At 41.2% G+C, this 57,671-nt stretch carries 59 protein-coding genes, 1 riboswitch and 1 other annotated feature (1 of these 61 only partly in view); of the genes, 16 read left to right on the top strand and 43 right to left on the bottom strand.

The features are described 5' to 3' along the window. The 3 genes from WMZ97_RS09110 to WMZ97_RS09100 all read left to right on the top strand — a co-directional run. A protein-coding gene (locus WMZ97_RS09110) for a YtrH family sporulation protein (protein ID WP_343271773.1) crosses the window boundary here: on the top strand, nt 1-197 show its 3' portion. The gene continues 136 nt to the left of window position 1, outside the view; the window shows 197 of its 333 coding nt (coding positions 137-333); its start codon lies off the left edge, out of view; its stop codon occupies nt 195-197. Beyond that, on the top strand, nt 197-706 hold the full coding sequence (gene ytrI / locus WMZ97_RS09105) for a sporulation membrane protein YtrI (protein WP_343271772.1): 510 nt from the start codon (nt 197-199) through the stop codon (nt 704-706). The genes WMZ97_RS09110 and ytrI overlap by 1 nt, the downstream gene beginning before the upstream one ends. A gap of 165 nt (nt 707-871) precedes the next feature. Next, on the top strand, nt 872-1,069 hold the full coding sequence (locus tag WMZ97_RS09100) for a hypothetical protein (protein ID WP_343271771.1): 198 nt from the start codon (nt 872-874) through the stop codon (nt 1,067-1,069). Nucleotides 1,070-1,126: 57 nt separating this feature from the next. Here the strand turns inward: WMZ97_RS09100 and WMZ97_RS09095 are convergent, their stop codons facing one another. Then, nucleotides 1,127-2,074, bottom strand: coding sequence for a DHH family phosphoesterase (locus WMZ97_RS09095; RefSeq protein WP_343271770.1), 948 nt, complete (start codon nt 2,072-2,074; stop codon nt 1,127-1,129). Nucleotides 2,075-2,184: 110 nt separating this feature from the next. On the opposite strand from WMZ97_RS09095, the gene WMZ97_RS09090 reads away from it, so the two are divergent. Continuing rightward, nucleotides 2,185-2,484 (top strand): YtpI family protein, encoded by a 300-nt coding sequence (locus WMZ97_RS09090; RefSeq protein ID WP_343271769.1) that lies wholly within the window; start codon nt 2,185-2,187, stop codon nt 2,482-2,484. Between the two features lie 45 nt (nt 2,485-2,529). On the opposite strand, the gene WMZ97_RS09085 is transcribed toward WMZ97_RS09090, so the two are convergent. The 12 genes from WMZ97_RS09085 to WMZ97_RS09030 form a co-directional block, all read right to left on the bottom strand. Continuing rightward, on the bottom strand, nt 2,530-3,837 hold the full coding sequence (locus WMZ97_RS09085) for a DRTGG domain-containing protein (RefSeq protein ID WP_343271768.1): 1,308 nt from the start codon (nt 3,835-3,837) through the stop codon (nt 2,530-2,532). Between the two features lie 72 nt (nt 3,838-3,909). Continuing rightward, nucleotides 3,910-4,137, bottom strand: coding sequence for a hypothetical protein (locus WMZ97_RS09080; protein WP_343271767.1), 228 nt, complete (start codon nt 4,135-4,137; stop codon nt 3,910-3,912). Between the two features lie 54 nt (nt 4,138-4,191). Next, a complete protein-coding gene (pilO, locus tag WMZ97_RS09075; RefSeq protein ID WP_343271766.1) occupies nt 4,192-4,722 on the bottom strand; it encodes a type 4a pilus biogenesis protein PilO in 531 nt (176 codons plus the stop codon). Beyond that, a complete protein-coding gene (locus WMZ97_RS09070) occupies nt 4,715-5,257 on the bottom strand; it encodes a hypothetical protein (RefSeq protein ID WP_343271765.1) in 543 nt (180 codons plus the stop codon). Before WMZ97_RS09070 ends, pilO begins: the two co-directional genes overlap by 8 nt. Before the next feature lie 13 nt (nt 5,258-5,270). Beyond that, nucleotides 5,271-6,164, bottom strand: coding sequence for a type IV pilus biogenesis protein PilM (gene pilM, locus WMZ97_RS09065; protein WP_343271764.1), 894 nt, complete (start codon nt 6,162-6,164; stop codon nt 5,271-5,273). Between the two features lie 12 nt (nt 6,165-6,176). Continuing rightward, nucleotides 6,177-6,932: a prepilin peptidase gene (locus WMZ97_RS09060; RefSeq protein WP_343271763.1), complete on the bottom strand. Its 756-nt coding sequence runs from the start codon at nt 6,930-6,932 to the stop codon at nt 6,177-6,179. Between the two features lie 95 nt (nt 6,933-7,027). Further along, nucleotides 7,028-7,393, bottom strand: coding sequence for a competence type IV pilus major pilin ComGC (locus WMZ97_RS09055; RefSeq protein ID WP_343271762.1), 366 nt, complete (start codon nt 7,391-7,393; stop codon nt 7,028-7,030). Nucleotides 7,394-7,426: 33 nt separating this feature from the next. Continuing rightward, nucleotides 7,427-7,511, bottom strand: a riboswitch (cyclic di-GMP riboswitch). Between the two features lie 46 nt (nt 7,512-7,557). Then, on the bottom strand, nt 7,558-8,757 hold the full coding sequence (locus tag WMZ97_RS09050; protein ID WP_343271761.1) for a type II secretion system F family protein: 1,200 nt from the start codon (nt 8,755-8,757) through the stop codon (nt 7,558-7,560). Nucleotides 8,758-8,955: 198 nt separating this feature from the next. Further along, a complete protein-coding gene (locus WMZ97_RS09045) occupies nt 8,956-9,993 on the bottom strand; it encodes a type IV pilus twitching motility protein PilT (RefSeq protein WP_343271863.1) in 1,038 nt (345 codons plus the stop codon). A 13-nt stretch (nt 9,994-10,006) separates the two neighbouring features. Beyond that, nucleotides 10,007-11,632: a GspE/PulE family protein gene (locus WMZ97_RS09040; RefSeq protein ID WP_343271760.1), complete on the bottom strand. Its 1,626-nt coding sequence runs from the start codon at nt 11,630-11,632 to the stop codon at nt 10,007-10,009. A 13-nt stretch (nt 11,633-11,645) separates the two neighbouring features. After that, complete coding sequence (locus WMZ97_RS09035) at nt 11,646-12,053, bottom strand: hypothetical protein (protein WP_343271759.1); 408 nt, start codon at nt 12,051-12,053, stop codon at nt 11,646-11,648. Then, nucleotides 12,040-12,474 (bottom strand): type II secretion system protein, encoded by a 435-nt coding sequence (locus tag WMZ97_RS09030; RefSeq protein ID WP_343271758.1) that lies wholly within the window; start codon nt 12,472-12,474, stop codon nt 12,040-12,042. The genes WMZ97_RS09035 and WMZ97_RS09030 overlap by 14 nt, the downstream gene beginning before the upstream one ends. Before the next feature lie 60 nt (nt 12,475-12,534). Here WMZ97_RS09030 and WMZ97_RS09025 point away from each other — a divergent pair, with 60 nt between their 5' ends. After that, nucleotides 12,535-13,293, top strand: a complete 759-nt coding sequence (locus WMZ97_RS09025) for a prepilin-type N-terminal cleavage/methylation domain-containing protein (RefSeq protein ID WP_343271757.1) — start codon at nt 12,535-12,537, stop codon at nt 13,291-13,293. Between the two features lie 40 nt (nt 13,294-13,333). Here the strand turns inward: WMZ97_RS09025 and WMZ97_RS09020 are convergent, their stop codons facing one another. After that, nucleotides 13,334-14,014, bottom strand: a complete 681-nt coding sequence (locus WMZ97_RS09020) for a metal-dependent hydrolase (RefSeq protein ID WP_343271756.1) — start codon at nt 14,012-14,014, stop codon at nt 13,334-13,336. Nucleotides 14,015-14,248: 234 nt separating this feature from the next. Between WMZ97_RS09020 and WMZ97_RS09015 the strand changes: the two genes are divergently transcribed. Continuing rightward, nucleotides 14,249-15,346 (top strand): M24 family metallopeptidase, encoded by a 1,098-nt coding sequence (locus tag WMZ97_RS09015; RefSeq protein ID WP_343271755.1) that lies wholly within the window; start codon nt 14,249-14,251, stop codon nt 15,344-15,346. Nucleotides 15,347-15,425: 79 nt separating this feature from the next. Here WMZ97_RS09015 and ald read toward each other — a convergent pair whose 3' ends face one another. From ald to WMZ97_RS09000, 3 genes are all read right to left on the bottom strand, one after another. Continuing rightward, a complete protein-coding gene (gene ald, locus WMZ97_RS09010) occupies nt 15,426-16,544 on the bottom strand; it encodes an alanine dehydrogenase (RefSeq protein WP_343271754.1) in 1,119 nt (372 codons plus the stop codon). 130 nt (nt 16,545-16,674) lie between these two features. After that, nucleotides 16,675-17,433 carry an SDR family oxidoreductase gene (locus WMZ97_RS09005; protein WP_343271753.1) on the bottom strand — a complete coding sequence of 253 codons (759 nt, stop codon included), beginning with the start codon at nt 17,431-17,433 and terminating at the stop codon, nt 16,675-16,677. A gap of 218 nt (nt 17,434-17,651) precedes the next feature. Beyond that, entirely contained in the window at nt 17,652-17,804 is a 153-nt protein-coding gene (locus WMZ97_RS09000; RefSeq protein ID WP_343271752.1) for a hypothetical protein, read from the bottom strand. A gap of 151 nt (nt 17,805-17,955) precedes the next feature. Here WMZ97_RS09000 and WMZ97_RS08995 point away from each other — a divergent pair, with 151 nt between their 5' ends. After that, nucleotides 17,956-18,390 carry a universal stress protein gene (locus tag WMZ97_RS08995; RefSeq protein WP_343271751.1) on the top strand — a complete coding sequence of 145 codons (435 nt, stop codon included), beginning with the start codon at nt 17,956-17,958 and terminating at the stop codon, nt 18,388-18,390. Nucleotides 18,391-18,452: 62 nt separating this feature from the next. Here WMZ97_RS08995 and WMZ97_RS08990 read toward each other — a convergent pair whose 3' ends face one another. The 6 genes from WMZ97_RS08990 to WMZ97_RS08965 all read right to left on the bottom strand — a co-directional run bounded on the left by WMZ97_RS08990 (nt 18,453) and on the right by WMZ97_RS08965 (nt 23,293). Beyond that, complete coding sequence (locus WMZ97_RS08990) at nt 18,453-18,956, bottom strand: MogA/MoaB family molybdenum cofactor biosynthesis protein (protein ID WP_343271750.1); 504 nt, start codon at nt 18,954-18,956, stop codon at nt 18,453-18,455. A gap of 47 nt (nt 18,957-19,003) precedes the next feature. Beyond that, nucleotides 19,004-20,185, bottom strand: a complete 1,182-nt coding sequence (locus tag WMZ97_RS08985) for an acetate kinase (RefSeq protein ID WP_343271749.1) — start codon at nt 20,183-20,185, stop codon at nt 19,004-19,006. 13 nt (nt 20,186-20,198) lie between these two features. Continuing rightward, a complete protein-coding gene (locus WMZ97_RS08980) occupies nt 20,199-21,182 on the bottom strand; it encodes a class I SAM-dependent methyltransferase (protein ID WP_343271748.1) in 984 nt (327 codons plus the stop codon). A 393-nt stretch (nt 21,183-21,575) separates the two neighbouring features. After that, nucleotides 21,576-22,076: a thiol peroxidase gene (tpx, locus tag WMZ97_RS08975; RefSeq protein ID WP_343271747.1), complete on the bottom strand. Its 501-nt coding sequence runs from the start codon at nt 22,074-22,076 to the stop codon at nt 21,576-21,578. Between the two features lie 108 nt (nt 22,077-22,184). Then, nucleotides 22,185-22,673: a GerW family sporulation protein gene (gene ytfJ, locus WMZ97_RS08970; RefSeq protein WP_343271746.1), complete on the bottom strand. Its 489-nt coding sequence runs from the start codon at nt 22,671-22,673 to the stop codon at nt 22,185-22,187. Nucleotides 22,674-22,690: 17 nt separating this feature from the next. Further along, on the bottom strand, nt 22,691-23,293 hold the full coding sequence (locus tag WMZ97_RS08965) for a DUF2953 domain-containing protein (RefSeq protein ID WP_343271745.1): 603 nt from the start codon (nt 23,291-23,293) through the stop codon (nt 22,691-22,693). A gap of 156 nt (nt 23,294-23,449) precedes the next feature. On the opposite strand from WMZ97_RS08965, the gene WMZ97_RS08960 reads away from it, so the two are divergent. After that, nucleotides 23,450-24,250, top strand: coding sequence for an NAD kinase (locus WMZ97_RS08960; protein ID WP_343271744.1), 801 nt, complete (start codon nt 23,450-23,452; stop codon nt 24,248-24,250). Nucleotides 24,251-24,848: 598 nt separating this feature from the next. Here the strand turns inward: WMZ97_RS08960 and WMZ97_RS08955 are convergent. The 5 genes from WMZ97_RS08955 to refZ form a co-directional block, all read right to left on the bottom strand. Then, the gene (locus WMZ97_RS08955; RefSeq protein WP_343271743.1) at nt 24,849-25,049 is read right to left on the bottom strand and encodes an alpha/beta-type small acid-soluble spore protein; all 201 of its coding nucleotides are present in this window, start codon (nt 25,047-25,049) and stop codon (nt 24,849-24,851) included. A 265-nt stretch (nt 25,050-25,314) separates the two neighbouring features. Then, a complete protein-coding gene (gene thiI, locus WMZ97_RS08950) occupies nt 25,315-26,517 on the bottom strand; it encodes a tRNA uracil 4-sulfurtransferase ThiI (protein ID WP_343271742.1) in 1,203 nt (400 codons plus the stop codon). A gap of 7 nt (nt 26,518-26,524) precedes the next feature. After that, entirely contained in the window at nt 26,525-27,664 is a 1,140-nt protein-coding gene (locus WMZ97_RS08945) for a cysteine desulfurase family protein (RefSeq protein ID WP_343271741.1), read from the bottom strand. 86 nt (nt 27,665-27,750) lie between these two features. Beyond that, nucleotides 27,751-29,445 (bottom strand): septation ring formation regulator EzrA, encoded by a 1,695-nt coding sequence (ezrA, locus tag WMZ97_RS08940; RefSeq protein ID WP_343271740.1) that lies wholly within the window; start codon nt 29,443-29,445, stop codon nt 27,751-27,753. Nucleotides 29,446-29,751: 306 nt separating this feature from the next. Further along, complete coding sequence (gene refZ / locus WMZ97_RS08935) at nt 29,752-30,360, bottom strand: forespore capture DNA-binding protein RefZ (RefSeq protein ID WP_343271739.1); 609 nt, start codon at nt 30,358-30,360, stop codon at nt 29,752-29,754. Nucleotides 30,361-30,467: 107 nt separating this feature from the next. Between refZ and WMZ97_RS08930 the strand changes: the two genes are divergently transcribed. Further along, nucleotides 30,468-30,950: a GAF domain-containing protein gene (locus WMZ97_RS08930; protein WP_343271738.1), complete on the top strand. Its 483-nt coding sequence runs from the start codon at nt 30,468-30,470 to the stop codon at nt 30,948-30,950. 35 nt (nt 30,951-30,985) lie between these two features. Here the strand turns inward: WMZ97_RS08930 and WMZ97_RS08925 are convergent, their stop codons facing one another. Then, on the bottom strand, nt 30,986-32,887 hold the full coding sequence (locus WMZ97_RS08925) for a sensor domain-containing diguanylate cyclase (protein WP_343271737.1): 1,902 nt from the start codon (nt 32,885-32,887) through the stop codon (nt 30,986-30,988). A gap of 346 nt (nt 32,888-33,233) precedes the next feature. Here WMZ97_RS08925 and rpsD point away from each other — a divergent pair, with 346 nt between their 5' ends. After that, nucleotides 33,234-33,836 carry a 30S ribosomal protein S4 gene (gene rpsD, locus WMZ97_RS08920; RefSeq protein WP_343271736.1) on the top strand — a complete coding sequence of 201 codons (603 nt, stop codon included), beginning with the start codon at nt 33,234-33,236 and terminating at the stop codon, nt 33,834-33,836. A 162-nt stretch (nt 33,837-33,998) separates the two neighbouring features. Here rpsD and tyrS read toward each other — a convergent pair whose 3' ends face one another. Then, nucleotides 33,999-35,270: a tyrosine--tRNA ligase gene (gene tyrS / locus WMZ97_RS08915; protein WP_343271735.1), complete on the bottom strand. Its 1,272-nt coding sequence runs from the start codon at nt 35,268-35,270 to the stop codon at nt 33,999-34,001. A gap of 56 nt (nt 35,271-35,326) precedes the next feature. Next, nucleotides 35,327-35,533, bottom strand: a binding site (T-box leader). Nucleotides 35,534-35,721: 188 nt separating this feature from the next. Here tyrS and WMZ97_RS08910 point away from each other — a divergent pair. The 4 genes from WMZ97_RS08910 (at nt 35,722) to WMZ97_RS08895 (ending at nt 42,079) form a co-directional block, all read left to right on the top strand. Then, nucleotides 35,722-38,589, top strand: a complete 2,868-nt coding sequence (locus WMZ97_RS08910; protein WP_343271734.1) for a transglycosylase domain-containing protein — start codon at nt 35,722-35,724, stop codon at nt 38,587-38,589. Between the two features lie 1,035 nt (nt 38,590-39,624). Beyond that, nucleotides 39,625-40,278, top strand: coding sequence for a GNAT family N-acetyltransferase (locus WMZ97_RS08905; protein ID WP_343271733.1), 654 nt, complete (start codon nt 39,625-39,627; stop codon nt 40,276-40,278). Beyond that, a complete protein-coding gene (locus WMZ97_RS08900; protein WP_343271732.1) occupies nt 40,278-40,925 on the top strand; it encodes an acetoin utilization AcuB family protein in 648 nt (215 codons plus the stop codon). Before WMZ97_RS08905 ends, WMZ97_RS08900 begins: the two co-directional genes overlap by 1 nt. Beyond that, nucleotides 40,922-42,079, top strand: a complete 1,158-nt coding sequence (locus WMZ97_RS08895) for an acetoin utilization protein AcuC (protein ID WP_343271731.1) — start codon at nt 40,922-40,924, stop codon at nt 42,077-42,079. Before WMZ97_RS08900 ends, WMZ97_RS08895 begins: the two co-directional genes overlap by 4 nt. Before the next feature lie 39 nt (nt 42,080-42,118). Here the strand turns inward: WMZ97_RS08895 and motS are convergent, their stop codons facing one another. The 4 genes from motS to WMZ97_RS08875 all read right to left on the bottom strand — a co-directional run bounded on the left by motS (nt 42,119) and on the right by WMZ97_RS08875 (nt 46,038). Next, on the bottom strand, nt 42,119-42,907 hold the full coding sequence (motS, locus tag WMZ97_RS08890) for a flagellar motor protein MotS (protein WP_343271730.1): 789 nt from the start codon (nt 42,905-42,907) through the stop codon (nt 42,119-42,121). Continuing rightward, nucleotides 42,897-43,718, bottom strand: coding sequence for a flagellar motor protein MotP (gene motP, locus WMZ97_RS08885; protein WP_343271729.1), 822 nt, complete (start codon nt 43,716-43,718; stop codon nt 42,897-42,899). Before motP ends, motS begins: the two co-directional genes overlap by 11 nt. Nucleotides 43,719-43,814: 96 nt before the next feature. Next, nucleotides 43,815-44,816 carry a catabolite control protein A gene (gene ccpA, locus WMZ97_RS08880; protein ID WP_343271728.1) on the bottom strand — a complete coding sequence of 334 codons (1,002 nt, stop codon included), beginning with the start codon at nt 44,814-44,816 and terminating at the stop codon, nt 43,815-43,817. A 145-nt stretch (nt 44,817-44,961) separates the two neighbouring features. Then, nucleotides 44,962-46,038 carry a bifunctional 3-deoxy-7-phosphoheptulonate synthase/chorismate mutase gene (locus tag WMZ97_RS08875; RefSeq protein ID WP_343271727.1) on the bottom strand — a complete coding sequence of 359 codons (1,077 nt, stop codon included), beginning with the start codon at nt 46,036-46,038 and terminating at the stop codon, nt 44,962-44,964. A 146-nt stretch (nt 46,039-46,184) separates the two neighbouring features. Here WMZ97_RS08875 and WMZ97_RS08870 point away from each other — a divergent pair, with 146 nt between their 5' ends. Next, nucleotides 46,185-48,320 (top strand): cell division protein FtsA, encoded by a 2,136-nt coding sequence (locus WMZ97_RS08870; RefSeq protein ID WP_343271726.1) that lies wholly within the window; start codon nt 46,185-46,187, stop codon nt 48,318-48,320. A gap of 101 nt (nt 48,321-48,421) precedes the next feature. On the opposite strand, the gene WMZ97_RS08865 is transcribed toward WMZ97_RS08870, so the two are convergent. From WMZ97_RS08865 to WMZ97_RS08835, 7 genes are all read right to left on the bottom strand, one after another. Beyond that, nucleotides 48,422-48,790, bottom strand: a complete 369-nt coding sequence (locus WMZ97_RS08865; protein ID WP_343271725.1) for a YtxH domain-containing protein — start codon at nt 48,788-48,790, stop codon at nt 48,422-48,424. Between the two features lie 22 nt (nt 48,791-48,812). Continuing rightward, on the bottom strand, nt 48,813-49,220 hold the full coding sequence (locus tag WMZ97_RS08860) for a DUF948 domain-containing protein (protein ID WP_343271724.1): 408 nt from the start codon (nt 49,218-49,220) through the stop codon (nt 48,813-48,815). A gap of 303 nt (nt 49,221-49,523) precedes the next feature. Then, on the bottom strand, nt 49,524-50,846 hold the full coding sequence (gene murC, locus WMZ97_RS08855; RefSeq protein WP_343271723.1) for a UDP-N-acetylmuramate--L-alanine ligase: 1,323 nt from the start codon (nt 50,844-50,846) through the stop codon (nt 49,524-49,526). Between the two features lie 281 nt (nt 50,847-51,127). Further along, a complete protein-coding gene (locus tag WMZ97_RS08850) occupies nt 51,128-53,608 on the bottom strand; it encodes a DNA translocase FtsK (protein WP_343271722.1) in 2,481 nt (826 codons plus the stop codon). 264 nt (nt 53,609-53,872) lie between these two features. Beyond that, nucleotides 53,873-54,475, bottom strand: coding sequence for a YtpR family tRNA-binding protein (gene ytpR / locus WMZ97_RS08845; RefSeq protein ID WP_343271721.1), 603 nt, complete (start codon nt 54,473-54,475; stop codon nt 53,873-53,875). A gap of 16 nt (nt 54,476-54,491) precedes the next feature. Continuing rightward, nucleotides 54,492-55,295 (bottom strand): DUF1444 domain-containing protein, encoded by an 804-nt coding sequence (locus tag WMZ97_RS08840; RefSeq protein ID WP_343271720.1) that lies wholly within the window; start codon nt 55,293-55,295, stop codon nt 54,492-54,494. Between the two features lie 43 nt (nt 55,296-55,338). Further along, complete coding sequence (locus tag WMZ97_RS08835; RefSeq protein WP_343271719.1) at nt 55,339-55,656, bottom strand: thioredoxin family protein; 318 nt, start codon at nt 55,654-55,656, stop codon at nt 55,339-55,341. A gap of 149 nt (nt 55,657-55,805) precedes the next feature. Here WMZ97_RS08835 and WMZ97_RS08830 point away from each other — a divergent pair, with 149 nt between their 5' ends. Further along, nucleotides 55,806-56,246 carry a YtoQ family protein gene (locus WMZ97_RS08830; RefSeq protein WP_343271718.1) on the top strand — a complete coding sequence of 147 codons (441 nt, stop codon included), beginning with the start codon at nt 55,806-55,808 and terminating at the stop codon, nt 56,244-56,246. Nucleotides 56,247-56,273: 27 nt separating this feature from the next. On the opposite strand, the gene WMZ97_RS08825 is transcribed toward WMZ97_RS08830, so the two are convergent. Together WMZ97_RS08825 and WMZ97_RS08820 are read right to left on the bottom strand one after the other, a co-directional pair. Beyond that, nucleotides 56,274-56,780: a DUF84 family protein gene (locus tag WMZ97_RS08825; RefSeq protein WP_343271717.1), complete on the bottom strand. Its 507-nt coding sequence runs from the start codon at nt 56,778-56,780 to the stop codon at nt 56,274-56,276. A 122-nt stretch (nt 56,781-56,902) separates the two neighbouring features. Next, on the bottom strand, nt 56,903-57,671 hold a 769-nt coding region (locus WMZ97_RS08820; protein WP_343271716.1), incomplete at its 5' end, for a M42 family metallopeptidase.

Raw genomic sequence — 57,671 nt, 5'->3', positions numbered from 1 at the left:
CCAAACGATTGCGAATTTGGGCTATTGTCGCAGCAATCGGGGGAACGTTTGATGCAATCGCCAATTTTGAAAAAGGGTTGCTTGATGGGCATACCTTGGACGTGTTCAAACAGGTACTATTAATCCTGTCTGCCATGGGAGGCGTCAAAACGGCAATTATCCTAATTAGCTGGTTTATCCAGGAGGATGTAAACTAATGCATATCCCACCCTACCACAAACAAGCAAGCTGGCAGCGTTTTTTCGTAGGAGCTCTCATTGGCGGGGTTGTGGCCTATTGTGTTTTTGCCTACATGTACAACACCATGTATGAACGATTACTGGAGTACAACCAGCAGTTAAAATCACAGGTAACGGAGCTAAGAAATCAAAATGATGCACTATTAGAAGATAAAAAAGATCTCGATGAAAAAAACAAGGAAAAATTAACGGTCGAATCGATTGAGGTCACGATTGCCAATGATCAGGAATTGAAGTTAAGCCAATTAGTCGTATACCAAATGGAAGAAATAATCAAAGAAGAAATTAAACACGTTGTCGGCAAGGAAGTAAGTGTTGTCTCAGAGAGTGATCAGCTGTTAACCGGGACCATTGAAAACAAAGAATTCGCCATTGATGATTTCAGCTATCATTTTACCGTAACGAGACTAACGATAGCCAAAACCATAAAGATTAGCGTCAAAGCAGAATCAAGCAGTCAAACGTGAATATTTAATGAAATTTTCTAAAAACCATGGTGCAGAGTGGCCTTTTCTTATATAATGAACGTAGAAAGTAATCTTCCTAAACACCTCAACATGAAAATTCAAAAAATCAGGTTACATCTATCCCCCATCTTCATATACTACTTTTAGCTGAAAGGAGTGGTAAGCATGCTTATCATGCCAGAGAATCAAATCCGGGATGAAAAAATCAAACAGCTCAAATCCGGGCAAACGGCCTATGCCGAATCAGGTGAATTAATTCGACTTATCAAGCGCGAAATCGACAGGCAGCAGCTACATGTTTCTTACGACCAAACCGATGCAGGATGCTGGTTTATACCACTTCCGGAAAAAGTAAGCGGTTGATGGATTGAGTGCTGATTTCTTGCCCGGGAAACCAGCACTTTTTTGTTTTGACAGACCTTATTCCTTGTAGCTGTTACATACTTCCTCCAAATCACGAATGACCAACTCAGCTGATTCCCAATCGGCAACAGTTGCCCCTGAAGCCATCGGGTGACCGCCCCCGTCATATTTTGCTGCAATCGTGTTAATAACGGGGCCTTTTGAGCGAAGTCGAACCCGAATCAACTCCTCCTCTTCAATAAACATGACCCAGGCCTTAATCCCAGCAATATCGCCAAGTGTTCCAACGATTTGACTTGTCTCCATCGGTGTTACTTGAAATTCATCCAATAATTGTTTCGTTAGCTTAATACTGCTCATACCCGCTTTTGTCAACGTAAAATGCTGTAGGATGTACCCTTTTAATCGCGCGATGTTGTCGTGGATCCGATACATTCCATCGTATAGTGCTGTTCGGTCAAAATCATAGGACACGAGTTCAGCGGCATATTGAAAGGTTTTCTTGGTCGCGCTTGGAAACAAAAATCGTCCTGTATCCCCAACAATCCCCCCATACAGCAGTCTGGCAACCTCATCATTCATCCGAAAGCCTTGTTCCTCTGCCTCCATATATAACTCGTAAATGATTTCGCTTGTCGAGCTTGCGTTTGTATCTACCCACATGATATCTCCATATGGATCGACCTGTGGATGGTGATCGATTTTAATCAATTTATCTCCCTGATCGTAACGGGAATCATCAATCCGCGCCGTATTTGCTGTATCACAAACAATAACAAGCGCACCATAATAGACACTGTCATCAATTGTATCCATTTGGGCCAAAAACGTTAAAGAGGGCTCATCCTCCCCAACTACATACACCTGCTTTGCTGGATATGTATGCTGAATTAACCGGCATAGACCAACTTGTGAACCAATCGCATCGGGGTCTGGCCGTACATGCCGATGAATAATAATCGTATCGTATTCCTTCATAGCCTGTATAATCGCATCAAATTTCATGGTTTATTTCTCCTGTCTGTTGAAATAGTTTATTCTGGCTTAATCGCTAAAAACAAGCTACAATAGACAATGGTACATATTTTCTTAAATCTACTGCTGGAGGCAAATGTATGGTTATTCTGCCGATTATTATTGCAATAGCACTTGTTTTATATATTTACTACAAGGTTGCTATTTTAAAAAGCAAAGATAAACTGACACAAGCTTATTTTAACGCCAAATCACGAATATGTCTTGGTGTATTTGTGCTAATGTTTGGCATTAATCAATATGTATATTATCAAACAAAGCTTTCCCTTTTTATCGGTATCGTTTTTTTGATCCTGGGCGGCATGCAATTAAATCTGGGATGGAAGGAATCCAAACATTACCGCAAAGAGTGGAAACGATTGTATCCGAATGGAAATTGAGCTGACTATCATAGATGGTCAGCTTATTTCATATTCGACCCCACTTTAACGGTCAATTAATTGCGCCATTAACAGCCCTTTTCCAATCATTTGCTTTTCATCAAATACATCCACATCAATTTTTGCGTAAATTCTGCCCACATCCACTAATCGTGGTTTAATGATCACCTTACTATCAATTTGTACTGGTTTTAGAAAGTATACGGTTATATTTTCGACAACCAAATCCCCTTTTTTCATCTCAAGAAGCAATCGGCTGCTAGCCTCGGTTATCAATGACGTAAACACGCCATTGGATAATGTCCCCAGCTGATTGGTCATTTGCGGGGTTACGTCGGCTTGAAAAACGGTCGTATCGTTTTCAAGTGGCATGATTCTGGATGAGACGATATCATCGATGGTTTCACCGATTTGTGGCTGCCGCTGGATTTGCTGTAATGCCTTTAACACGTCCTGACGGGAAACAATCCCCATGAGTTCATACGACACATTCACAACCGGCACCAATTCGATTCCTTCCCACACCATCATATGGGCAACCGAGGCGAGGGATGTTTTTGCTTGGACCACGGTTGGATTTTTGGTCATTACTTTTTCGATCCGAGTGTCCAGGTTTTTTCCAATCACGTCTCTTGATGTCACCATTCCTGTTACCTTTTGCTTGTCGCCAACCACAGGAAACCGGCTATGGGTCGACTGCTCGTTTAGTTCATACCAACGCTGTAATGGATCCTTTGCATTTAAATAAAACGAACGCTCAACCGGTGTTGCGATGTCTTCAACAAACACAATTTCTTTTTTGATTAACTGGTCATAGATGGCCCGGTTGATCATTGCTGCAACGGTAAACGTATCATAGCTGGTAGACATGATCGGGATTTGTTTTTCATCGGCCAATGTTTTAATATGATCAGACGTGTCAAATCCACCCGTGATTAATACGGATGCTCCTGCTTTAATAGCCAGCTCATGCGCTTTCACTCGGTTGCCGACAATTAAAAGGGAGTCAACTTCCGTGTAGCGCATCATCGCTTCCAGCTGCATTGCCCCGATCAGAAATTTACTCAGCGTTTTATGCAGCCCTTCTCTACCGCCTAATACCTGTCCATCAACAATATTAATAACTTCTGCAAATGTTAGCTTTTCGAAATTTTCTTTCTCTTTTCTTTCAATACGAATGGTCCCCACACGTTCAATCGTACTTACCAGGCCTTGATTCTCTGCTTCCTTGATCGCTCGATATGCCGTCCCTTCACTCACATTCAAGTCCTTGGCAATTTGCCGGACAGATATTTTATTCCCTATAGCCAGTCCCATGATATGCTGCAAGATCTGCTCGTGTTTTGTAGCCATGTTTCCTCACCTACTTTCAACTGTGTCAGTCTATATGGTTATTCCATATTATACAGTTGATTCGGCCTAACCTCAATGATTTAGCGTTTGGCGAACGCGTTCACGTTCCTGTTCCATAACTGGCGGATTCGTCATTTGCAAAAGCACAGCAAGGTTCGCACCAACTACCAGCAAGAAAAAAAACAGCCATCCACCCCAGAAAATGAGTTCTATTTGTGACGTAGCTTCAGGAATATATGGCCAGGCAAAATATAAAAAGAAACACGCTAATAATAAACGTAAAACCGCATAGTGACGCATCAGTATCACCTCCATATGCTCAGTTTATGAAAGGAGGGATGGTTTCATGCTGTCTTAGCTTATAACAAAGATTGAAAAAGTGAGTGTTAAAACAGGCTTATCACTGTTTCGGTCGACATGAATGCTGTCAATGGTAACTAGTCGTTTGCATGTCTCGATCGTTTGTAAGAATGTATTCACCTGCTTTAATGATTGTGCTGAAGCCTCTAGTGTATATGACACAGCACGAATTCCTTCAGGCAAATCAACTGCTTCGTTTTCCTCTTCTGTGACTGATTGGATGTGATTAATGGTTATATTGGCCGATGATGCCATATCCTGCAATTCAAGCAGTAGTCGATCAAGCTCAGTTTGCGTCGGGATGGTATCGAATACATCAGGCTGGTCGGATGGTGAGTTACTGTTTTCCTTCTTCTGCAATTGTTTGGTTTGCCTTTCGTACATCGTCACTTGTTGATCTAGGGAAGCCAGCTCTGTTTTCACTGGTTGAACCATCCGCAAATAAAGCAAACAATAAACCAACACTATACAGCCAATCACACCGGTCACAAGCAGCACATACTGTTTTCTGCCCCATTTATGCATTATTATCAAACTCCTTATGCATGATATCCGAATCAACTTTGACTGTTAAGGTTGTTTCGTAAGCAGATTGGTCGTTATCGATCGTTGTGAGCTGAACATCCTGGATATAGGCTTCATCCGCAAGTGCGGACACATAATTTGCAGCATCTTCTAATGTTTTAAAGCTAGCACCAACGACCAGTTCATTTTCTTCCGGTGTATCATAGCTGATCAACTGACCCTTATTGGGCAATAACGATACAACGTGTTGATATAGTGCAACGTTTGGCGTAGCTTCCGATGTTATTAGTGAAATTGTTTCTTTCATCTTCTGGATCTGCTGTTCGTCAGCAACTTGTTCATGTTGTTTCGCTAGCGTTTGTTCCAATGCAGCCAGTGTCTCCTCCTGTTGATTCACCATTTCTGTATAATGATTTTTTTGAAACAACGCAACTGCAACCACTACCGTAAGTAACAGAACAACGATAATGCCTAATAAAATTGGGGTAAAAGAGTTATTTGGCTGCCTTTTTATAAAATTAATCTCTGTTATCATTACGTTCCATCCTTTAGATATCTTGTTTCAACGCTAAACCAAGCACATCAATATATTTTCCGGTTAATTCTTCATCCACAAAACTATCAACAGGTAGTGTACTTGCTTCTGCAAGCGACGTATTGACCATAGCTAATAAGGGAAAATCCCCCGTCAGCAGTAACTTGTTAATCTGGGCCTCCCCATTGGTTATCGAATAATGATAGAAATCAATAATTCGATTGATTTCCAAAATATATTCGTTGATCAGTTTTTCGACCATATCATTAGGCTCTGTCACCGACCATTCGAATTTCATCGACCGGGTGAACACCGGTTTATGATGTTGGAAAGCTGTTTGTACAAGTGCATCCTGGTTCCAATGGATATGCAGTATATGCTCTTTATCATCTGGCTGGTGCAAATAGTAATAGCGATAAACACAAAGTGAGGTCAAATCGGCTGCAACAGGCTTTAACCCTGCCTCCGAAAAAAGCGACACAAACGAAGCTATTTTTTCCCTTGGATAGGCAAACAATAATATATTACGGTTTTCCTCATCTTTATCCAAAAAGTCAATTGCCAACGCTGGATCAGCAAATGGCAAGTATACCCGATTGCCAATCTGCGTCTGAATATAGCCGTTCGCTTCCTCCTTTGTCAACGACGCCGGAATTTGCATTTGCCGAATAACCACTGTATCATCCGGAATACTGAAAATTACTTTTTTTCGCTTCCATTTATGCTGTTGAACCAACTGTTTTAATGCCGCAACTATACCCGCTTTATTGACGACCATTCCATCCTGGATCGAATCTGGCGGAATTTCCATCTCCCCGTACGTTACCAGACCGTCACGTGTTGGCTGCTTATGATACGTATAGCGTAATGCATGGTTGGTTACCACCATATTGACTCTATCTTTCATGTTGTCACCTGCTTATGTAAAAAATTGAAAATACCGACTCAATAGCGAATCACCAAAGAAATAGGTAATAATTGCCGCTGCCACAATGTATGGACCAAACGGAACCGGCTGTTTGCGATCAATGATCTTAAATAGAAGCAATGCCATTCCAGCAACAGCTCCGATGATACAAGCGAGAAAGAATGTCAGAATCACCAGCTTGAGTCCTAACACAATCCCCAACAATCCAAACAACTTCATGTCTCCTGCCCCCATACCACCACGACTGATAAGAATAATCACCGCAATTAAAATGAAGGCAACAACAGCACCTGCAATCGGCGACCACCATGGATCAAGTGGCTGGATGAATCGAAGGATGATAAACAGTGGCAAGAAGAATAATAGAATGCGGTCGGGGATCAGCATATAATTGATATCAGTGACTACTATAATAACTAACATCGACATTAATATAATGGCCATAATCAGCTCCAGATTCAGCCCAATCAATACATAGCTAAACACAAATAGAAATCCTGTTACAATTTCGATGACCGGATATGTTAAAGAAATGGACGCTCGACAATGTCGACAACGCCCACGCTGAATTATGTATGATAAAACAGGAATTAGCTCATACCAGGAAAGTGTATGGTGGCATTGTGGACACATGGAACGCTCATTGGCAAAAGGCAGCTTTTTCGGTACGCGTAACCCGACGACATTGAAAAAGGAGCCAAATATAAGGCCTAGTATGAAAAATAGGATGGTTAATGGTTGGGTCATTTTCTAGACTCCTTGCAGCTTTTAATAGAGGTATGTAGACGAAACGCCTTGCATGGTTGTTGCAAGGCGAATTAAAAATGTTGGTGAAACCCGATTTAGTCTCCAGAGTTATATTTATATTCGAATGTTGTTTTACCACTTTCTTCCGTTTTTGTAACTGAACCGGTATATTTATTACCATCACCGTCTTCAGGAATTTCATCCAAATATCCTGCAGTTTGTAATGCTTCAAGTGTCATGGAAGTACCTTCAAATTCATCATTTGTATCCGCCAATCGAGCAGCATTTTCAACTAACTTTTCATTAGCGTTTATCGCATCTTTCTTCGATTTGGAAATAATGTTCCCAACCGCCGGGACCGCAATCGCCACAACAATCCCCAAAATCACAATAACAGCCAGCAATTCTACTAACGTAAACCCTTTTTCTTTCTTCAACAACTTTTTCAACCGTGCTAACACATAAATCCCCGTCCTTTTCCGTATTATTTATGTAGCTTAGCTGGTCGGTTGCACTACTTACTCCAAACTATCCAAGTGCCCAAATAATAGATAGTCTTTCATCGTACCCAATACTATTTACCTACTACTATTTTACTCTATAAAATGATAAAAATCTACTTTTTTCATTGAATACCTTCAAACAAAGAAAACATTGGAATTACAATAGCCAGGATGATACCCCCGACGATTACCGTTAGTATAATAATCATGATCGGCTCGATTAATGTTTTAATTCGCCCGGAAATCTGTTCCACCTCTGCCTCATAGAATGTTGAAGCTTTTGCCAGCATGTAATCCAATGAACCTGTTTTTTCACCAATTTGTACCATTTGCACAATGAGGGTGGGAAATGCCCAATGCACTTTCATTGGCATGGCCATGGATTCCCCAGCCCTTATAGATTCACGCACTTGACGCAGTACGCGTTCAATCACCCGATTGCCGACTACTTTTTCAGTAATCGCAACCGACTGCAGAATCGGTACCGAACTGTTCACTAACGTACTAAGCGTTTGGGTCATCCGAACAAGCGCTCCTTTATGGACAAGCATTCCCAGTACCGGGAACTTCAGCTTCAGCCCGTCCATCCTGTAGCAAAATGCCTCATACCGGTAACAATACCTATACAAAAGAACACACAAAGCAACGATTACAATCAGAACCCACCAAAAGGACCCAACCCAGCCACTAAGATTTAGAATAAACTGCGTATAGGCAGGGATATCCTGTCCAAATGAACGAAACATCCCAACAAATCTCGGCACAATAAAAATCAGCAAGAAAATACTCAAAAACAATGTGATCACACTGACAATCCCTGGATAAAGCAAGGTCGAAATGATTTTTTGTTTATTGCGGTACTCCTTCTCATAGTAATCCGCCATATCTTTTAATATTTCATCAAGTTTTCCGCTTGCTTCTCCAGCCTGGACCATATGTAGAAGCAATGCCGGAAAAACTTTAGGGTGACGGTCCATTGTCTCGGACAGTGCAACACCTTGGTTAAGCTGCTGATCAATATCCTGTAGTGCCTGTTTCAGGGCATCATTCCTTGTTTGTTCCAACATTGTCTTGGTTGCATCAGAAATGGAAATACCGGCATGAATTAATGTTGCGTATTGCCGTAAAAAAATGACAAACACTTTATTTTTTATCTTCCTATTAACAAAGAGATCTTTGTTCCAAGGTTTCGTTTCATCGATGGAAAAGATGACCAGCCCTTTCTTTTCCAGTTGGAACAAAGCCTCTTGTTTCGATGATGCGTCCAACCTGCCATTAACTTTTTGTCCTGACATACGTTTTCCCCGGTATTGAAAGTTCACAGCTATCGCCCCCTTTCCTGCGCTTGGCATATGGTTCCTTTATTAAACTGACGGGTGATGAAGGTCTTTTATTTCTTGTATTGCTACAATTTTTCTTCATAACCTTGATGAAGAGTGCTTACTTGGGCTTTCGACTATTTTTTGATCTTCATTTCAGCGATAAAGACTTTTTCATTATAGTTGGATACTTCATACACCTTACAAAGCCCCCATAAGAAACGGTGCTGCCGTTTCAAAAGAAATTTGGTCCGCCTGCAATAATCGTCGCAAATCCATTTCGAGTGTATGCATGCCTACATCTTTTGACGTTTGCAGCACATTGTACACTTGATGCAGTTTTTCATTACGGATTAAGTTTTTTACTGCCGCCGTATTACGCAGCACCTCGGTTGCAACAATGCGCCCTTGATTATCCTTGGTAACCATTAACCGTTGTGAAATAACTGCGGTCAGGATAGTCGATAACTGGATCCGGATTTGCGTTTGCTGTTCAGCCGGAAACACATCAATTATTCGCTCGATCGTGGAAACAGAATCAGTCGTATGTAATGTACCAAACACCAAATGCCCCGTCTCGGCAGCCGTAATGGCGGTTCCAATCGTTTCCAAATCCCGCATTTCACCGACTAGAATAACATCCGGATCCTGCCGCAAACTTGCGCGTAATCCACCAGCAAAGCTTTTCGTATCGAATCCAATTTCCCGTTGATCAATTACGGAATGATTATGATTATGGATATATTCAATCGGATCCTCCAAGGTGATAATATGCTTTTGCATCGTCTTATTCATATAATCAATCATTGCCGCAAGCGTTGTACTTTTTCCACTACCGGTTGGCCCGGTAACCAGAACTAATCCTTGTGGCTGCTGGACAATTTCCTTGGTGATTACTGGCAAATACAATTCCTCGATCGAGGGGATACTGACGGGAACAATTCGAATCGCCAGCGACAGCTGCCCGCGCTGGTAAAAAGTGTTAATACGAAACCGTGACACCCCGCTAATTCCATAGGAGAAATCGAGTTCCCGCTGTTCCACTAATTGCTGCCACAGTTTCTCTGGGATGATCGCCTGCACGATTTGTTCCGTATCATTTGGAACTAGCTTTTTTTCCTGTTGCTCCTCCAGCCGTCCATTTATACGAAAAATCGGTGCCTTACCAATGGTTAAATGCACATCAGATGCCTTGGCATGAAATGCTCTAGTCAATAACGAATCAAATGTTTCCTTCACCATATCCCCCACCCTACCCTTGAATTGAAATTTGCATAATTTCTTCCATTGTCGTATAGCCTGCTTTTATCTTTGCCAAGCCATCCTGGAGTAAAAAGGACATGCCAACACTACTAGCATAAGCGTAGATATCGGTAAGTGGCTGCTGGTTAAGCAACATGCTTTTGATCGTTTCATCAAGCACCAATACTTCCTGAATCGCCATTCTGCCGCGATAACCCCGTTGGTGACAACTGCTGCATCCTTTTCCGTAAAAAATGCGGTCCACATCCATACCATTCGCTTGAAAAATGTCATGTTCCATTTTTGTCGGTTCACGCTCGGTTAAACAATCCCGGCAAATTTTACGAACCAGTCGCTGGGCAACAATCCCGGATAAGGAGGATACGACCAAATACGGCTCAATACCCATGTCAAACAGTCGTGGAATCGTTTCAATGGCACTATTTGTGTGCAAGGTACTAAATACCAAATGACCGGTTAATGAAGCGCGTATGGCGATTTCTGCTGTCTCCTGATCTCGTATTTCACCGACCATAATAATGTTGGGATCCTGTCGCAAAATAGACCGCAATCCATGAGCAAACGTCAAACCGGTAGCATTGTTCACTTGTACTTGATTAATTCCTTCCAGTTGATATTCAACTGGATCCTCAATCGTAATAATGTTAGCAGTTTCCTCGTTTAACTGGCTGATGGAGGCATACAATGTTGATGTTTTCCCCGAACCAGTTGGCCCTGTCAATAATACCAATCCAGATGGACGATGAATCAATTGGCTGTATTTCTCCCTATTTCCCTCAGAAAAATGTAGTTCTGTTAACTGCATCAATGCATTATTAAGATCCAATATCCGAATGACAATCTTTTCCCCATGAACCGTTGGCAGGCAGGATATCCGCAAGTCAACCGGGGTGAGCCCAACGGTTGTTTTAATGCGACCATCCTGGGGGAGGCGTGTTTCCGTAATATTTAAATTCGCCAAAATCTTAATCCTGGCAGCTAACGCGTTTTGCATTTGTTTCGGAATGATTTTTTCTGTATGCAGTCGCCCATCAATTCGAAATCGAATGTGCACATTTGCCTCATGCGGATCAATATGGATATCACTTGCTTTCAACTGGATACCCGTACTAAGTAGCTGATCAAACAGTTCAACAACCGGTGCCTCCTGGGCTTGATCAGTTTGCTGGGTCATCCCCAAAGAATCATTTTTGAAATAGTATTTATTAATCGCATACAGGATGTCATCTTTTGCAGCAATGACAGGGGACACGCTTAATCCCGTAGCCATTTCTAAATCATCGATCACAAAATAATCCATGGGGTCCGCCATTGCAAGTGTTAACGTTTGATCCTGTATGGTCAGTGGCATGATAACATTTTTTTGTGCCGTTTCTTTTACTACATACCCAAGTACATTCTCGTCAATGGGATATCGATACAACGAAACATGGGGGATTCCTAATTGAAATTCCAGCGCCTCAATTAATTGTCGTTCGGTTATGTAGCCATGTTCCAGCAATGCATCTCCAAGCTTTTGCCCTGCTTGTTTCTTCTTCATTGCTTCGTTTATCTGCTGCTCGGTCACAAACCCGGCATCCTGGAGCAAATCCCCTAAACGTTTGCGCGCGATCATACGAAATCCTCCTTCATTCTTGTTTATCCAGTTTGATCACATTTTCTTCGATTGCCTCTCGTCCAAAAGCGGTACCTTTACACGTGATGGTAATTTTATCTGCCTCCAAATCAAGAGTCATCAGTTCGAACGACCGATCAGAATCAACGTGCACCGTATCGTTTGCATTGCTTACTGTTTTAACGACCGCTTCTAAATCATGATCCGAATCTTTCTTATATAAGAATTTTAATTTGTGATAATAATAATCAACACCCATTTTTGCCAAATTCTCGGCATTATTTTGTTTAGACACAGTCGATACCTGTTTTGTTGTATTTTGCACTTGGTAAAACAGCGTAAGAATAAACAATAACATGATTGTAATGATGAAGACAGTTAATATAAGTGCTGCACCTTTTTCATTATTAAATCGCTTCATGACCATCCCTTTCACATGACAAATAGACATATGTATCGCTAACTGCTTTGTTTTGCCCTGCAGCATAAACGTTTATATGAATGCGATACAGACCATACTGTTTTTCAGCTTCGGTCTGACTCATCTCCATCTCAGCCGAATATGCATCATCTTGATATGTATACGCTTGTTGCATCGCATTGGATACGTTATCGCTACAGCTTGGTGTTTCTTGCGCTGTTTCATTGGCATATGATTGAGTAAGTTCATAAGTAATTTGATCTAATAGATTGCTGGCTATTAATTCATCATCTACGTTATTTGTCCAACTCAAAATTTGTGGAAAAATCGGTAAAACTGCTACAACAACTACCCCTAATATAGCGATTGATGCTATAATTTCAATGAGGGTAAATCCATTTTGTTTTTTATTTGTGTACATAGCACTCTTCCCTACCATGACTTTTATCCTATTATATCATTTTATCGGATGTGAGCGCAGATGCATTTTCGACAATTTTATAACCAAAAGGGCATCACATTAGTAGAATTGTTAGCGGCATTAAGTTTGTTGGCAATTGTTATCACCCTTGTCTCTACAGTGATTATGCAATTATTGAGCAATAGCGGGAAAACAGATGATGATATTAAACTGGCACAGGATACGAATGTTTTTATTACTGAATTTCGACATCAATACTACACCGGTTCAAGAGTAGCTGACCTTTGTTATGAAAGTAACAATACGCATGACGTAACGATTAAGCAACTCGAAGCATCCAACGGAGAACATTCATTAGAAACAGAGGGCGCATGTATTAAGGATATCAATTACGAAAAGCCATTATCGATCAAAGCAACCACCACAAATAATGGATCAAATAGCTTTTCATTGACAACGACGTGGGAACCAAAAAAGCACTATCGGTTAGCTATGAAAACAGAGGAATCAGACAATGATGATATGGAGACGGCTGAATGTAAATATAACGGCTCGTTTATCTTAGATAATGTTATTTTTAAACGTGAACAATGTGCCAACAAATATAATATAGAAGGTGCTTTTGTTGTCAGAGATCAGGCTGTTATTGAAAAGAGGGTGAAAGTACACATCCACGGGTCGGCACATTTTAACGGGGATATCAGGATGCACCCTGAATCTCAAATGACGACAAGTGGCAGTATTCAAATTGATGGAACCGTTTTTTGTGGTAAAGAAAAAGTGAACGTACATAAAAAATCCACAATACACTGCAATTAAAAAACGTGAGCCAACAAGCCCACGTTTTTCATCCATATCCTTATAATTCCATTGACTCCCCAATCTCCAATACCTTTCCTTCCCCTGTCTTAACTTGCTTAGCAAATGCATGCCCATCCTGCTCAATTAACGGGAAGGTATTATAATGGATCGGCACAACAACTTTCGCCTGAATCCAATCTGCCGCAACCAGCGCATCTTCCGGTCCCATCGTAAAGTTATCCCCGATCGGAACAAAGGCAACGTCTATATCATTTCGGTCACCGATTAACTTCAAGTCAGAGAATAGACCTGTATCTCCTACATGATAAATCGTCTTTCCTTCAACGGTTAATAATATTCCAGCAGGCATTCCAGTATAGACCGTGCTTCCATCATCTTCTGTATAGGATGATCCGTGAAATGCCTGGGTAAATTTAACCTTGCCAAATTCAAATTCATGCGCACCGCCAATATGCATAGCATGGGTTCGAAGTCCTTTTGTTGCCATATAATTCGCCAGTTCATTAGGCGCCACAACCAGGGCATCATTTCGCTTGGCAATATCTACCGTATCACCAACATGGTCATTATGTCCGTGGGTGAGTAAAATCACATCCGCCTTTACCGTACTGGCATCCAGATCACATTTGTCATTACCGGAAATAAACGGATCAAATAAAATCGTATGTTTGGCTGTCTCAACTAGTATAACCGATTGTCCATGGTATGATAGTTTCATTTGTATCGCTCCTTGATTAATAAATTTGTTACTCCCTATACTATTTCGATAAAAGTTATATATATCCTTTACCCGTTTTATGATTTTTCCATGCATACAAATAATAAATTACTAAAGCATGCCTTAGCTCTTTCCCTTTTAATTTTTTCCTCTACAGTTTCAAACCTATCGTTTAGGAATTAAAGGCGAAATTTGTTATACTGACAACTATATTACATATCCGAGGTGAATTTGATGTCTAATCGAATGGAAACATTAGTACAAAATATGAAAAAGCATGATTTGGATAGTATGCTCATTACTTCTGCAGCCAATTTTTATTACCTGAGCAACTATTACACCGATCCCCACGAGCGGCTTATTGCAGTTTATGTAAGTGTCAACCACGATCCTTTGCTGGTTGTTCCCGCTATGGAAGCCCCCAATGCGAAACAAGCTGGATGGACATTTGAAATTTTGGGGTATCATGATCATGAAGACCCATGGCACCTGATCAAAGCATTTATTCAGAAGACGGGGAAGGCACCACAGTCTATCGGCATTGAATATGACCAAATTACATTGGAGCGTTTTCATCAATTGGAGCGAATCTTGCCGGAGGCTGCGATCACCGATGCCAAAGAAATTCTGGCCAACTTAAGAGTTGTCAAAAGTAAAAAAGAATACACATTGCTAAAACAAGCAGCCCAATTAGCGGACTTTGGTATAGAAACAGGTATAAACGCTATTCGCGAAGGGGTTAGCGAGCTATCGATCGTCGCAACGATTGAATATGAATTAAAAAAACAAGGCATTCAAGGTATGTCTTTTTCAACGATGGCCTTATCCGGAAAGCAAACCGCTTCACCGCATGGCACACCTGGAATGAAAACAATTGAAAAAGGTGATTTGGTTTTGTTTGATCTCGGTGTAGTATTTGAAGGCTATTGCTCCGATATCACACGAACCGTCGCCTTTCAAGCCATCACAGATGAACAAAAAACAATTTATCAAACGGTTCTTGCTGCCGAGCAAAAGGCCATCAACGCATCACAGCTTGGCACACCGGTCGGAAATATCGATTTAGCCGCCAGAAATCACATTGAACAAGCTGGTTTCGGCGAATATTTCACCCACCGGATTGGACACGGCTTGGGCATTGAAACACATGAATATCCATCCTTAAGCAGCAATAATCAGTTAGCCTTGCAAGCAGGCATGTGCTATACGATCGAGCCAGGAATCTATATTCCAAACGTTGGCGGGGTGCGGATTGAAGATATGATTTTCACCACGGACAAGGGGCCGGAACAATTAACGAAAGCACCTAAAGAACTGCAAATTGTTGATTAGTAATGAGAAAGAAAGGGAGACTAATCCATCAATGGAATAGTCTCCCTTTTGTTGTCTTTCATTTTCTAAAAATCCAGCCTCAATTCTCCAATAATGCATCAGCCGAACTATAATCCAGTCCGTGTGCCTCAGCAACCGCTTGGTAGGTGACATAACCAGATAACGTATTAATTCCTTTACGCAAAGGTTCATTATCAAGGCAAGCCTGTTTATAGCCTTTGTTTGCCAATTGCAATGCGTATGGAACCGTGACATTGGTTAACCCAATCGTTGATGTCCGTGGAACTGCACCAGGCATGTTAGCCACCGCATAATGGACAACGCCATGCTTCGTATAGGTTGGATTGTCATGTGTTGTTACATGGTCACTTGTGGCAAATATTCCTCCTTGATCAATAGCAACGTCGACAATTACCGAGCCATCTGACATCGAAGCAACCATGTCTTCCGTTACTAGTGTTGGCGCTTTAGCCCCTGGAATTAACACCGCACCAATAACCAGGTCTGATTCCGCGACTGCTTCACGAATATTCATCGGGTTCGACATTACCGTATTAACCGATGAACCAAACAAATCATCCAGTTCCTTCAATCGCTGCGGATTCAAATCCATGATGGTGACATCTGCGCCAAGTCCAACAGCAATTTTTGCAGCGTTTGTACCTACACCACCGCCACCGATAATCGTAACTTTGCCGCGTTTGACACCAGGAATCCCAGCAAGTAAAATACCTTTTCCACCCTTGGAGCGCTCCAGAAACTGTGCCCCGATTTGTGCAGACATTCGGCCAGCAACTTCACTCATTGGGTTCAGTAATGGTAATGAGCGATTTGGCAGCTGTACCGTTTCATAGGCAATACCAACGACTTTTTTCTCGATCATTGCCTTCGTTAACTCTGGTTCATTTGCAAGATGTAAATATGTAAACAAGATAAGGCCTTCATAAAAATAGTCATATTCCTCTGGAAGTGGTTCTTTCACTTTCATAACCATTTCCTGTGCCCATGCTTCTTTTGCGGTTGGTGTAATAATCGCACCTGCTGCTTCATATTGGTCATCGGTAAAACTGGATCCTGCGCCAGCTCCTGTTTCAACGTAAACATCATGTCCAGCGTTTTTTAATGTCACGACCCCAGCTGGTGTCATCGCAACCCGGTTTTCATTATTTTTAATTTCCTTTGGCACCCCTATTTTCACCTTTTCCAACCTCCCCAAATCTTGTAAAATATACTTCTATTATTTAACTGAAAGCATTTTCATTGTACCAAAGTTATCTATAAAAGCGCAAGCAACGTACCGGGGTATTTCCAGACGTATCTAAAACCTATCACCGGTAGCGATTAATGACATCAAGTCCGCCCGTGATTTCAAAAATCGAACCAGTTATCATATCTGAGTCATCATCACATAAAAATAAAATCGTTCTCGCTATGTCCTCCCCGGTCCCCGATCGACCTATTGGTGTCTGATTATCATAATTTTTCCGGCTTTGTGCAATCGTTGCCTCTTTCATCGCACCCTCAATATTTCCAGGACATACCATGTTTGAGGTGATGTGATGCTCTGCCTCCTCAAAAGCAACGGATTTGGTTAATGAGGTTAAGCCACTCTTGGCCGCAGCAAATGCCGAACGATATAACCAGCCGGCAGCACCATTCGCACCTTGAAAACCATAATTCACAATACGACCAAACTGTTGCTCGCGCATATGTGGAATGGTTAACTTTAATAAGTAAAAAATGGCATCCAAATTCCCATACATCATTTCATGCCATTCCTCTTGGGTATAATCAAGTAATTTTTTTCGTTCAAAAATAAATGGACCGGCATTATTAATAAGATAATCAACCCCGCCAAATACATTCATTGCTTCTGCAACCAAGTTCTCAACACTTTGTTTATCTGTGACATCGGCTTGAACAAGATGTAAGGCATCATCATAAGCAGAAAGTTCCTGCATCACCTTCATAGCTTTATCATAATTACGGTGATAAGTAATGGTAACATGGTGTCCTTCCTTCAAGAAAGCCTCGGTTACCATTCTTCCCAGCCCCGATGTTCCTGCCGTTATCAGTGCATGCCCCAAATTTTCATCCTCCTCCATTTAGCAAAGATGCGAACTATTTCATGAATGGAATTATATCATAAGATAGAAGGGAAGCAAACAAAAGCACAAGCACGAAACGATTTTGATCGAGGATGTTTAATGAGATCATCCACCCCGGTTGGACCGTAAACGGTTCCGACCCCCGAAAGTTAGAGTAGAAAAATCTATTTTTCGGGGGTCGGAACCTTGCTGGTCTGCTATTTCTTCTGGTTATTAAATGTGTGGATGCTTCGATTATTTGATAAATTTTCCTTATCCTCAATCACACCGCTTTGATAACTTTCAATCAACTGATTTTTTACCGCTTCAACACCTTTTTCATCCTCAAAAAACTTATTTGACTTTGCCAAAAAAATCACCTCCATTTATAGTATGTGTCAAATACGTTACAACAAATGCCGATAAATATTTCCATTTACACAAACAAAGTAGACATACAGTGATTATCTATAATAAAAAAAGGGTATAGACATATAGATAGTAAAAGAGGGGGAGTTATAAATGGACTTTGAATACAAACATATTGTCGTTGCTTTGGATGGATCGGATGCAGCAGAAGCAGCTTTTAAAAAATCACTGGATATCGCCAAACGCAATAATGCCAGATTAATTCTTACCCATATTGTTGATTCACGTACATTTGCAACCGCAGAAGCTTATGATCGAACCCTCGCAGAACGCGCTGAAACGTATGCCAAAGATTTGTTGGACGGTTACATGGATAAAGCACGTGAGGAAGGAGTCAGCAACGTGGTACGCTGTATTGAATATGGTTCCCCTAAAGTAAAAATTGCAAAGGATGTTGCCGCCGACTTTCAAGCTGATTTAATTATTTGCGGCGCGACCGGAATGAACGCGGTAGAACGATTCTTAATCGGCAGCGTTTCAGAAAGTATTACCCGTTATGCGAATTGCGATGTGTTAGTCGTGCGTTAGTGTTAGCATGTTCATTAACTATAAATTTTTTAAAAAAACGCTCCTTTTAACAGGTAGCGTTTTTAGTTTCTATCCTTATGCAGTTCATGCACCACATGTGAAAGCTCTGGAAGGATGAGCTTATTCATCGCAAGCTTTACCGCTCCGGTTGACCCCGGGGTAGAAAATACAGCTGTATCATCAATCACACCAGCAACCGCTCGTGAAAGGATAGCAGCTGACCCGATATCCTCCTGATAACTAAGCATCCGAAAGATTTCTCCAAAGCCTGTCATTTCTTTATGCAACATCTCTTTCATTGTTTCAATCGTAACATCACGATGAGAGATGCCTGTTCCTCCATTTGTCAAAATAATATCGATTGCAGTATCTTGTACGCCCTTTGTTGTCATTGCTCGAATAGCAGTTGGATCATCCTTTACAATTTCTGCACATGCTACATGGTGGCCAGCTTGGTCAAGCAGAGCGGTCATCAATTTTCCACTCTTATCGGTTTCTTTTGTTCGTGAATCACTAATAGTAATAACCATACAATTTAATGACTGCTGTTCAACATGGTGAACCATCGCTTTCCCCCCTTATTTTTTATCACAACAGTCTGGGCACGCAACGATCACGTCGTCAAACGCACCGTGTCCCTAGCGATCATTACCTCTTCATCGGTCGGTATGACAATGACTTTTACTGGAGAGTGCGGATAATTGATGAACGCTTCCTTTCCGCGAACATGGTTTAATGCCGGGTCCCAGTACACCCCCATAAATTCCAGTCCGGTCAACACTTTTTTTCTTATTGTTACACTGTTTTCACCAACACCTGCTGTAAATATAATCGCATCAACACCAGACATTTTAGCAGCATACGACCCTAAATATTTATGAATTCTCGTCGCAAATACTTCTAGAGCCAATTCCGCCCGATCATTTTCTTCCGCCTGTTCTTCAATATCCCGTAAATCACTTGAAAACCCGGACAAGGCAAGCATGCCGCTTTGCTTATTGAGCACGTCAACAACTTCTTCAGCTGTCTGCCCAGTTTTCTCCATAATATATGGAATTAGCGCAGGGTCAAGGTTACCAGATCGGGTGCCCATCGTTACCCCTGCAAGCGGTGTAAAGCCCATGGAAGTATCGATGGATTTCCCCTGATCAATTGCGGTGATACTTGCACCATTTCCCAAGTGACAGGAAATGAGCCGCAATTGTTCCAATGGGATGCCTAATAATTCGGACGCACGCTTGGAGACATATTTATGCGATGTCCCATGAAAGCCATATTTACGAATTCCGTATTTTTTATAGTAGTCATAGGGCAAGCTATATAAATACGATTTCTCTGGCATCGTTTGGTGAAAAGCCGTATCGAACACCGCAACCATATCTACATGTGGGAGCACCTCTCGAAAGGCTCGGATACCGGTTAAATTGGCAGGGTTATGAAGCGGAGCCAGCTCCGATACCGCTTCAATTTCCTGAATAACGTCATCGGTTATTTTTACGGAATCAGTAAACCGCTCACCGCCATGTACGACTCGATGGCCGATCGCGCTTATTTCACCAAGGGATTGAATCACTCCAGATGTTTTTAATCGTTCCAGCAGCCATTTTACCGCTGCTTCGTGATCAGGAATGGCCGCATCCATGCTTTTTTTCTCCCCATTAATTTCAATGGTGAATAGTGGATTCTCCAGTCCAATCCGCTCGATAACACCTTTTGCCAACACGTTTTCTTCTGGCATTTGAATGAGCTGATATTTTAATGATGAACTTCCAGCATTAATTGCTAAAATAAGCATGTCATTTATCCCCTTACTTCAGATAATCAGCAAACCAGCTGTTCATTTGATCCAGTATATCATTCATTGCTTTTGTGTTCTTAAAAGATGGTAAATGAACAAGCAAAGGCTGTTTAGGTGTCGCGGTATGCTTGCCTTTTTTCTGTAAGACCAATAAACTCTTGCCATTTTTGTCTGATTTGAAGGCACTTTCAGGCAAACGAAGTACACCAACAATGTGGGCATGCTGTTGCAAATAGGTATGCAAGCTTTCTGATTGATCACTATCGAACAGAAAATCAGGAATAACAAAAATAGCATATCCTGCTTCATTCATATAGTTCAAGCTTTGTTCAATAAATAAATGATGCGCATAGGAATGCCCCTTGTCCGCACATAATGCATAATCCTTTGCACGAATATCATCCGGATAATACCCAACTGGCAAGTCGGCAACAACTAAATCAACCGGATCCAGTAAAAATGGACGAAGACTATCCTGATGGAAAAACTCAATGGCTGCTTCTTGCAAATTGGCATTGATCAAAGCCAGACGAATGAGTGTCGGGTCTACCTCACTGCCAAATACCTCCATTTTTTTATTCAGCTGTTTCATCACAGCTATCAACAGATTACCCGTTCCACATGCTGGGTCAAAAATTCGTAATGTTTCCCTATCCTTAAATAGCTTTTCGGCTAAATATCCAATTAACAACGACACAGTTTCCGGTGTCATAAAGTGCTGTTGCTGTGTAGCGTTTTTCATTCCCTTTAAGGTAGCGAATTGAATTGCTTTCTGTATTTCCGCTTTCGTATAGTGCTCGAGCTTAATCTCTTGGCCAGCATTAAGAATCTTTTGCTTTCGAATCTCGTCACTAATCCCGGTTGTATCCTGATTAATAAGCGACTCCAAAACAATTGCAAGACTGTCCAAATATGGCTCATCCTTTTGTTGCTGGATCGCCTCCACCGTACGATCAATCAACATATAAAGTGTTTCCATGTTTGTTTTTTCCATTGGTACTTCCTCCGTTCCATCAGCTTAAGGCGTCCTCATTGTACCAAAATATAGTGGGGTATGTACAAGAATGAATCCTATTTTAATCGCAATCATGTAAAAACGTCACGTGTTTCTAATTTACACGAACAGTCATACAACATTAAAAAATCCCTCCAGCTGCCAGCAAGAGAGATTTTTCCACGTCCGGTTCCAGCACCCAGCGACTAATAGCCAACATCCGCCTCCGTACGATAAGTCAACATCGGTTCGAGGATAAAGGAAGGCCGACTAAAAAACGGGCTTGCCGCCCAATATCGGCATACCCCTGTTGCAGGGGCATGTAACATTATCTCCTTCCTACAGTTCAGTCCAGTCTATACGTCGCTGACCGGGCGCTTTCACCTTTGTTCATTATTTAGCTGTTTTGGCAGCCTCTAACGCTTTTTCATAATCGGGATGGTTAGTTACTTCGTCAACGTATTCGACATATGTAACCGTGTTATTGGAATCCACTACAAACACTGCCCGGGCCAATAAGCGCAGTTCTTTAATTAACACACCATATTTCTCACCAAAATCAGCATCCCGATGATCGGATAAGGTGTCAAGATGTTTAATCCCGTTTGCCGCACACCAGCGTGTCTGGGCAAAAGGGAGATCCATGCTAATCGTCAAAACCTGCACCCCCGGTATGTTATCTGCTTCTTCATTAAAACGTCTTGTTTCCTCGGCACATACCCCTGTATCAACTGATGGTACAGCGGCAATCAATTTAACCTTACCTTGATAATTATCCAATGAAACCTCTTGCAGGTCGTTCGACAATACCGTGAAGTCTGGGGCACTGTCTCCCACTTTTATTTCCGTACCAAGAAGTGTAACAGGCTCTTGATGGAATGTAACATTTGCCATATGAATCATTCCTCCTATATTCTTTTCTTCCCTTCTCATTATGAATAAATTACCTGCTAGTGTCCATTAACATGCCTGTCGAAATTGCTACAAATTAGTGAACATAAATTATATGTCATAAATGGACTGATCCGTGTGCGTCATATCTGGCTGCTGTTGTTTTTGATCTTTCCCTTGTTTGGATTGTTTCTTGGAATTTGACGATTCCCGAATCATTTGTTGAATCTTCTCCACAACCTGTGGTGCAAAATCCATCAATTTTTCAACCAAATGTGTATTGCCATCAAGATGAACCATTTTAATACCTTTTGCATTAACAATTAAGAATGCGACCGGCGTAATGGAAACACCACCGCCGCTACCACCGCCGAATGGTAATTCCTGTTGACTATCACTATCTTCTTGATCGGATCCTTTACTTTGTCCTTTAAATTCACTACCCCCGGCAGCGAAGCCAAACCCAACTTTGGAAACCGGAATAATCACACTTCCATCAGGTGATTCTACCGGGTCACCAATAATGGTATTGACTTCTACCATATCCTTCAAATTCTCCATTGCTGTTGTCATTAAACCTTGGATTGGATGTTCAGCCATTTTTATATTCCTCCTTTTTAAATCAAAACTTCTCGTTTTCGAATCGCCGATTTTCGGATCACTTTAATAAGTGCGTGTATAGCTTGTCCAATTCGAATCGATACCATGCAATCTAGTTTGGTAAATACATATTTTCGATTAAATTCGGGCGTTACGGCCAGATTAGGGGAACAATTCAGTTGGCTCCAGTGATCCAAATAACCGATCACCATTCCCTTTATGGCCCATCCCCCTCCAGTTGCCACCCCGGTTGTGCTTGCATCTCCTGTTCCAATACACGAACGCCATTCAAGTCGATGAATCGTCATTTTAGCAATGATGATTCGAACTGCCATGGTCGTATCATGCATGATCGCCAAAAAATCACGGAGCAAATGCTGCACCAATTTCAGTTTTTCATTGATTGTTTTCCCACTAAATTGTTTTTCCCATTGTTTAGAGGATTCCAGATCAGCAAGGTTTACTTTTTTAGTAAATAGCCGGATGCCATATAGTCGGAGCTGAATGGCAGTGATCTGTTTTTGCTTCCCATAGGATAAAGAAAATGTGATATAAACCTTAGAACATAATAAAATAATTAACAGAAAAACAAGCAACAGTCCGATAACAATCCATACCACCAAAAGCCCCCCTTATCTGGAAAAATATACGGCTCTGCTTTATTTTGGTTCGTAATTACGTTTTTTAACCAAAAAATCTCAACAAATAGAAATAATGGTATGGACATGATACACTTAGGCTAAAAGATATATCATGCAAATGGAGGCAAAGAACCAATGCCAAACCGTAAAAATATCTATTTTCATTACTTACAAACCGATAATATAGAAGATACGCTCGCACCTTTATTTGACCTAGCAGAGAAAAATGGCTTTAGCATTGTCTCTGATTCACAAGATGCAAGTATTATTATTAATGTTGGCGGTGATGGGGCATTTTTACAAGGGGTACGCAAAACGGGCTTTCGTCAGGATTGCTTATATCTCGGTATCACCCGATCAAATGAATCTGGTCTTTACTGCGATTTTAACTTAGATAATTTTGATGAAATGCTCCACACCATGCAAAACGCTGAAATGGAAGTACGTAAATTTCCAATCATTAATGTACAGGTAAATGATGGAACGGTCTTTCATTGCTTAAATGAAGTCAGTGTTCGCTCGACAATTATTAAAACAATTGTTATGGATGTACGTATTGATGGTACTCATTTTGAAACATTCCGTGGGGATGGGTTGATTATTGCTACCCCAACTGGCTCCACTGGCTACAATAAATCTACCCATGGTGCAATCATTGATCCTAAAATTCCTTGTTTTCAAGTGTCGGAGCTGGCGTCGCTTAATAACAATCGGTATCGTACACTTGGCTCCTCGTTTGTGTTGAATAGTAATCGTACATTAACACTGGATATTGTTCAGGATGGAAATGATTATCCCATCATCGGATTGGACAACGAGGCATTTCCAATCAAAAATATACAGCATATTCAAGTCAGCCTAAGCAATAACGTTATTAAAACGGTTAAATTAAAGAACAATTCGTATTGGGATCGTGTCAAACGAACATTTTTATAGAAACAATGGTATGAGTAAACCCAGATACGCGAACATCAACCGAATTCGAGGAAATATCGACCATAGAGCGTGCTCATCAACCGATTCCGAGGTAACATCGACCTAAGAGCGTGCTCATCAACCGATTCCGAGGTAACATCGACCTAAGAGCGTGCTCATCAACCGAACTCGAGGTAACATCGACCTAAGAGCGTGCTCATCAACCGAATTCGAGGAAATATCGACAATAGAGCGGCTCATCAACCGAATTCGAGGAAATATCGACCTATGAACGTGAACATCAACTGATTCCGAGGTAACATCGACCTAAGAGCGTGCTCATCAACCGATTCCGAGGAAATATCGACCATAGAGCGTGCTCATCAACCGATTCCGAGGTAACATCGACCTAAGAGCGTGCTCATCAACCGATTCCGAGGTAACATCGACCTAAGAGCGTGCTCATCAACCGATTCCGAGGAAATATCGACAATAGAGCGTGCTCATCAACCGATTCCGATATCGGCCTCAATGCTAAAGCTGACCGCAGCACGGGCGCACCAGAAAGAAGACTGCTCAAATGTTGAGCAGCCTTCTAGCCAACGCTATTGAATTGTTGTTATTGATGTCCGCCGAATTGTTGTTCAGCCATTGTAACTAAACGTTTTGTGATTTCTCCTCCAACAGAACCGTTGGCGCGAGAAGTAGTATCAGCACCAAGTTGTACACCAAATTCTTGAGCAATCTCTGTCTTCATTTGATCCAATGCTTGTTGTACTCCAGGTACGACTAATTGGTTTGAATTATTGTTTGAAGCCATGTGTCTCACCTCCTTGGTACCTATAGAATGTGTAACAAGAAGTAAAAACATACAGCTTTTCTATTGGTAGTTCTTGTAAGTTTCGGCCTATTTTCTCAAAAAGGGGAACTTCACTCAATGAGGATTTCCCGACGAACTCAAATGTTCTGGTGCAGACTCAAACAGAATCGAACCTTAGTTATTAATTGACTCCCGCTTCATGATTTTGCTTCAAAATCATGAAGCGGGAGTCTTATTGCCCGTTAAGGCGATAAGACAATTATACTTAAAATAACCCCTCAAACTCCTGGGCTGTATCACGTTTTCCTGTGAGCTTGATCGTTTCTATACCCTGGACAGCTTCCTGAAGCATTTCTGAAAGATCCATTTGTCCTTCAAAATAATTCACTTTTTCTCTCGAAGGCCTTGTCTTAGGTGACTTCGGAACAAAAATAGTGCAGCAATCCTCATATGGCCGAATCGAAATATCATACGTATCAATATCACGGGCAATCGTAATAATATCATTTTTATCCATGGCGATTAACGGCCGAATAATTGGCAAACTTGTTACCTCATTGATTGCATGCATGCTCTGCATCGTTTGACTGGCAACCTGACCGAGGCTCTCCCCCGTTGTAATCGACAGGATATGTTGTTTCTCGCAAACCATTTGACTAATTCGAAACATCATCCGTCGCATAATGGTCATGGCATATCCATCCGGCATTTCCCGAAAAACATGCTGCTGGATTTTTGTAAATGGCACAACATGAACCTTTATTGAATTCCCGTACTCCGTTAAGCGACTAGCCAGATCCAATACCTTCTGCTTTGCCCGCTCACTGGTAAATGGGGGCGAATGAAAATGGATTGCCTCCATTTCAACTCCACGTTTCATTGCCAAGAACCCTGCAACAGGACTATCAATCCCGCCAGACAACATGAGTAATGTCTTACCCGATGTTCCTACTGGTAAGCCTCCCAAGCCGGGGATAATGCGTGATGTTATATAAGTCGCTTCCGAGCGGATTTCAACCTTTATTTCCACATCCGGATGGTGGACATCTACTTGAAAGCCTGATGTATGGCTTAACAAATGCCCGCCAAGCACCTGATTCATTTCCTGCGAACGAATCGGGAATTCTTTATCAATTCGTTTTACGGATACCTTAAATGTCTTCGCCTCCGTATTACTTTTCAACGCATATAATGCAGCATCTTTTATTTGTGTTTCATCATTTTCCACCTTGATGGCCAAGCTCAGGCTATGAATGCCAAAGACCTGTTTGCATGCCACGATAATCGGTGCTGGATCTTCCCCATTTAACAGAACGAACATCCTTCCTTGTGTCCGTTTTACTTTTACCCTGGGATAGTCCTTAAGCTTATGCTGAATATTCTCCTGTAGCTTTACAATAAATGTTTTAATATTTTTTCCCTTCAAGGCCATCTCGCCATATCGGATTAATATATGATCAAACTCCATTGGTTATCTACTCCATTACTTCTTTTAATTGATTGATTGCTTTCCTTAATACCTTGATAAATGTGGTTAGTTCTTCTTTTGTTGTATCGTACGACAAGCTCACTCGTAAGGCAGATGTCGTTCGTTCCTGACTGAAACCACAAGCAGCCAGAATTTTGCTTTCATCCGCCAGTTTAGACGAACACGCTGATTTGGTAGAAATATAAATTTCCTGTTCCCCAAGAATATGAATGAGCACCTCGGGCTTTAACCCTGGAACTGAGAAATTCATCATGTGGGGTGCCGCATTTTCCGGTGTATTGATATAAATACCATCTATCTTTCCTAATTCGCTCCGAAGATAATCTTGTTGCTTACATAATTTGTCCAAGTCTGTTTTTCGTTTAGCAAAAACCAATCGGAATGCCTTGGCAAGCGAAACAGCACCAGCCAAATTTTCTGTACCAGAACGAATGGCTCGTTCCTGGTTTCCACCATGTAACAATGGGAACAATTTCACACGGCTGTTGACATATAAGACACCTGTCCCTTTTAGTCCATGAATTTTATGACCGGACATGGTACATAGATCAATCCCGCTATCCGCCAATTGTAACGGTAGTTTTCCCAATCCTTGCACAGCATCAACATGAAAGCGTAATTTGGGATAGTTTTTTACGATGGCGCCAATTTCTTCAACTGGCTGCACGGACCCAAGCTCATTATTCACATGCATGATAGTAATCAGAATGGTATCATTACGAATTGCTTGTTTAACATCCGCTATTGATACTACACCATTTTGATTAACAGGTAAATACGTGATCACAAAGCCTAGTGTTTCCAATGCCTGACATGCTTCAATTACCGAGGGGTGCTCGATTTCAGTTGTAATGATATGTTTTCCCCGCGACTGATGCTTCAGTGCAATTCCTTTTATCGCTGTATTATTCCCTTCCGTTCCACCAGACGTAAAAATAATCTCGCTTGGATCGACATGCAATAATTGGGCTACCTGTTCCTTCGCTTTCCAAAGAAGCTTTTCCGCCTTCCCGCCGAATTGGTGGATGGAAGAAGGATTCGCAAAGAAAGTTTCAGAAACTTGCTGAAAGCTTTGCAGTACCTCAGGATATGGTTTGGTTGTTGCACAGTTATCTAAGTAAATCATTTTTCTAACCTCTTTTAAAAAATAGATAAGGCTGGCCTAAGGAAAAGAGTTTAACCTCCCTTTCCAAAAGACAGCCTTTCATTACGTTAATTCATTACTTTCTCATGAAATGCTTCCAAACGTTGTAATGCACCAGGTTCAATTTCTTCCAGGGCTTTTGCAGCATGCTCCAGTGATAATTCATATTCATACGACCGAAATAACCGTTCCGCTTCTGCTAATTTAGCTGCAAGTAATGGATATTTACTTCGGTACCGGTTCGCATATTGAATGACCCGCTCCGTTAAATATGCTTGTTCCAGTAAAGTATCGGTTTGTTGAATAAGCGAATCCATTTCTCGTTTTGCCTCTGCCAATGCCTGTTGAACAAGACTAATATCCAGCGGTTGTCGTTCTAATGCTTGTAAAACCTGGATATTCTTATCATTTGCTGTCTCCGCCATATTCCAGATAAACGTAGGAACTCCAGGAATATTGCTTTTGTGCAACTTTCTTATTGTATCATTTAGCTGGGCTTTCATGTCAGCGAGTTCTTCTTTCGCCTCAATTTCGTCTTTTCGTAAGTTATGGATCCGCTTTTTAAATGCGGCATGTTCTTCTTGTAAGGATTCAACCTGTTGGAAGCCCCCTTCCACAACTTCACGTAATTCGGAATGAGATTTCGTTTCATTTTCCAGGTTCACTTGCAGCTCTTCTAATTGTCTTTTCAACTGAGTGATCGCCTTGTCCAGGGTGACATATTTCTCCATATCACTGTCTTCAAAGTGATAAGCTTGCTTTAATGTTCCCACTTCTGCCTTTGTTTCCTGAAATGAGGTGTCTAATTCATCAATTAGATGCTGGTAAGTAGGAATTTGCGTTTCCATGTAGTTTTTGGCAATTGCCTCTTTTTCCAACAGCACATATATTTCTTTTATCCGTTCATCCAATTCGGTAATTAATGATTTTGCTTCCTCGACACTACCTTTATCCAAGGACTCGACACTGGCTGACAATCGAAGCTGGTAATTATGTATTTCCTTCTCCAATCCAAGGTATTCGACACGATACCCGTCTTGTTTCATACCTTTTATACCAGTGTACAACTCATCTAATTGTGCCGGTAATTCTTGTTTACACGCTTTGTAGATCGATGGGAACTCCTCCATTTGTTTTTGAAGAACCTCCAGCTCCTGTTTCAGTTCATGAACAACCTGCTGTGCCTCATAGTAATCACCGGCGTTGGTCAACGTGTGATAGCGACTCGATTTTTCATCGAGTTCATCGATTTCCACTTCGAAACGTACCTCCGCTTTCCCATACTGATAACGGTATTGGGAAAGCATTTTGTGCAACGCCTTTATTTCTGGTTCGATGTGTTCGATTTCTTCCCGGCTGTTTTTCTCTGACTCAAGCAACTGTTCCAACTCTTGCAAAATTGTCTCAATATCCTTTTCAATGGTTTCTAATGTTTGTTCTGATTTTCGCAAAGTCTTTTTCGCGGTCGGGAAACGATATTTATCAGCAGCTTCTTCGGCATCCAGAAGATATTCCTCAATATTAGGCAATTCCTGTGTTACCACGTACTCCCAGCGTTCTTTCCACATTTCAAACTTCTCTTGCGCCTCACCAGACAAATTTAAACTTTTAATCCGTTGCAATTCGGCTGCAATATTCCGGCTCATAATCTCCAGCTTCCAACTTTCCTGCTGATCAACAACATCATATACCCGTTTTCGTAAAATAAGGCCAACAATGATTAATGCGATGATAACTAATATCGTTCCAATGATAATTGACATGCTTTGCCCTCCTAACCATCTTCTTTCCTGTATAAGAGGATATTTCTCCAATCGTGTTCAAAACGTTCGTAAACAAGCCATTCGGAAGTTTTCTATTGTTCACTATACGTATTGAACTACTTCAATAAAATCTCTCGAAAAACAGGTATTTTAATGTACGTATTTTTGCATTCGATTATTGTATACTAATGATACCATGTAAACAGCATTTTTGGCTAAAAAAAATCAAATAAATTAATGATTTGACAAATTTTTTGCGAAAAGAGCAATAAAATGACACGGGCTTGTTTATACAAAGCCTATTTTTTAATGTTGCACAATAAAGTCCAGCCACTGATGAATGGTTTTTACATACTTTCGGACAAACAGGCTATGCGATTGTTTGCCAATCACCTGATGTTTCCATTCATTCTGCAAAACATATGGTGTGATTAACATCCCTTTCAACTGCATTAACAAAAATTGCTGATCTACTTTTTGCTTCTTCGACAAAATGGAAGCAAATGCATTACTTATGTAATAATTTTCTTTTGCGATATACGTAACCGCCATTTCTCTTACAAACACAGAATCAAGCGAAAGCTCGCGTAAGATAAAACAGGAAAATTGATGGTTATCTTGCCGATACTGTATAATGGTTTCGATTAGCTTTTTTGCTCGGCTTAATGCAGGTTCCTCTGCTGACGCTTGCCATGTTTCTTCCATCAATTTGAGGTACAGTTCATAGTATTGGGTGACAACGTGTTCCAGCAAGCCCTGCTTACTTTTAAAATAATAGCTGATCAGCGAAACATTTACACAAGCCTTATCGGCAATGTCACGAACCGAAGTACCATGAAACCCCTTCTGAAAAAATAAGGAAGAAGCTGCAACCATTACTTTTTGTTTTGAGGGATTATTTTTCAATGCTTTCATCTCCTTACTTCCTAAATACGACAAAGGACATGATAATCCTGCAATTTCTTCTCGACATTTGCTGCAGGGAAAATGTCGAAATCACGCAATAGAAAGGAAAATGATAGATGTTTCAAACACAAACTTATTCTGGAAATAAAGCGAATGATTACGAATTAGTGCTTAAACAACTTACCGCACTATCAGAGGGGGAAACGGATCCGATTGCTATCATGGCCAACGCATCCGCCTTGTTAAAGCAGTTTTTAACCGATGTTAACTGGGTTGGCTTCTACCTTTGGAAACAAGATGAATTGGTTCTCGGACCTTTCCAGGGACTGCCTGCCTGTATCCGGATCCCTTATGGCAAAGGGGTTTGTGGAACGGCACTAAAAGAACGAATCACCAAACGTGTTGCTGATGTGAATCAATTCCCCGGACATATTGCTTGCGACAGTGCCAGCCGCTCGGAGATTGTTGTCCCCTTACTAGTCGATAACGCTCCTTATGGAGTTCTTGATATCGATAGTCCACGTACAAATCGTTTTGATGACACAGACGAAGTATATATTGAAAAATTCGCTAAAATCGTCGAAACATTTTTAAGTTAATGTTTAATTATATGGAAAAACAAAAGCTATGGCTTTTAAAAGCCATAGCTTTTGTTTATTTCATTTATCCTGTTCTTTTTTGCACGCTTCGTCTCTTTTACAACGCGGTTTTTTCCACCACTTTTCGCTTCATATAATGCTTTGTCCGCCCGAATAAATAGTTCTTTTACGGAATCTGATGTTTGCTCCGTCCAGGTTGATACCCCACAGGAGAGTGTAATTCGCGGTGCTGTCAAGTGCTGTACTTGTTTTCTGATTCGCGTTGCTAAACAAACACCATCCTCTATCGTTAAGCCGGGCAAATAGATTGCTAATTCCTCACCGCCCCAGCGCGCAGGAATATCATTGTCGTTTAGGTTTGCCTTAATCACCTCAGCCACTTGCTTAATGACCTCATCACCAACACTATGTCCATAGGTGTCATTGATCTGCTTGAAATCATCAATATCAAATAAAATTAATGTTCCTTGTTCAGCTGTGGCCATATAAAGTTGAATTTGATCGTCCAAGTGGTTTCGGGAATATAACTTTGTTAAATAGTCAGTAATTACTGCTTTTTCCAGTTGTTCTTTTAAAATAGCATTAACCATTGCTAATGTGGAGTGCTGAATCAATGATTGCATTAATTTAAAACTATCGAATGAAAAAAAGTATTCATCTTTCTGCAACATGGCTACCATACCATGGATCTCTCCGGAATGGAGCATTGGAATGACCATCACCGAACGAAAAGGAAAAGGATGAGCGGTTTTAAAGTCACCACTAAAAATGGCTTCCTTCGCCTGCTTCAGCCTATTCTGAACAGATTCAATAAAAGCGAGGCTGTCTTCTGTATAGAAAAACTTGGTACTCCCTGGCAAAATGTCCATGTCACGCATTTCTGCTTTCATAAAGTAGAAGAATCCAACCTCTGTTGCGTGACAAGAGTCAATAATATATTGTTTCACAATCGAAGTTATTTCCGGGATTTTTAAATTTGTATTCAATTGGTGCGTTGCATCATTAATCATTTTCAAATCCGTAACCAGCCCTTTTGAATGCGCATATAGGGTAGCATTTTCAATGGCCTTCCCGGAAATGACAGCAAATTGTATCATGAAATCGATTTCTTCCCCTGGAAAGTCAACCGCTTCCGGTGCAATAATCTGCAAGACACCATAAACACCCTGGTCACCTTTTAATGGTGCATATAGGCAAGTGTTTTTTTCTTTTATACGATTCTCCAGCTGTACCTCTCCCGTAATGAACGCTTGCGTACTGGCCCATTTCGTTGCATCATCACTGTACGCAATCGTTTTAACAGGCAATGCATGATCCATTTCATAATCCTGTGACAGCAGCAAATGGTAAGTAAAATCAGGATAGATAACATCCAGGGACTTTGTAATCTCTACTAAAATATCTTTCTTATCTGTTAAGGAATAACAACGTGACATCAGATCGTATAAAAATTTATTTTTCCGGTTCGTATCGTCCGTTTTTCTTTGCTGGTTTAAAATGGAAAAAAGTCGTTCGAGTTGTATCTTTAAGAATGAAGGCCACTGTTTTATTTCAGCTTTACCTGATATGGATATCCCAATAAAAGCTGCCGGTTTGCTTTTCGGTACAATTGGTACAATAACGAATTGTAAATCAGATGGTATTTGACATACCTTCCCCATATTTTTCATTCGAACGATCGTGTTTGTCCGAATTGCCAAATCGCCATGATCGAATAATTGCTGCTTCCGAATCGGTAATGATTGATTTCCAACCTGCTTGTATGAATTAGTCCAAGCATGCTCCACAAAAACAGTGACCTTTGTGTCCAAGTTTTGCTGCAATTTCTCAACAAGCAGAAAAAGCAGCTCATCCTCAGAACAATCAGTCATCATGGTAATTATTTCAAAGCAGATACTTTTTAATTTTTCTTCATGAAATGTATCTTTTTTTGTCATTTGATCACCCATTATACGGATAATTATTGATTTTACGTTTTCATTTATTTCTTTTATTATAAACTATCTAGTCATATTTTCCTATATCAGAATGGAAATTCCTTTATTTTGTATTGATATCGTGATAAAGCATTGACTTTGCCGGGCAAAACTTATATACTATGCTTTGTGTAAAATAAAAGCGGCCTTTGTGGACCACGTATGTGATCATTTTGTTCCTTCTTTTTGAAGAAGGTGTATCGTGTAACTCTCTGCTGCTGGAGCGATGGTACATGAAAACAAAATGAGCAGCGCCGGAACACGCACTTTTTTTTATGCAAATAAACGATAAAGGAGGAAATGTCTAATGGCACGATTTACTGGATCTGTATGGAAAAAATCCCGTCGTCTTGGCATTTCATTAACTGGAACTGGTAAGGAGCTAGACAAGCGTCCTTACGCTCCTGGGCAACATGGCCCGAACCAACGTAAGAAAATCTCTGAATACGGCTTACAACAACAAGAGAAGCAAAAACTTCGCTTTATGTATGGCTTAAATGAACGTCAATTTAAGAATACATTCAACCAAGCTGGTAAAATGAAAGGTGTTCATGGTGAGAACTTCATGGTATTACTAGAATCTCGCCTAGACAACATCGTATTCCGCCTTGGCTTAGCTCGTACACGCCGACAAGCACGTCAGCTAGTTAACCATGGCCATGTTACTGTAGATGGTAAGCGTGTGGATATTCCATCCTATCGTCTAAAACCAGGTCAAGTTATTGGTTTGCGTGAACGTTCTCGCAATCTTGATATCGTGAAGGAAGCAATCGAAGTAAACAACTTCATTCCAGAATATCTTACATTTGATGAAGATAAATTGGAAGGCAGCTACAGCCGCTATCCTGAACGTTCAGAGCTTCCAGCCGAAATCAACGAAGCGCTAATCGTTGAATTCTACTCACGTTAAGTTTAAAGCCTTAAAGAACGTAATATTTTATGAGCCCCACAACCTAAATGTACATAGGTTGTGGGGCTCTTCATTTTCAAAGTTTAAAAATCCGTTATCTCGCCAATTTTACTAATCTGTCCCCAGGCTTCTGATATCCCAAAAAACATGTCAACGTTTTTCTTATTGATACCGAACCAAAGAGTACTTCTTTTTCCCTCTCCGAATAATCGTAAACGTATCCTCAATCCGGTCGTCCGCGGTAAGTGTGTATTGCATATCCTGGTTCCGCTCCCCATTGATGTAAATCGCACCGTTCTTGATGTCTTCTCTCGCCTGCCGTTTAGAAGGTGAAATAGATGCGTTCACCAGCAAGTCGATTAAGCCAATCTCATCTTTACCCATATGGTGTGTTGGCACATCCTTAAAGCCTTGTTCGATATCTTGTGCCGACAATTGTTTTAAATCGCCACTAAACAAGGAAGCGGAAATTTTTTGCGCTTGTTCAAGTGCTTCCTGGCTGTGGACCAATCTTGTCATTTCTTCAGCTAAACGCTTTTGTGCCAAACGGTTTTCCGGATGCCGCTCCACCTCCTGCTTTAACCTATCGATTTCAGCTTGTTCCAGGAACGTGAAATAATGGAGAAACTTAATCACATCGCGATCATCCGTATTAATCCAAAACTGGTAAAATTCATAAGGTGTTGTTTTCTCTGCATCAAGCCAGATTGCCCCACCGGCAGTTTTACCAAACTTCGTGCCATCTGCTTTAGTAATAAGTGGAACCGTTAGTCCGAAGACCTTTACCTCTTCATCCGCTTGACCATTTGTCCGACGGATTAATTCCATTCCTGCAGTAATATTGCCCCATTGATCACTTCCCCCGATTTGCAGGCGGCAATCTTCCTGCTCATATAATTTCAGGAAATCAAGCGATTGCAGGATCATATAACTAAACTCAGTAAACGTGATCCCCTTCTCAATTCGTGCAGAAACGGATTCTTTGGCAAGCATATAATTAATACCAAAATGTTTCCCGGCATCACGCAGGAAGTCAATGACGGTCATACTTGCCAGCCAGTCATGGTTATTTCGTGCAAGTGCCGCATTCTTCCCATGATCGAAATCCAGTATATGCGCCAGCTGCTGCTTGATTTTATCGCTAAATCCTTTGACAACTGCTGCATCATTTAATGAACGTTCGGTGGATCGTCCACTTGGGTCACCAATCATCCCTGTTCCGCCCCCAATTAGTGCAATCGGTCGATGCCCTGCATCTTGAAATCGTTTAAGGATTAACATTGGAACCAAATGACCTATATGAAGGCTGTCTGCCGTTGGATCAAAACCGCAATATAGTGTCATCTGGTTATGCTGCAGGTAGTCATTCAGCCCTTCATAATCAGTCGTTTGGTTAATTAAGCCCCGATTTTGTAAATCATCTAAAATATTCATCTTACCTATTCTCCTTTATGCTGTTTTTGACAAATAAAAAATCCCATCCCTCAGGTAAAAGGGACGAGATATCACTCGCGGTACCACCCTTGTTGCATACGTATGCCACTTTGGGGTTGTTAACGATGAATACACCGTTTCTCTTTTAGAAAAAGAAAAGCTCCAGATTGTAATTCGTTCAGCAAATATATGCTAGTTCCCACCACCACTAGCTCGCTAAAACAGGGATTTGCCTTCCTACTGCGATCCTTCTACGCCATAATTATATAATAAGTATTTCTTATTTTTATCATACCTGCTAACAAATTGCAAGGCTGTTTTCGTTCATTTTCTGTTCTTAGCTAGTGAACCAATCAATGTTCAACAAACAACTATCAAAAATCTATCATTCTATATTCTCCTTAAAAACCACCTATGCTATAATGTAAAGTGACATTCAGGAGGTATGATTGTGAGTAAATTTAAACAAAAGCTTCGTACATATACAAAAAAATTTATCGCGTTCTGGAAAACCGGGAAGCTCCAGCGGTCATCTCGGGTCACATATGATGTCGTATGGAACATTATCTTGTTTTCCATTATTGTTTGTGTCATTGGAGGGGTCTTTGCATTTGGGGTTGGCGCTGGGTATTTTGCCTCTCTTGTTAAAGATGAGCCAATACGAAGTTATTCCAGCATGGAAACAAGTATTTACAATTATGAAGAAACATCCAAACTTTATTTTGCCGATAACAAATACATTGGCGACATTCGTTCAGACTTACATAGAGATGAAGTAGATTTAAAAAATGTCTCCGATACATTAATCAACGCTGTTATCGCAACAGAGGACGAAAGCTTCCGAAAACATAATGGGGTTGTACCAAAGGCAATTGTTCGCGCTCTTATGCAAGAGGCAACCAACTCCGAAGTAAAAACAGGTGGAAGTACGTTAACACAACAGTTAATTAAGAATCAGATTTTAACAAATGAAGTGTCGTTTGAGCGGAAAGCAAAAGAAATATTACTATCACTAAGACTGGAACGATTTTTCACCAAGGATCAAATTTTGGAGGCCTATTTAAATATTATTCCATATGGACGTGATGCATCCGGACAAACGATTGCTGGCATTCAAACTGCAGCACAAGGCGTGTTTGGTGTGGATGCCAAGGATCTTAATCTGCCACAGTCTGCTTATTTAGCCGGATTGCCGCAGAGTCCATCCTATTACACACCATTTTTAAATAATGGGAATCGAAAAAAGAAGAAAGACTTAAAGCCTGGAATTAAACGCATGAAAGCTGTGCTAAAGCGGATGTATGAGGAGAAATATATTTCCAAAGAGGAATATGACAAAGCAGTCGCTTATGATATTACAGCTGATTTCACGAAAGCAAAGAAATCTTCGCTTGATAAGTATCCGTACCTAACCGTTGAACTTGAAGAACGGGCGAAAAAGATTATTGCGAAAAAATTAGCCAAAAAAGATGGATATAGCGAAAAAGATCTGCAAACAGATGACGAATTAAATGAAGAGTATATGATTCTGGCTGATCGCGATTTACGACAGAAAGGCTATGAAGTGCATTCGACAATCGACAAGAAAACGTATGAAGCATTCCAGAAAATCGCCAAAGAGTATGATGCGTATGGACCTGATAAGCCAGAAACGGTCACCAATGAAAAAGGGGAACAAGTGAAAGTCATGGAACCTGTGCAGGTAGGTGGTGTTTTAACTGAAAACAGCACGGGAAAAATTATCAGTTTTGTCGGCGGCCGTGATTACAGTAAAAGTCAGGTCAACCATATCGACAATTCAGCAAAACGGCCAAATGGAAGTACGATGAAACCATTACTTGTGTATGGCCCGGCAATTGAGAAAGGAATCATCCAGCCGGCGACACCAGTATTAGATTACGAGATTGACGAAGGTAATTATCATCCGCACAACTATGCGGGCGGCTACCATGGGATTGTGTCAGCACGTGAAGCACTGGCTCAATCATATAACATACCTGCTGTGAGAATCTATAAACAAATAATTGGCGATGATCCTGCCACCGAGTATTTGGAAAAAATGGGAATCACTACTCTAACGGAAGGAGATCATTTTAATGAATCCTTGGCACTAGGCCAGCCGAGACACGGAATTGGCATCGAGGAAAATGTCAATGCCTATACCACCTTTGGCAATAATGGAAAATTTGTCGATTCCTATATGATTGATAGCATTACAACCCAAGATGGTGACGTCATTTATCAGCATAAAAAAAGCAAGCCCAAAAAAGTATTTTCACCGCAAACAACGTACCTGACACTCGATCTTATGCGTGATGTTATAAGTAATGGTACAGCGTCATACCTTAACTCGCAATTAAAATATAGCAGTGTTGATTGGGCTGGTAAAACCGGAACATCGCAATACATCCAAGATACATGGTTCGTGGCCACAAATCCGAATGTGACTTTCGGAACCTGGATGGGCTATGATACACCGAAAACGTTGGATTCACCTGATTACAGTAACCGGAATGTCAGGTTATGGGCCCAGCTAATTAATAAAGCATCCGAAATTAATCCGGATATAGTTGCACCGAAAGAGTCATTTAAACGTCCGGACGGTATTGTATCCAGCAACTACTGTGCACCATCCGGAAAGCTGCCATCTGATTTATGCGAAAAAGCTGGACTGGTGAATTCGGATATATTCAACAGCGACGACGTGCCAACAAAGACCGATGATAGTTTGATCGGCAGTGGCAATTTAGTAAAAGTAAATGGCAAGACAGTTGCTGCAGGTTCCAAAACGCCTAAGGAATTTACAACCGGAAGCGGTCTGGCCTTTAATCCCGCATTTTTGAAAGAAAATGGATATGACAAATACAGTGATTTGTCTATCCTGTATCCAAGAACAAATCGGGAGAAATGGGAGAAAATCAGCTCCACGGGCGCAGATGTCAGCAGTGATTCCATTAATGACGATGGAAAAGATCCAGGTGCTCCTGCCTCTGTTTCCGGCTCAGGAAATAAGCTTACCTGGTCAGCACCGGGGGATAATGATATTGTCGGCTATCGGGTTTATCAAGCAGGCAAATCTGGTGACTCCTACTCCTTTGTTGGCAGCACCACATCAACAAGTTACTCGGTCCCTAAGGAAAAAGGAGCCTATATCGTGAAAGCCGTCGATTATTTCGGACGGGAATCATCTGGGTCCAGTGAAGTGAAGTTTGGCGACGTTTCTGACAGTAAAAAAGATAAAAAAGCAGACCACAACAAGAAAGCGAAACATGACAAAAAGGAACAAAAAAAGAAGAAGAAAAAGCACGACAAGGATTGATTTCTTCTTAAAGCCACGACAAAAGAGTTTAAGTATAAGGGAAATCCGAACGATAATTCGTTCGGATTTCCCTTTTTACGCTTAGGAATGTATAAACTTTAATTTGGAAGTATCTTGATGTAGATGAAGGGTTTTTAAGTAATACGTATAGAATACTTTGATGCTGATTATCCATAAACTGCGACATAGATTGAGCTGGCGGTTGAACTGCCGCTGTGGGAAAACACTACGCTTTTTAGCGGGCGGCTAGTGAGCCTCGGGCCAACATAATGTTGGTCTTGAAGGCGTTGCGACAGGACGTCGCGCACTTAGCCTTCCATCCTTGCTTGTGACGCACTCCGGGGTCTCAACTATGCCATTCCTCGTAGCTGCTAAAAAAGTGAAATAGATTCGTTTTGAAAACCTCTGCATCTCGCACGTTTCGGACTTGCTATCGCACGTTTCAGGCCTGCTCTCGCACGTTTTGAATCCGTTCTCGCACGTTTCGGGACTGCTGCAGCACGTCTTAGCCCGTTTTCTTCCAAACAATTATGAAAGGTACTTTTTCAGTGATCTCGCCTTCCTCCCGCAGGAGTCTCCGTGTTTTCCCTTCGCTGGTATAGTGTGTTTCAACGGAATTTTAGCTACACTGAAACGACCGTATCCTTTTATTAACGACTATACCTATCTCGATGAATGAAGGGCGGTGATTTCCACTTAGAACAGCACAAGTCCATAGCCTTACATGCGCATCTGCACTCCTCTTCCAATAGAACGAGTGTCATGTAACAAAATTATCACTATGTCGCATTTTACATTAACTGCGTATGACACCCTCTGAAAAATTGACATTTCAAACATACCTCTTTATAAACGTTCGTCTTTAGTGTGCAAGGTTTCTGTTTTGTCTCACCCTCTTCTCATACATTCTAGTAACACATTTGTCAAAAACTTATTAAAAGTGGTAAATATCATCTCTTTTTGCTAAAAATTCGTGCTATATTCCTGTATACTAGAAGTATAACTTGGAGTAATAACCTAATAGGTGGTGAAATTGTGAACCATACAAAAACCTATAACAAAATCACACGTGATACTGCTTATGGAACCATTACGATTGAAGGGCCGCTTCCATCAACCGAATTAAAGAAATACCAATTTCATGAAGATTTGACTGCGTTTCGCCCGGCTCCAAAGCAATTTAATGTAATACTGGAAATTGCTGATTTTACAGAAGGCAGATTGATTATTGCCAGAACGGAAGATACCATTATTGGCTATGTCACGTACCTGCACCCCGATCCACTGGAACGCTGGTCTGAATTTAACATGGACGATCTGATCGAATTAGGTGCCATCGAGGTTATCCCAAAATACCGTGGTGCAAAAATTGCCTCCGGCCTGCTGCAGGTTTCCATGATGGATGACTATATGGAAAATTATATCGTTATCTCCACGGAATATTATTGGCACTGGGATTTAAACGGTACCAAATTAAGTGTTTGGGGTTACCGTAAAATCATGGAAAAAATGATGGCGGCTGGCGGACTTTCTCCTTCCCCAACAGATGATCCGGAAATTATTTCACATCCGGCCAATTGCTTAATGGTTCGAATTGGTGACCATGTCCCAAAGGAGTCAATTGTCCGATTTGACACCTTACGTTTTTTGCAGCGTCATAACTATCGAAACATGAGGGAGGGATTCTAATGCTTGTTGAAAATATTATGAAGACCGATATGCAAACGTTGCCACCAGAAGCCAGTATCGCCGAAGCACTCGAATTGTTACAGAAATATCATATCCGGCATATCCCGATTGTCGATAGGGAAAACCATGTCATCGGGATTGTATCTGATCGCGATGTCCGGGATGCCAGTCCATCGGTTTTCAGTAAAGGCCCTGGGACCGAACTTCAACATGAGATTCAATCGATTATGAGTCACCCGGTTGTGACGGTCCATCCGCTGGACTTTGTCGAAGAGATTGCCAGCATCTTTTACGAGGAAGAATTTGCTTGTCTTCCAGTAGTACGAAACAATGTACTGATTGGTATTGTAACGGAGAAAGATATGCTGAATACGTTAATCCAGCTAACCGGTACAAACGTTCAAAGTTCCCATATTGAAATCAAGGTTCCTGACAGACCTGGAATTCTACCCGAAGTAACCGCCATATTTGGGAAACGAAAGACAAATATTACATCTGTACTTGTTTACCCATATCGTGATGATCCGACGTATAAAATCCTGGTCTTTCGCATCCAAACGATGAACCCGCTGCCAGTCGTCCAGGACTTGCGTAAAGCTGGTTTTGAGCTGTTATGGCCAAATGATACGGCGGGGCCAACATTATGACTTGCAGATCATCCTTTGTTTTTTCAGATGCCTATTTAAATTATCATTTTCATTCAGATCATCCATTTAATCACCTGCGTGTTGTCCTGGCCAAAGAATTATTGGAGGCAGTAAAAATGCTTACGGCAGAGGATATGATTGCCCCACGATTAGCAACAGATGAAGAACTGGAATTATTTCATGATAAAGCTTACATTCATGCAGTCAAAAAAGCCAGTAACGGTGAATTGAATGATAACGAAGGGCTGGAGTTTGGTCTTGGAACCGAAGATACGCCAATGTTTTCCAATATGCACCAAGCATCCAGCATGCTCGTTGGCGGCTCATTAAATGCAGTTGATGCTGTATTGGAAGGCCCCTCCATCCATGCTCTCAATTTGGGGGGCGGGTTACATCATGGATTCAAGCGTAAAGCATCCGGCTTTTGCGTATATAACGATGCTGCCATTGCCATCAAATATTTGCGAAAGAAATATGATGCCAGAGTATTGTATGTTGATACCGATGCCCATCATGGGGATGGGGTGCAATGGGCATTCTATGAAGATCCTAATGTTTGTACATTCAGTATCCACGAGACAGGACGCTACCTTTTTCCTGGTACGGGTAATGTCAATGAACGTGGCATTAAAGAAGGACACGGCTATTCGTTCAATCTTCCAATCGATGCCTTTACGGAAGATGAATCGTTTTTACAAGTGTACAAATCCGCCTTCAGCGAAATATGCGCATTTTTCAAACCAGATATTATTGTTACACAGAATGGCGCCGATGCCCATACGTATGATCCACTAACACACCTTTGTGCAACGATGAAGATCTATGAGAAAATACCATTGCTGGCACATGAAATGGCGCATCAATACTGTGGAGGCAAATGGATTGCATTGGGCGGTGGTGGCTATGATATGTGGCGTGTCGTACCACGAGCATGGGCTCAAGTTTGGAATGTCATGAAAACAGGTACGACTCAAACGGGAGATATTCCAAATACATGGCTAGCCAAATGGCAGTCTAAGGCACCCGTACAGCTTCCGAAAACATGGTTTGACAATAAAGATATCGTACCAAATATACCGCGAAAAGCAGAAATCACGGAGAAGAATGCCAAGTTTTTGTTGACCGCTTTAAAGTATACCAAGCAACAAACCTAAGAAAAGACAAATAGCGGAAATGACGATACATCATCTCCGCTATTTATCTTCCACACCTGCACTATCTTCTAAAATCACAATTTCCACTCGCCGGTTTTTGCTCCAATTTTTTTCCGAGGTGTTTGGCACAACAGGTCGGGTGTCACCATAGCCCACAGATGAAAAACGTGCTTTATCAAACTGATTTTCACTTATCAGGTAGCGGATAACGCTGCTTGCCCTGGCACTGGATAATTCCCAATTGGACGGATAGCGGTAATTGGAAATTGAACGACTATCGGTATGTCCTTCCACCTTAACCGCATTGGGCAGCTTTTTTAGTAAGGAGCCAATCTTATTTAAAAACGGTTTCCCCGAATCAAGGATGACCGCTTCCCCTGTATCAAATAAAATACTTTCCTGCAATACCAAAACAACCCCGCGTTCCGTGCGATTGGCAGAGATAACGTTCTTCAGATTATTTTTCTCCAGATACTTCTCCACATCCTGTGTTAATGTATCCAGCGAATCCTCGCTGCTTTCATCATCATCCCTGTCATTTCTATTTTTTAATTCCGTCGGATTCTGAAATTCATTGCTATTCTTGCCGCTCTCCTGTACGCTCGTACTTTCGGTCGGATTATCCGCCGGTACCGGAGAAGGATAAAAGTCAAAAATCATGCGATTTCGAAATGATTCAGAAACAGCATCAAATTTAACCTGGTCAATTTGTGACATGGAAAATAACAAAATAAAAAACACAAGGATCAAGGTAACCATATCTGAATAGGTTACCATCCATTTGGGTGCACCATTGTCCCTTTTTTTTCGTATCTGTCTACGCTTCATGGGCACGATCCCCTAGGAACGAGGCTTCTTCATTCAATTCTGAAGGAAGTTCATCACCAGCAAGAAACGCACTAAGTTTTTCTTCCAATATTCGCGGGTTTTGTCCGGATTGGACACCAATAATTCCTTCGATAACAATTTGCTTCATAAATACTTCTTCTTCGGTTTTGCCTTCTAATTTACTTGCCATCGGAATGAAGACGAGATTAGCAAGTACCGTACCATATAATGTTGTCAATAATGCAACCGCCATCGATGGCCCTAATGATGATGGATCTTCCAGGCTATTCAACATTAATACAAGCCCCACAAGCGTTCCAATCATCCCCCACGCCGGGGCATATTCTCCTGCCTTTTCAATAATGGCACGGCCCTGATAATGCCGCTCCTCCATTGCGGTAATTTCAGCATTCATAATGTCATGAATAATTTCCGGCTCGATCCCGTCAACAGCAAGCAAAACACCTTTCCGAATAAACGGATTATCAATCTCATCCAATTCATTCTCTAATGCTAAAAGTCCCTCGCGCCGGGCACGCTCCGACAAACGAACAAATAAATCAATAAGTTCTGGAAGTTGATTTTCATTTTTACGAAATGCTTCTTTTAGAACCTTTGATGTTAGTTTCATTCGTTCCATTTTAAAATTTATCATTAATGATGCCACTAATCCGCCAATTACTATCAAAATAGAGGAAAGATCAAGAAACGTAACCGCTCCCTCTCTTCCACCACTTGTCAGAATCGCGAGCATAATGATAATAAAGCCTAACGTAATGCCGAATGGAGTTAATATATCACGTTTCTTCATCGTCTGTCTCCCCATACCTGGAATCAACTGAATCTAATACATGCATCAATATTGCATGTGCAACTGTCATCTCAGTCATTTACTCTTATATCGGCATTATTTTTGATTTGTTGAGTCCCTTTCAATAATTCGATGGGGTAACACGACTTTTTTCTCCGCTACTTCTTCTTTATTCATATATTTCGTCAACAGCCGCATTGCTACGGCACCAATATCATACATTGGCTGGACAATGGTTGATAATGTCGGGCGTACCATTGTTGCGATTCTGGTATTATTAAAACCAAACACCTCAATATCATCCGGAACCCGCAAGCCTTTATCCTGTATCCCGTGGATCACTCCCAATGCCATTTCATCCGAAGCAACAAATATAGCAGTTGGTTTTGTATCAAGTGCCAGCAGCTGTTCAGCGGCCTCCATTCCGGAATCATAGGAATAGTCACTTTCCGCAATATAATCTTCATTTACCGTTGTTCCTGACTCCTCCAACGCTCGTACATAACCATTGTATTTTTGTTTATCAATAACCGTTCCATTAGGCCCCGATACAAACGCAAGCTTGCTGTTTCCCTGGTCCAATAAAAATTTTGTTGCTTCATATGCAGCAGCCTCATAATCAATATTAACTGATGGGATCGTTCCTGTTTCATCAAATGTGCCTGCTAACACAACTGGAACAGAAGAAGATTGAAATTGATTCACATGCTCATCGGTAATATCCCCACCCATAAATACAATACCATCCACCTGCTTTTCCAGCATCGTATTGATCAATTGCAGTTCCTTGTCTTTGTTCTGGTCTGAATTACTTAAGATCATGTTGTATTTATACATCGTGGCAATGTCTTCAATACCTCTGGCTAACTCCGCGAAAAAGATGCTGGATATATCCGGGATGATCGCACCGACTGTCGTTGTCCGCTTACTTGCTAGTCCACGGGCAACTGCATTGGGACGATATCCCAGTCGCTCAATGGTCGCCAATACTTTTTTGCGTGTTACGGGTTTCACATTTGGATTTCCATTGACCACACGTGAAACAGTTGCCATCGACACGTTTGCTTCTCTTGCTACATCGTATATTGTAATGTTCATTTTGTAAAAAACCTCCTGAAATGGAAACGTAAATACGTCCTAAAGTTATATATAACTTACTCTACCACAAAATGAACATTTAAAAAATAAAAAGGCTGATCAATTTATTTTGATCAGCCTTTTTTTATCAGTAAACAGCCAATATCTAGGCGCGAACCGCTGTTGTTGTGAACTTTTCCAATTGATCCAAAAACGAGTCAAAGGTTGGAATATCCATTTGCTGAGCGGAATCAGAAAGTGCTACAGCTGGATCTGGGTGAACCTCTGCCATCACACCATCTGCGCCAATTGCCAATGCCGCTTTAGCTGTTGGCAGCAATAAATCTCTTCGACCGGTTGAATGCGTTACATCAACCATGACCGGCAAATGGGTTTCCTGCTTCAAGATTGGTACGGCAGAAATATCTAACGTGTTTCTTGTTGCTTTTTCATACGTCCGGATCCCACGCTCACAAAGGATAATATTGCCGTTACCCCGAGAAATAATATATTCGGCAGCGTTGATGAATTCAGAGATCGTTGCCGACAATCCACGCTTCAGTAGTATCGGTTTATTGACATCCCCGGCAGCCTTTAACAATTCGAAGTTCTGCATATTACGAGCTCCGATTTGAATAACATCAAGATAATCAACAGCTTTCTCGATATGAGCCGGGTTAACAATTTCGCTGATAACAGCCAGGTCATACTCATCAGCTACCCGTTTTAGAATTTTTAGTCCTTCAAGTCCAAGGCCTTGAAAATCATATGGCGATGTTCGTGGTTTAAATGCTCCACCTCTCAGTAATTTAACGCCTCTGCGCTTGACAGCCGCCGCTACCTCACTCGTCTGTTCATAACTCTCAACAGCACACGGTCCAAAGACAAAATGCGTCTGTCCATCGCCAACCTTTTCTCCTTTAATATCAATCACAGTATCATCTGGCTTCTTTTTGCGGGAGACTAGCAATGCTTTGCTGTGGTCATCTTCTTGCAGTTCGAGACTGGCCTTGAAGATTTCCTTGAAAATATGTTCCACAGTAGAATTTTCAAATGGGCCATCGTTCTGATCGACCAGTTTGTTCAACATCTCTCGTTCGCGTACCGGATCAAAACGCTGCATACCCTGCTTTTCTTTTATTTCACTAATTTGCTGAACAACTTCAGCACGCTCATTGATAAGCTTAAGTAATTCCAGGTTGACGCTATCCATCTTTTCTCGTAGCTGTTCCATGTTGCTCATCCTTAATCTCCTCCTGTAAATATATTTGCAATAAAATATGGTAGTACAAATTTTAATAATTAGTGACCATTATAGCTAATAATTTTCCCTTTGTCAGCAAAAAGTTTATAATTGTTACTATATTCTTGCTGGAAAGGAACATTTTCATGGGGGAACAAATTTTTGCACTGGATATTGGAACCAGATCGGTAACAGGAATGATAGTAGATCAGCGGGATGATCAATTTTCCATCGTCGATTATCATACGCTGGAACACAAAGAACGATCCATGCGAGATGGTCAAATACATAATGTAATTGCAGTAGCCAATGTTATCCAGGAGGTCAAATCTCATTTAGAGCAGACGCATGGTACATTAGCGAGTGTCTCTGTTGCCGCAGCCGGTCGGGCGTTGAAGACAGTCCAGGCTACTGCAGAACGGGACATATATCAACAATCAATAACAAATGCACATACGATTAAACACTTGGAATTAAGTGCGGTTCATCAAGCACAACTAAAATTAGCAAACGCTGAAACGAATGATGAGCAGAATCACTATTATTGTGTGGGTTATTCTACTTTATATTATAAGCTTGATGGGGACATAATCGGCTCGCTAATTGATCAGCGGGGCAAGCGGGCATCTGTTGAAATTATTGCCACCTTCCTCCCTAAAGTGGTTGTTGAGTCGCTTATGGCTGCCTTACAGCGGGCTGAATTAAAGATGGAGGCATTGACTCTTGAACCAATTGCTGCAATTCATGTACTGATTCCGGAATCGATGCGTCGCCTTAATGTAGCCCTGGTTGATATTGGTGCTGGTACAAGCGACATCGCCATCACAAATAAGGGAACAGTCACCGCCTATGGGATGGTACCTATAGCTGGTGATGAGATAACCGAAGCGATCAGTGATCATTATTTGCTGGATTTTCCACAAGCCGAAGCAATAAAGCGGGAAATCGTTACTAATGGGCAAGCAGTGGCTGAGGATATATTAGGCTTTGAAACAACCATTAGTTATGATACGTTAATCCAGGAAATAACGCCAAAAGTGGAATATCTGGCAACAATGATTACAAATGAAATTATTCAGCTAAACACGAAAGCACCAAAAGCGGTGATGCTTGTAGGAGGTGGCAGCCTAACCCCTGGTATTACACAAGCCTTAGCCAGTAAGCTACAGTTGCCAGCTAATCGTGTTGCTGTTCGGGGTATTGATGCAATCCAGCCTGTCATCCAAACAAACCATGTACCGACAGGACCAAATTTCATTACCCCAATTGGAATTGCCATCACCGCTAAACAGGACCCTGTGCATTATATTAGTGTTGAGGTAAATAATCAAACCGTCCGCTTATTTGAAATGAAGCAGTTAACAATAGGTGATTGTTTGATACAAGCAGGAGTCGACATCAACAAATGGTATGGCAAGCCCGGCCTTGCCTTTATGGTAACTGTTAATGGGCGAACCATCACATTAACTGGTGAATATGGGAAACCACCGGAAATCAACTGCAACAACCAATTAGCAAACGTTGATACGCTTGTAAAACATGGGGATCTCATCACCATCACCAAGGGACAGGATGGACTGGATGCCCAGATAACATTAGAAGATATTGTAGGAGACATAAATCCATGTTCGATCTATTTTAATGGCCAGGAGTATGAGATCACAACTACTTTTTATGTGAACGGTATTAAGAAAGACAAACGTTACTTGTTAATGGATCACGATGTCGTGGAATGGAGGCGAATCCGAACCGTTCAGGACTTTATGGAAACACTTCCTCCAGCACAACAGCAGGTGCTAACGCCATTTCATGTATACATAAATAATGAAAAAATAACGGTCCAATCGGATGAGCGTCCATTGTTGTACGTAAACAATGAACAGGTCATCACCAATCAACCGTTAAAGGATGGGGATAAGCTGGAGATTAAAAATGAACGCGTGACAATTGGTTCTATACTTAAACACCATCACATACCACTGCAGGAAGTGATTACGGTATCCTTTAATAACCAAACGGTCACCCTCCAACAGCCATGTAACCAGATTTACCGTAACCAAACGTTATTATCAGAAGATACGGTAGTTACGTCCGGGGATAGACTAGAAATTAAAAAACAGACCCCTGCTCCATTCATTTTTCAGGATGTATTCCGCTATGTTGATATTGATTTGACCAATAAAACAGGCAAATTCAAGCTGCATCAAAATAGCCAGCCTGCTGCATTTAATGATCCACTCCAGGATGGAGATGTTCTGGAATTAACTTGGGATCCCATGTGATTATCCTTGATCCTCTCTTGATTGTTGGTTAGCGACTACTGCACTTTTCATATCAAATTAGAGGGCAACCAGCTCCTGGTTGCCCTCTTGTTTTAAAAAAATTAATTATTTCTTTTCTCCAATTCATCAGCAGCTTGTTCGATTGCTTCGGCGACTTCTGCCGCTGCTTGGAGTGCTTCATCTTCTTTACTTTGTTTGTCCTGCAGCTTATGCTTTACTGTTTTCGTTAAATCGGAAGCAGAATTTACTGCTTTATTCTTTACCTCCATACCCTTATCATAGGCCAGGTCTTTCCAGTCACTTGCCCGGTACTTCCATTGCCAAGCGCCCTGATTAATGTCATCTCTCAATTGTTTACCAGACTTTGGCGCATATAACAATGCTGTTGACGCTCCAACAATACCACCGATTAGCGCGCCGATAATAAAATTTTTACTGTTTATTGTATCTTCTTCTGGTTTGTTCCCCATGTGATCACTCTCCTCAAAATCATTATTTACTTCTATTTTTCTTCCATAGGTCCATCATTGCTGATCCCCACTTAACTGCTTGAGAAGCCTTGTCCTGATTTTGTGAAGCAGATGCACTAATCTTTGTTGAAATTTGCCGTAATGATTGGTTGAAATCCTGTACAGTTTCGCCAATCCCTTTTACCCCATCGAACAGGCCATTCATTTTGGAGGATTTTTGATTTACGTCCTCTGCCAGCTTATTCGTTCTATTTAATAATTCTTCCGTTTCCTTCGTAATTCCCCGCATTTGTTTCTCCAGGTTTTCCATTGTATCAGCCACATTGTTTAATGTACGGCGGGCAGCCAATAATGTTACCGCCAAATACGCTACAAGCACGGCAAAGGCCACAGCAGCAACGAATGCAGCAATTGCTAATAAGTATCCCATGTAGTTCACTCCTTATAAATATATGTAGTTTATTATAAACAGTAATGTTGATTATTAGTCGTTTATAGAAAACGAGGATACCAACAATTACTAACTTACCTACTAACAACAATACCCGTAAACAGTAAAATTAAACGAACTATCTCTACTATACAGGTTTGTCCCAAAAAATTCGATAAAAACGAAACAGTTTATAATGAGCATGTTTTCAACCAAGCAACTATCGCCTTTTTATGCGCATCGGCAATAGTTGCATCGTTACATATGCACTTCGATGAGTTATACATAAACAATTTCTTGTATTTACGCATTTTTCAATTGGTTATCAACCATTCCCAAGTTTCCTTCATACGACTTCTGGAATTTCTGGATGTCCCCAGCTCCCATAAAAATCAACACACTGTCCGGATAGTTAAATAAATTTTCCGTATGCGCAAGCTCTAAGACAGAACTGCCATCAATCAACTTTTGCAGATCCTTGATCGTAAGCTGCCCACTCTCTTCTCGGGCTGATCCGAATATATCACATAAGAACACGTCATCCGCTAAACCTAAACTATCCGCAAATTCCTGTAAAAATGTTTTTGTTCGAGTAAATGTATGTGGCTGAAAAATCGCAACAATCCTTTTGCTTGGGTACTTTTTCCGAGCAGAATCAATCGTTGCTGTTATTTCTTTTGGATGGTGTGCATAATCATCAATTAAAATTTGGCTGCCGAATTTTTTCTCGGTGAATCGACGCTTTACTCCTTGGAATGTACGTATCTTTTTGATGTCGTCTGCTTTTATTCCCTCATAATGACAAATAGCAATAACAGACAGGGCATTCAATACATTATGATCTCCATAAAATGGGATGGTAAATGTATCATAAAAGGTATTACGAACAAATACGTCAAATTCGGTTCCATTCTCCGTTTCATGTACATTTTGTGCCTGAAAATCATTTGTATCGGCAAAACCATAATAAACCACCGGCACTTTCGCCTGAATCTGTTGGAGCATTTCATCATCTCCGCAGGCAATAATTCCCTTCTTTACTCGATCAGCCATTGCTTGGAATGCATCGAAAACATCATCAATGCTTGTAAAGTAATCGGGGTGATCAAAATCGATATTTGTCATAATGGCGTAATTCGGTTGATACTGCAAAAAGTGGCGACGATATTCACATGCTTCAAATACAAAATATTTACTTTCCACATGCCCCTTCCCGGTGCCATCGCCAATCAAATAGGAAATGGGGTAGGTCTCATTCAACACATGGGCAAGTAGCCCTGTTGTTGAGGTTTTTCCATGGGCGCCAGTAACAGCAATACTTGTATATTGTTTGAGCCATTCACCCAAAAACTCATGATAGCGATAGAAGGTATTTCCCTTTTGCTTTGCTGCTTTAATTTCAATATGGTCGTCAGAAAATGCATTTCCTGCGATAATCGTATAATCGTCTTTAATATTATCTTCTGAGAAAGGTAGGATCGGGATATTCTTCTCTTCCAGTCCCTCTTGTGTAAAAAAGCGTTTTTCTACATCAGAACCTTGAACCTTTTCTCCAGAATCATAAAGTATATGTGCCAGGGCGCTCATTCCTGTCCCTTTAATACCAATAAAATGGTAAGTTGTCATAAACAAGTACCTCCAACTATATGTGTAAAAAGGATAAGCTAATCCGTATTTTGGTTAGCTATTAAATTATTATAGCAAAACTTAATTGATAGTAAAACAAATTATATTTTCTTTACCGTTATCATACACTATACCCATTATTTTTTGTCTTTTGCTTACATACATTATATACATTTTCCACTAACGATGTTCATCCTGCACTTATTCAGGCCCAAACACAGCTGTGATAAGCATGAGATGGCATGCTTATCACAGTATCTTCCACCAGTATCAAGAAGGAACTACTCCATGGAAAGCTGTGAATTGGAAATTAATACTTCCCGCGGTTTGCTCCCGTTTTGCTGGGCAATAATTCCTTTGAACTCCATGGTATCCATTAACCGTGCGGCACGATTGTAGCCAATCTTAAAATGACGTTGTAACAACGATGTACTCGCACTATTTTGCTGGACAACGAATGCAATAGCTTGTTCCAGAAGATCATCTTCATCATCTTCATCCACTGTGACCTGCTTTAGTAAATCATCCTGTTCAAACAAATATTCAGCAGGTGCAATTGAGCGGGCATATTTCGTTACCCGTTCAATCTCCTCATCAGAAACAAAAGGACCTTGCAGCCGGACACTCTTTCCAGCGCCATTTTCCACAAACAGCATATCTCCTTTTCCTAATAACTTCTCCGCACCACTTGTATCAATTATGGTCCGGGAATCCACCTGCGAAGAAACACTAAATGCGATTCTGGTCGGGATATTTGCTTTGATTAATCCGGTGATGACATCAACGGACGGCCGCTGGGTAGCTAATAATAAATGAATTCCACAAGCCCTTGCTTTTTGGGCAATACGACATATCGCGTCCTCAACATCCTGTGGAGAGACCATCATCAAATCAGCCAACTCATCGATGACAATTACCAAAAATGGCATTTTTTCCTGTGGCCGATTTTGTCTGCTCACTTTTTGATTATAGCGTTCAATGTCCCGCACGCCTTCCTGAACGAATTTTTCATAACGTTCTTCCATCTCATTAACTGCCCATTTTAATGACTGAGTCGCCGCCTTTACATCCGTAATGACTGGTGCTACCAGGTGTGGAATATTATTAAATGGAGCAAGCTCAACCATTTTCGGATCAATCAGCAGAAATTTTACGTCTTTATGATTTGCCTTATAGATAAGACTGATCAAAATCGTGTTAATGCACACACTTTTGCCAGACCCCGTTGCTCCGGCAATTAACCCATGGGGCATTTTTTTAATGTTCGTTATTAACGGCGATCCTTCAATTGTCAGCCCCAAAGCAATGGATAGCGGTGATGAACTGTTTTTAAATTCCTTTGTTGAAAAAATTTCCTGCAAGCCAACCATTTGCGGCTTTGGATTAGGTATTTCAATGCCTACCGTGTTTTTTCCCGGGATAGGCGCTTCAATGCGAATATCCTTCGCTGCCATATTTAACTTGAGATCATCACTCAAATTTTTAATCTTGCTGACTTTGACACCCATTTCCGGATGAACTTCAAACCTTGTCACAGATGGGCCCTGTGTTGCATTAACAACCTTTGCTTTTACATGAAAGTGTTTTAGTGTCTGCTCCAGCAATTCCTGTTGATTGTAAACCCAAAGCTGGTCTTGACTGTCCTTTGGTTCGGGATCGTTAAGTAAATAATCCGGAATGGATGCTTTTTGGATCGGTACAATGGGATGAACCGTTCCTTGCCGCTGTTTTCGTTCGTTGTACTTTTGCTTATCATTTGCGCTCATCATCACATTAAACGGAAGGCTTTGGTTTGCTTCTTTGTCTGTTGTCCTTCTTGCGCGTTTACGCTCCTGGTGATAATTCTGGCCGTTTGGTGAACTAATCGGATTTTGTTTTGCTGTATTTTGCTGCTCCCTTGGTTGTTCTTGCTTTGGTGATTTATCGATATCGTTTAGAAATTCCTTGTTTTCTTGATCATCCGTTTTTAGAAAGGAATTACTTTCAGGAGCTGTCTTTATCGTTCGTTCTGCTGCTAGCGGCTGATCAAATAGCACCTTTTCTTCTTGCGCCGGCGGATCCTGCTGTGGCCCCGCCTCATAAGAATCTCTCTCAGAAGCTGTCGCAACTATTGATTCATTTGCCTCAGTTAATGGTTCAATCGTTACAGCCTCTTCGTACACTGGAATCCGCTGATGATCGCATTCATTTGTATCCACCACAGCCATTTCTTCAGTCGCTTGGGCTTCTTCCGGGACAGACTCCTGCATTCTTTCTTCCGGTTGCTCATCGGTTTGCTGTTTACGAACAAACGCCGGAATCTCAGCCATTGCTTGTTCCTGCTTTCTGTTGTGGAAGCCATAAATTGGCGACGGCACCTCTGATGGACGAAAGGGCTTTTTATTTACCGGCTTTTGCTTCTCGGGATTTGGCTTACTTACCGATTCATGTTGTATTGGTTTCACAGGCTTTTCATTTTCTTTATGACGTCGTTCAAATGCTGGACGATTATTGTTTCTATTCTGCCGCTCAAATGCCGGTCGTTTTCTATCTTTATATTGACGTTCAAATGCTGGCTTTTCCATGTCTTGGTTTTTTTGGGGATCATCAGGAATCACTGGAAAACGAAAAGAATTTCGATTTGGATATTTATACGCAACTTTCGTATGTACATTTGGATCATGCAGGCTATTGATATCCCGCGGCTTCCTTTCTACTTCTTCCTCTTCGATTACCTCAGTAAAAAACAAGTTTGCGATCTTTTTCTTCCACTGTTCCCACATTTTGGTTTCACTCATTTCTATACATAAAAATCTCTTATTCTATTTTAGCAGTTTTTCGGCCAGTTTGTTAGCGTAATCAGTGATTTTCTCCCTTGGAAATAATTAAAGAGCAACCTTGGTCCCAAAAGACATCAGTTGCTCTTGCCCTTGCATGCTCGCGGCAGATTTGGCAGGACTGTCCGATTTGACAGAAATACTTCCCAATTTGATGAAAATACTAGCCGAAATTACAAAATACTGTCCAAAAAACCCTGAGCCTTCTCATCAAAAGTCAAACGTTTCCCCGACTTTGTAGCTGTCATCCAATACATAAATGCCTTTTTCTTTTGGTGCATTTGGCAAACCTAATTCTTTTTGCGAACATATCATACCATTCGACGGGACCCCACGTAATTGTGAGGGTTTAATTTGAAGTCCGCTTGGCATGGTTGCACCAACTTTAGCAACGACCACTTTTTGGCCTGCATCCACATTAGGGGCACCACATACAATTTGCAATGTTTCATCCCCTGTATCAACTTGGCAAACACTTAACTTATCAGCATTTTCATGGGCTTTCTTTTCTTTCACATAGCCGACAACAAATTTCGGACGTAAATCAAAATCCAGCGAATCGTGCAGTCCATTTTTTTCAAAAAATACTTTGAGCGTATCAAGCATATCAGGAGTTAACGTTATTTTTCCTGTATTCGATAATTCAAAATGAGTGGATGCCTGGAAAATGTTATATCCTAATAATTTGCCATCGTTACTCATAATCTTTGTAATGTCACTATATTTTTCATGTGTTATATCGTAGCGATCCCCTTCAGTTACTGGAATCAGTAATACATCACCAATACCTGTTGGGTTGTAAAATACGTCCACTATTTATTCATCCTTTCTACTTCTCCGGTCTGTTTTTTGCTAAGATAAATATCGGCTCCAGCTTCTTATTTTCGTAAATGAATGATAATGACGTAATGGGAATTCTACCTTCAGCGAAAAATTTCATTGTCATCTGTGCTAGTATATCATAGCCAGTTTTGTTTTGAATATCTGCTGCAATCAACACGTCTTGATGTGGCACAGCAATCGCCAATTCCCCTTTACTATTGGCTTTCAATTCCTCCAAAAAAGCCTCATTCAAGATTCTACTTGCATCATAGCCATCTTGTTTGGACATAAAATAAAAATCGTTATCGGCAACCGTATCCTTCTTGGTTTCGGTTGACAAGGAGCGAACATTAAATGTAGCAATTTCGTCAATCCGCTCGTTTGTCCAGCCTTCTTTTGTCAGCATCGGTTCATCAATCAACCGGTACGACTTCCCAAGATCCAACGCATAAAAAATTCTTGTTTCAGCTGTGTGCTCTTTCGTAACAAGTGTTGTCCCTGCTTTTGTCTCGGTTGGAAATGACGTTGCCCGAATAACCGGAAAAATAGCCTTCTCCATCCCGGTTAACTCGTAGTCTTGATGCATGATTCGTAATGATTCCGTTATATGGCCAACAAGGTCGTCAACAGCCACACTCCCGCGTTCATTGTACTTCCCAACCACATTTGGCAGGGTAATGGTAACTCCTTGCTTCGTATCCTTCCATTCAATACGAAATGTATCCTTGTCCCGATTATAGGATATGCGATAGTCGGGGCCAGCAAGTCGTTCTTCCAGCCACTTTTTCATTTTAATACTTGTCATCTTCACAGGCTAAACCCTCCCTGAATGTACTTTGTAATCCAGTTGTACGTTACTTTGGCAAACCATCTAAAAAAGCCACAATTTCCTCTTTTGTTTTCCGATCCTTGCTGACAAATCGCCCAACTTCCTCGCCGTTTCGAAATGCGAGAAAACTAGGTATACCAAATACATCATAATCTTGGCACAGCTCAATAAACTGGTCACGATCAATCATGATAAATGTATAGTCCGGGTAAGCCTGTTCGATTTCAGGAAGTACTGGCTCAATGATCCGGCAATCTGGACACCAGTCTGCACTAAACAGGGCAATAACCGGTCCGTTGTTGATATATGTTGTTAATTGTTCTATCGTTTCAAGTGTTTTCATTTTCATCATCCTCCAGTGTAATCGTATAGTTGTTTTCAATCATTGGCAACCGAAATGTTTTTTAAAATCCATGCTTATGACAGATCAATTGCATAATGCTAAAATGTCTTTACAATAGAGATAGTAGGATCAATATTGGAGGGATTAGCATGGAACTAACCGTTTATCTTGCAGGCCAGATTCATGACAACTGGCGCGAGGAACTACAACAGAAAGCAAAGGAAAAGAAGCTGCCATTAACATTCGTCGCACCACAAACCAACCATGACCGTTCAGATAACATTGGCGAGGATGTATTGGGCGAACAGCCATCAAAGGTGTACAAAGATGATGCCGCATCCAGCATCAACAATTTGCGTACAGAAGTACTTATGCAAAAATCAGATGTGGTGATCGCGCTGTTCGGTGAAAAATACAAGCAATGGAATACGGCGATGGATTTAAGCACCGCCATTACAATGAACAAGCCAACGATTCTGGTGCGGCCCAAATCATTAATTCATCCATTAAAAGAATTATCTAATAAAGCAAATGTCACTGTGGAAACGGTTGATCAGGCGCTTGATGTGCTTTCCTATATTTTTGAATAAGAATAACGCAGCGGGGATTCCGCTGCTTTACTTTCGATGATAGAACTCCCACTGGCCCCGTAACAATTTGACAAGATGACTAAACATTTCTTGTCTAGTTACGATTTCATTTGTGAAAATACCAATGGCCCCCTCTTTTTTTCGGACCTCTTGCTTTTTGGCATATTGATCCATCACATCGCCTAACTCGTGTCCTTTACATAATTCACTATGTACCGCTTCCGGCAATGGAATTCGTGCTCCACTTGCTGTAAACGTATTTTTGTCTCGATCGACCATTGCTCCCCAATTACATAAATAAAGCTGATCCTCCACGTACATGACGCCGCCTTCCAGACCAATTCCAATTGATTCCGGATTTCTCCGTACACATTCCAATGCTCTGTTAATCGCACCCTCTCTGGTTTCTTCATCAGAAAATGGCTGCGCAGACACACTGGAAGATGCGTTCATCGCCTGTACTGTATGCGTTGCAAATACTTCTTGAACCGCCTTTATTTTCGTTGGATTGTTCGAGCCAATCGTAATCTTCATCTGGATACCTCACAATCAAAAAGCTAGCTGCCACCAGAAGTAGCAGCTTTTTTCCATTTTAATGCACAATAGATAGTATAGCAAGCCCCGAGTGGATAACGGACGAAGCCCCTTAAAACTGGCTACTTTCCATGTATGTGATCAACTGTATTTTGATCTGTTGTTTTAACCAGCTTTATCAAGAGTTCTTTCGCTGCCTGATAATCATCCACATGAACGATGGACGCTGAAGTATGGATATAACGAGAACAAATACCAATTACTGCTGATGGAACCCCATTATTTGCCAGATGGACCCTTCCCGCATCCGTGCCACCCTGCGATACAAAATATTGATACGGAATCTGATTTGTTTCGGCTGTGTCTAATACAAATTCGCGCATCTGGGTATGGGTGATCATAGACCGGTCAAAAATGCGCAGTAATGCTCCTTTACCTAACTGGCCAAATTCATTCTTGTCACCAGACATATCATTCGCTGGTGATGCATCCAATGCGTAAAAAATATCAGGCTGAATCATATTAGCAGCTACTTGAGCACCTCTTAGTCCAACCTCTTCCTGAACCGTAGCCCCGGCAAACAATTGATTTGGTGTTGTTTCCTGGTGCAGTTCCTTTAAAAGCTCAATCGCAAGCCCACAGCCATACCGATTATCCCATGCCTTAGCCATAATTTTTTTGGGATTAGCCATTGGGGTAAACGGACAGATGGGTAGCACAGCCTGCCCAGGTTTAATCCCGATTTGCAGTGCATCATCCCGATCGTCTGCACCAATATCAATAAGCATGTTCTTTGGTTCCATTGGTTTTTTACGCTGCTCAGGTGTAAGATTATGCGGTGGAATAGAACCAATCACACCAACGACCGGGCCGTTATCGGTCATAACTTGC

It is taken from the genome of Lentibacillus songyuanensis, assembly GCF_039548255.1.
Lineage (GTDB): Bacteria > Bacillota > Bacilli > Bacillales > Amphibacillaceae > Lentibacillus_C > Lentibacillus_C songyuanensis.
The sequence above is the reverse complement of the archived record's forward strand: the minus strand, read 5'-3'. Positions and strand labels throughout refer to the sequence as shown.

Excerpts from the sequence above, each read along its gene's own strand:
- ytrI (WP_343271772.1), top strand. The coding sequence starts at position 197 with ATGCATATCCCACCCTACCACAAACAAGCAAGCTGGCAGCGTTTTTTC.
- WMZ97_RS09100 (WP_343271771.1), top strand. The coding sequence starts at position 872 with ATGCTTATCATGCCAGAGAATCAAATCCGGGATGAAAAAATCAAACAG.
- WMZ97_RS09095 (WP_343271770.1), bottom strand. The coding sequence starts at position 2,074 with ATGAAATTTGATGCGATTATACAGGCTATGAAGGAATACGATACGATT.
- WMZ97_RS09090 (WP_343271769.1), top strand. The coding sequence starts at position 2,185 with ATGGTTATTCTGCCGATTATTATTGCAATAGCACTTGTTTTATATATT.
- WMZ97_RS09085 (WP_343271768.1), bottom strand. The coding sequence starts at position 3,837 with ATGGCTACAAAACACGAGCAGATCTTGCAGCATATCATGGGACTGGCT.
- WMZ97_RS09080 (WP_343271767.1), bottom strand. The coding sequence starts at position 4,137 with ATGCGTCACTATGCGGTTTTACGTTTATTATTAGCGTGTTTCTTTTTA.
- pilO (WP_343271766.1), bottom strand. The coding sequence starts at position 4,722 with ATGCATAAATGGGGCAGAAAACAGTATGTGCTGCTTGTGACCGGTGTG.
- WMZ97_RS09070 (WP_343271765.1), bottom strand. The coding sequence starts at position 5,257 with ATGATAACAGAGATTAATTTTATAAAAAGGCAGCCAAATAACTCTTTT.
- pilM (WP_343271764.1), bottom strand. The coding sequence starts at position 6,164 with ATGAAAGATAGAGTCAATATGGTGGTAACCAACCATGCATTACGCTAT.
- WMZ97_RS09060 (WP_343271763.1), bottom strand. The coding sequence starts at position 6,932 with ATGACCCAACCATTAACCATCCTATTTTTCATACTAGGCCTTATATTT.
- WMZ97_RS09040 (WP_343271760.1), bottom strand. The coding sequence starts at position 11,632 with ATGATCGCGCGCAAACGTTTAGGGGATTTGCTCCAGGATGCCGGGTTT.
- WMZ97_RS09035 (WP_343271759.1), bottom strand. The coding sequence starts at position 12,053 with ATGAAGCGATTTAATAATGAAAAAGGTGCAGCACTTATATTAACTGTC.
- WMZ97_RS09030 (WP_343271758.1), bottom strand. The coding sequence starts at position 12,474 with ATGTACACAAATAAAAAACAAAATGGATTTACCCTCATTGAAATTATA.
- WMZ97_RS09025 (WP_343271757.1), top strand. The coding sequence starts at position 12,535 with ATGCATTTTCGACAATTTTATAACCAAAAGGGCATCACATTAGTAGAA.
- WMZ97_RS09020 (WP_343271756.1), bottom strand. The coding sequence starts at position 14,014 with ATGAAACTATCATACCATGGACAATCGGTTATACTAGTTGAGACAGCC.
- WMZ97_RS09015 (WP_343271755.1), top strand. The coding sequence starts at position 14,249 with ATGTCTAATCGAATGGAAACATTAGTACAAAATATGAAAAAGCATGAT.
- WMZ97_RS08995 (WP_343271751.1), top strand. The coding sequence starts at position 17,956 with ATGGACTTTGAATACAAACATATTGTCGTTGCTTTGGATGGATCGGAT.
- WMZ97_RS08990 (WP_343271750.1), bottom strand. The coding sequence starts at position 18,956 with ATGGTTCACCATGTTGAACAGCAGTCATTAAATTGTATGGTTATTACT.
- WMZ97_RS08985 (WP_343271749.1), bottom strand. The coding sequence starts at position 20,185 with ATGCTTATTTTAGCAATTAATGCTGGAAGTTCATCATTAAAATATCAG.
- WMZ97_RS08980 (WP_343271748.1), bottom strand. The coding sequence starts at position 21,182 with ATGGAAAAAACAAACATGGAAACACTTTATATGTTGATTGATCGTACG.
- tpx (WP_343271747.1), bottom strand. The coding sequence starts at position 22,076 with ATGGCAAATGTTACATTCCATCAAGAGCCTGTTACACTTCTTGGTACG.
- ytfJ (WP_343271746.1), bottom strand. The coding sequence starts at position 22,673 with ATGGCTGAACATCCAATCCAAGGTTTAATGACAACAGCAATGGAGAAT.
- WMZ97_RS08960 (WP_343271744.1), top strand. The coding sequence starts at position 23,450 with ATGCCAAACCGTAAAAATATCTATTTTCATTACTTACAAACCGATAAT.
- WMZ97_RS08955 (WP_343271743.1), bottom strand. The coding sequence starts at position 25,049 with ATGGCTTCAAACAATAATTCAAACCAATTAGTCGTACCTGGAGTACAA.
- thiI (WP_343271742.1), bottom strand. The coding sequence starts at position 26,517 with ATGGAGTTTGATCATATATTAATCCGATATGGCGAGATGGCCTTGAAG.
- WMZ97_RS08945 (WP_343271741.1), bottom strand. The coding sequence starts at position 27,664 with ATGATTTACTTAGATAACTGTGCAACAACCAAACCATATCCTGAGGTA.
- ezrA (WP_343271740.1), bottom strand. The coding sequence starts at position 29,445 with ATGTCAATTATCATTGGAACGATATTAGTTATCATCGCATTAATCATT.
- refZ (WP_343271739.1), bottom strand. The coding sequence starts at position 30,360 with ATGAAAGCATTGAAAAATAATCCCTCAAAACAAAAAGTAATGGTTGCA.
- WMZ97_RS08930 (WP_343271738.1), top strand. The coding sequence starts at position 30,468 with ATGTTTCAAACACAAACTTATTCTGGAAATAAAGCGAATGATTACGAA.
- WMZ97_RS08925 (WP_343271737.1), bottom strand. The coding sequence starts at position 32,887 with ATGACAAAAAAAGATACATTTCATGAAGAAAAATTAAAAAGTATCTGC.
- rpsD (WP_343271736.1), top strand. The coding sequence starts at position 33,234 with ATGGCACGATTTACTGGATCTGTATGGAAAAAATCCCGTCGTCTTGGC.
- tyrS (WP_343271735.1), bottom strand. The coding sequence starts at position 35,270 with ATGAATATTTTAGATGATTTACAAAATCGGGGCTTAATTAACCAAACG.
- WMZ97_RS08900 (WP_343271732.1), top strand. The coding sequence starts at position 40,278 with ATGCTTGTTGAAAATATTATGAAGACCGATATGCAAACGTTGCCACCA.
- WMZ97_RS08895 (WP_343271731.1), top strand. The coding sequence starts at position 40,922 with ATGACTTGCAGATCATCCTTTGTTTTTTCAGATGCCTATTTAAATTAT.
- motS (WP_343271730.1), bottom strand. The coding sequence starts at position 42,907 with ATGAAGCGTAGACAGATACGAAAAAAAAGGGACAATGGTGCACCCAAA.
- motP (WP_343271729.1), bottom strand. The coding sequence starts at position 43,718 with ATGAAGAAACGTGATATATTAACTCCATTCGGCATTACGTTAGGCTTT.
- ccpA (WP_343271728.1), bottom strand. The coding sequence starts at position 44,816 with ATGAACATTACAATATACGATGTAGCAAGAGAAGCAAACGTGTCGATG.
- WMZ97_RS08875 (WP_343271727.1), bottom strand. The coding sequence starts at position 46,038 with ATGAGCAACATGGAACAGCTACGAGAAAAGATGGATAGCGTCAACCTG.
- WMZ97_RS08870 (WP_343271726.1), top strand. The coding sequence starts at position 46,185 with ATGGGGGAACAAATTTTTGCACTGGATATTGGAACCAGATCGGTAACA.
- WMZ97_RS08865 (WP_343271725.1), bottom strand. The coding sequence starts at position 48,790 with ATGGGGAACAAACCAGAAGAAGATACAATAAACAGTAAAAATTTTATT.
- WMZ97_RS08860 (WP_343271724.1), bottom strand. The coding sequence starts at position 49,220 with ATGGGATACTTATTAGCAATTGCTGCATTCGTTGCTGCTGTGGCCTTT.
- murC (WP_343271723.1), bottom strand. The coding sequence starts at position 50,846 with ATGACAACTTACCATTTTATTGGTATTAAAGGGACAGGAATGAGCGCC.
- WMZ97_RS08850 (WP_343271722.1), bottom strand. The coding sequence starts at position 53,608 with ATGTGGGAACAGTGGAAGAAAAAGATCGCAAACTTGTTTTTTACTGAG.
- WMZ97_RS08835 (WP_343271719.1), bottom strand. The coding sequence starts at position 55,656 with ATGAAAACACTTGAAACGATAGAACAATTAACAACATATATCAACAAC.
- WMZ97_RS08830 (WP_343271718.1), top strand. The coding sequence starts at position 55,806 with ATGGAACTAACCGTTTATCTTGCAGGCCAGATTCATGACAACTGGCGC.
- WMZ97_RS08825 (WP_343271717.1), bottom strand. The coding sequence starts at position 56,780 with ATGAAGATTACGATTGGCTCGAACAATCCAACGAAAATAAAGGCGGTT.